Here is a 50,923-nt window from a genome sequence, read left to right on the forward strand (position 1 = left end):
GCATGTATTTACTCAACCAGGCAATCCACAGCAAAATGCATATGTTGAGCGATTTAATCGTACAGTACGTTATGAGTGTCTAAATCAATATTTATTTCGAGATCTGAGCGAGGTGCAGGACTATACAACTGACTGGCAGTACTTTTATAATCATGAACGACCTCATATGTCAGTAAATGGTTGTCCACCTATTTTTAAACAATAACAAGGCTTTAGATTTTCTACCCATTAATTCAATTAAAAATGGGGGTATTACCATACAGAGCACATGGTATAAAGAACGCTTCTTTACAGCAACCTTAACCTAAAAATTTCAGCTTATTAAAAGCTTTAATAGGCAGACGTGATGTTTACCTAGGTAGTTTATTACGGGAAAAGAATCTACTTAAAAGGCGCAGTCCACTCATATAAGCTAATAAATAACCATATAGACCCAAAATCCACATTGAAATAGGATTTGAAATTACTACAAACTATTTCTTCAATGGTGAACAATCAGACTTATTATTGTTGGGGTTATTTCATTCGTACAAGTTTAAAAAAGCAAGTTAAGCTGCTGCATATGTAGATTTGGTTCCAGTACATCAGCTGTCTGGCAGTTCGGCTAACAAGCAAAAGTCACTTATCAAAAGCAGATGACAGTAAAATACGCTCAGTATTGTATATGTCAACCTTAACAGCGATTCAATAGAATCCACACATTGAAGCTTTATATCAATAATTATTAAGTCAGGATAAAAATTAAAGGTGTGCTTTAGGTGTTGCAATGCGCAAGCTTATACGTCTGTGTTATGGCGTTTTAAAACATCAGACTGCCTATCAAAAAGATTATTTATTGGTCTAATAATCTCAAAACCTGATTGGTTACCAAGACGGCATCTTGTTTTTTACGGTGTTTTCTAAATAACTGAAAATTATGCACATTACCTTGTGCAATGGCTGTTGATATAATCTGGCTAGTTTTATAGTGCATCGTCAGCTAGGCTTTAATCGTATGACGTTTTTTCTTGCCGCTATAGTAATTTTTCTGTTTTTTGGGACGTTCTATCGTCATTTCAGTGGCATCAATCACGATAACTTCCCAATCTACACCTTCACCTTTTCGTAACTTTTTAGGTAAATGAAATTTATCGGATTTAATTAAAAGGTTTTCAATCTTTTGAATAATGCGTGAAGCCCTTGATTCATGGATACCATAGGTCATCGCAACATGGAAAAGTGTGCGATATTCGTGCCAATAGCTTAAGGTCATCAACAGCTGATCTTCAAGCAAAAGTATTGAGGGTCTTCCTCGTCGACTATCACTTTGAGCGGCTCTCAATACTTAAAGCACTTCTGCAAAAGTTGAGGGTTGTATTCCGATAAGTCGTTTAAACTGCTGACTTAGCAGTGTTTTTACTTTTGAGTAGTTCATGCAACAACGATAACCGAATACGGCTTATTGATCGCTACAAAAAATAATCACTAGATTGGTCGTTTTTTGATTTATGCAAGAGATCTATTTTATAGTATAATCAAAAAATGCAATCATTCTTTATTTTTAATATGTTTGACAAAGTATTAAAACAAATTACCGTAATTTCTGTTGTTTTGGTTACTGGTTGTGGTGAAGAAAATTATAGAGTTGGAGTAACTGTTGGAGGTTCTGGCTCTGGGCAGAATACTGGAACTGGTTCGACTCCCCCATTACTATCAGATCCAACTTCCCCTTTGCCATCAACTGGGGATGAAAATGAAATGCAAGACAGGTTCGTTGTATGGACTCCTGTAAATAATATGCATTATTGTGCCCCTTTAGAAATTTCATTTCATCTTGTAAACAAGACAACTAACGAAATACTTCCTGATGGTTACGGAACTGATCTAAGTTATATAGAGCCGAATGATTTACATAATTTACATTTACAAGCACATATTAAGAATTTAAGCTCAGAAACTGTTTACCAGTATAATCATGACTGTAAATCCGGCTTTACTTTACAAGATCAAAACCTGATTCCGTTCAATGAAAATATTGAAGTATCTTGTACTCAGAATCAGAGTTTACAAATATATAAACCGTATGAAGAAAAAATATTTGATCTTAAATATAATTTGCCTTTTAAAGATCAAACATGGACTATCAGTTATAGAACTTTTTTCAGCATAAATCGCGTTGTAAATCGACCAGACTCTCAAACTTGCGAGGCTAGGGAAATTTCATTAAAAATTGAAGAAATGTGATGTAAAGTTTTTTAAAATATAATATAAAAACTTTTTAGATGGGCTATAAACGCACAATGGAAAGTAAATTTAATTTGAATGAATCTGATATAGATGCTTATTTAGTTGATAAAAATAAAGTCCTCTCATCAGAATCAAAATCTACATTAGAATATACACTAAAAGTTATGGGAGAACTTACTCATTGGTTAGTCAAATCAGGAATTGGCTATAGTGAGTTTTCTAATGCAATTCGTCCCCTCTTCTATAATGAGGCTATTAAAGAATTAGAACATCTAGGTCAAAAAAAAACTGACTCTTCGATTAGTTTACTTTCAGGTTTAAATAGACGGGATGTTAGTCAAATTAAGCAAGAGAATGGAGGTAAACATACTATAATCCCTCTGACTTATAGAAATACTATGCCAATCAGCGTGCCTGCTCGAGTCGTTGCATTATGGGTGCACCAAGATTTGCCGTATATATTACCCCTTACTGGTAATGAAAATAGTTTTGAAGGGTTAGTCAAACAAATTTCTAGAGACAAACATCCCCGATCTATTTTATTAGAGTTACAGAGGATTGGACTGGTAACAGAAGCAGGGGGAAAAGTAATTTTACATCAAAAAAGTTTTACACCTGCTCCTGAAGCTCATCAAGCAAAACAGATTCTGGCTGAAAATTTATCTGATCATATCGCTGCTGGCGTTCATAATTTGACTGAAAATCAAAACTATTTTTTAGAACAAGCGATTTTTGCAAATGAATTGACTGAAGAGTCTATTAACTATTTGAAAGAAAGGGTTGTTGAATTATGGGGAAAATTTTCCAAAAGTTTATTGGCCGAAGCAATAGAGCTTTGCCAAAAAGATGAAGGTCAAATTGATGCAAATCGTCGATTTAGAGTCGGAATTTTTGAGTATGATACAATGGATATAAATAAAAATTAATATCGTAGTCTTTTAATAAGACTTACGCATTATTATTTATAGATTCTCTGTGGTATTAGATGATTTTTATCAAGAATAAAGTCCTGAATGGGTTAGATCTGTATGCCTATTTAAGTTCTGTGCTCAAAAGGTTACCGACAAACCCGGTACGGTTCAGTTGTTGCGTACCATGTGGATGATACACAACTGAATATGCGTATCAGGGTAAATTGTATTGATTGCATCAGGAAAGCCCTTCAGTCCATCTACGCAGGCAATCAGAATATCCTTTAAACCACGATTTTTCAGTTCTGTAAGGACTGAGAGCCAAAATTTAGAACCTTCGTTTTCTGACATCCACATACCTAATAAGTCTTTCTGTCCGTCTGTATTGACACCTAATGCTAGATACACCGCTTTGTTAATAATCGTACTATCTTGACGCACTTTCACCACGATACAATCCATATAGACAATAGGATAAAGGGCATCCAATGGTCGATTTTGCCATTCTATTACTTGTTCTTTAACTACATCCGTCACTTTGGAAATAAGCGTTGGGGAGAGATGGCTCCGTAAATTTGAACAACACCTATAAGTGATATTTTGCTCCCCAAATGATGTTATAAACATCGATATATGGAGTATTTTATGGCACGTAGACCAAGAAGAAATCATTCAAATGACTTTAAAGCTAAGGTAGCACTTGCTGCAATTAAAGCAGAAAAAACACTTGCTGAATTGAGTGCTGAATTTGATGTTCATCAAAACCAAATTATCGACTGGAAAAATCAATTGATTTCGGCTTCCTCGCAAGCCTTCGATCAATCAAAAGCTCCAGCAGAACCACCCATTGATCTAAAAAAACTACATGCAAAAATCGGTGAGCAGGCATTAGAAATTGATTTTTTAGAAGGTGTGTTGAAGAAACTGGGCCGCTTCAACCACAAAAGTTAATCGACGACTCACTTCAGATTTCAGTATCTAAGCAAGCTAAGCTACTGAAAGTCTCCCGTGGTTGTTATTACTATCGCCCAAAACCTGTGAGTGCATCAGATCTGAAGCTGATGCGCTGTATTGATGAATTACATATGCAATACCCTTTTGCAGGTAGCCGTATGATGCGTGATTTATTGAACCGTCAAGGACATCATATAGGACGACGTCATACACGTACTTTAATGAAGAAAATGGGCATTAATGCGTTATATCGTAAACCAAATCTAAGTCAGGCCAATGAAGCTCACCGTAAATATCCATATCTACTCAAAGGATTGAATATTCAACGGAGTAATCAAGTGTGGGCAACGGATATAACATATATCCCTATGGCAAAAGGCTTCGTCTACTTATGTGCTGTGATTGATTGGCACAGCCGTAAGGTGCTTGCTCATAGCGTATCGATTAGTATGGAGGTTGCATTTTGTATAGAAACATTAAATGAAGCTATTGAAAAATATGGCCGACCTGAAGTCTTTAATACAGACCAAGGCAGTCAATTTACCAGTAATGCGTTTATTGAAGTGTTAAAATCAAATGACATCCAAATCAGCATGGACGGTAATCTTGCGCACATCGCTGCTCATAGGTCGATAATGTAATGATTGAACGATTATGGCGGAGCGTTAAATACGAGGAGGTTTATCTCAAAGCCTACAGCAATGTTTTTGATGCGAAAAAGCAATTAAATGCATATTTTGAATTTTATAATTTGAAACGACCTCATTCGAGTCTGGACAAAATGACTCCAGATCAGTTTTACTATGACCAGCTACCACAACAAAATAAGGTAGCTTAACTAGAGCAGAACATCACTTATAAATAAGCTTTTAGTTGTTCAAACAAGTGGGACTACCTCTCTTGATGGTCTTCACCCAATTCAAACTGATCATTTGCCGTTTGAGTATGGTCATTAACATTGATTTGTTGGTGTGCCTTATCATCAGACACACACAAGGTGGTTTGATGGTGGCCAAAATGAAAACTTTGTTGAGTCACGACTTGAGCTTTTTGTTCTTCATGGTCGCAAAAAGCTGCCGCCACGTTCCATAGACTTTGGAACATGAATAAAGCAACTAAGACGCTAATCCACGTGGTAGAACGCATAATGTCGTACTGAAATAAAGTGACGCTATTGTAAAGCCTAGACTAAGTCTAAGGTCAAGTCTTTTTAATGACTATGTTCGTGTTGGTGTGGATGGCATTCATCTTCTTCAATCTGTAAAGTCACTTGCGTAATCCCATGCTCATGCCCCAATAACTCTACAGCTTGGTGGTATAAAGCTCTTTGATTTACATCGGGTGCAATCAAATGCGCTGTTAAATGCACGTTTTTAGAACTAATAGCCCAAACTTTAAGCTGATGAATGCCTTGTACACCCTCTAAAGCCAGCAAGTCATTACGTAAAGATTCAATATCAATTTCACTTGGCACACCTTCGAGCAAAATATTGATACTTTGTTTCAGTAGCACCCAAGTTCGAGGTAAGACCCAAAAGCCAATCAACACAGCAATAATGGTATCTACCCACATCCAACCCGTGAAATAAATCACCAGTGCGCCAATGATCACACCCACAGAACCTAAGGCATCACTGAGCACCTCAAGATAAGCCCCTTTCACATTTAAGCTGTCTTGGCTGCTCGACACCAAAATTTTCATTGAAATCAGATTGATGATTAAACCCAAAGCCGCAACAATCAGCATGCCCAAGCTTTGAATTTCAGGTGGCTGACTAAAACGCTGATAAGCTTCATATAAAATGTAAATGGCTACCACAAACAACATCATGGCATTAAACAAAGCTGCCAAAATTTCAAACCGTTGATAGCCAAAAGTACGTTTATCATCGGCAGGCTTTTGCCCAATTTTGATAGCTGCTAAAGCAATGGCTAAAGCAGCGGCATCGGTAAACATATGCGCTGCATCGGACAGTAAGGCCAAACTTTGTGTGATAAATCCTGCAACCACTTCCACAATTAAAAAGGTAAACGTCAGGGCAAGTGCAATGGTTAATTTCTTGGCATTTTTTGCAGTCACTTCAACATGACTGTGATCATGGTTATGAGAACCACTCATGTAGGGCTCCTTATCATTTTATTTAACGGAATGCTTCAGCATTGAAATCGAAGCTTTTTTAATTTAAAAATTACTCGATTCAGCATACTCGGTTAAAACGATAAAATCATCTTTCATGTGAATACGTCTTTATTTGCGGCGTTTTTTACCTGTTAAAAAGTTCATCGCCTGCGTATAACATGTTGGTGTAATACGCTGTACCAGATCAATTATTTTGGCATCTGTTCGGCTTTGTTGCGCAAATATTTAATAACTATATGATTTAAAAGTTTTTATTATTTTTATCCAAAATTAAATTTATTTAAATCAGATGCTTACATATTTAAGCAACAAAGCCTCGGCTAACTAATTTTTTTTTAGCTTGGTTAGTTATTTTGTCAACTTAATATTTCACAAAAAATTCACTATTAAATACATACTCTTTACTTGGAAGTAAAATGCTGAAATTTATGACTGAAAAAAATGAGCTAATGCTTTCAAGTTAGATTAAATAAATTGTACCAAATATAAATTTATATAGGTGTATTCTTCAATGGCTATAGAGTTTGTTTCAAAATCAAAACTACCGACTGCATTTGGCGATTTTGAAATTATAGCATTTCAAGACCAAAGTACTGGTGAAGAACATATCGCTCTTGCCAAAGGCATGGGTACTATTTCTAATCAACCTGTACTCGTTAGAATTCATTCAGAGTGCTTAACAGGTGACGCTTTTGGATCACTCAAATGTGATTGTGGCCCCCAATTACATTCAACCATGAAAATGATTAATGATGCAGGTCAAGGTGTGATCTTATACTTGCGCCAAGAAGGTCGCGGCATAGGACTAACCAATAAAATTCGAGCTTACGCCCTTCAAGACCAAGGACATGATACTCTTGACGCCAATTTATTATTAAATTTACCAGCAGATGCTCGTAAATATGATATGTGTACCATTATGTTAGATTATTTAAAAATAAAGAATGTAAAACTCATTACAAATAATCCCCTTAAAATTAAATCTTTAACTGATTTAGGAATTAATGTTGTTGAACGTATTCCTTTAAAAGTTGGTTTAAATATCTTTAACAAAGCTTATCTTGAAACAAAGCAAAAACGCATGTCACATCTATATGATAATAGTGATTTTTAAAAGCGATCACTTTTTAGAAAATATCCACGTATAAAGCTCCATCTCCCTTTCGGGAGAAGGCCAAGATAAAATATTGTTTTATATTCAATTATGGTTTTAAAGAAGATTTATGAAAGGTGCCTGACTATTCTTTATTTTGTCTCAGTATCTGTGCAAAAACCGTCACTTTTTCTAAAGTCGCATTCATTCCCTTATTAAAAAAAGTATCGACAAGCGCTGAACCAATGATAATAAGATCTACTTTATTGGCTAGTGCTTTAACATGGTTTTCATTTTTGATTCCAAAACCAATTGCAACAGGAATATTAAAAATCGGCTTAATTTCAGTCATCTTTTTCTCAAGATTAGATAGATTGAAGTCTCCTCCTGTTAATCCATTTTCTGCAACATGATATAAAAACCCTGTCGCGCGCGCTGAAATTTGCTCTAACCTTTCAACTGGGGTCGTCGGCGCGGTCATTACAATTAAATGCATATTTTTTTCATTTAACTGCACTTCAAAGTTTTCTCGATATCCATATGGAGCATCTAAAATCAATATTCCATCTATAAGATTTTCTGTTTCGGCGATAAGTGTCTCGAAGCCATATTGCATCATCGGATTTAAATAAGTCATGAAAATTATTGGTGTCTGGTCATCATGTAGCCTGATTGCTTTTACCAACTCAATGGTCTGTTTTACCGTTTGACCTGCACCTAAAGCCCGAAGATGCGCTGCCTGAATGATCTCTCCATCTGCCACTGGATCAGAAAATGGAATACCCACTTCAATAATGTCAGCCCCTGCTTGACCCAATTGGCTTAACAGACGACAACTTTCTGTAAAATTAGGATCTCCAGCAGTAAAATAACAGACCAGACCGCTTCGATTTTCCAGTTTCAATTGCTCTAATTTTTGATCTAGACGGTTCATGCTGTAGCTCCTGCAAGATATTTTTTTACCGTGTTTAAGTCTTTGTCTCCTCTGCCACTTAAATTGACAATAATGATCTGTTCTGGTTGCATTTCTTGAGCAAGTTGAATCGCATATGCAATCGCATGGGAACTCTCAAGCGCAGGAATAATGCCCTCCTGTTGGCTTAAAAGCTGAAATGCATTTACGGCTTCTTGATCGGTTATAGCCGTGTATGTCACACGTCCTGTTTCAAACAGAATGCCATGCTCAGGACCAACACCAGGATAATCTAAGCCAGCTGATATAGAGTGTCCATCTAAAATCTGCCCATCTGAATCTTGTAATAAATAGGTTAAATTGCCATGCAGCACACCGACTTGACCTTTGCAAATAGAGGCGGCATGTTCATCGCTATTTATTCCTTTTCCACCTGCCTCAACGCCAAACATTTTGACATTCAGATCTTCTAGAAAGGGATACATCAACCCTAGTGCATTTGATCCCCCACCAACGCAAGCAACTAGAGCATCAGGCAGTTTATTTTCTTTGAGAAGTATTTGGTTTCTGGCTTCTAAACCAATAATTTTCTGAAATTCTCTGACCATGGTGGGATATGGATGAGGGCCTGCACCCGTACCCAATAGGTAATAGGTTGTATCCACATAACAAATCCAGTCACGTAATGCTTCGTTCATGGCATCTTTTAAAGTCCCACGACCTTTTTGAACACTTCTGACTTCAGCACCGAGTAATTTCATACGTTCAACATTCATTTGTTGGCGCTGAATATCTGTTTCTCCCATAAAAATGGTACATTTCATCTTAAACAGTGCGCAAACCGTTGCTGTTGCAACACCATGTTGTCCAGCACCCGTTTCTGCAATGATTCTGGTTTTCCCCATAAATTTGGCTAATAAGATTTGCCCTACACAATTATTGATCTTATGCGCACCCGTATGGTTTAAATCTTCTCGCTTGAAATATATTCGAGCGCCGCCTGCATAAGCTGTTAGGTTTTTTGCATAAAAAAGAGGACTCGGACGACCAACAAAGTCCGTTAAAATCTGCTGATATTCAGCCCAAAATTCAGGTTTGTGTCGAACAGTATTAAAGGCTTGCTCTAATTCTTGAAGTGCTGGCATTAAGCTCTCTGGCATGTAACATCCACCAAATTTACCAAAAAATCCCAAGTCATCAGGACCATTACCTGTATAAGGGGTTGTCATCTCATATCTCTTTTACTATCAAAACTTGTTCGATCTTAAAATATTTTCATTTTTCTGATAATTGATATATTTTGAGCTTATGGTGTTAGAAAATTTTACAACATGAAACGCAGAACATTACCTCCGCTTAATGCTTTAAAAGCTTTCGAAGCTGTGGCTAGAAATAAAAGTTTCAGCTTAGCTGCCGAAGAATTATGTGTAACCCATAGCGCGATTAGCCATCAAATAAAGCAGTTAGAAGAATGGTTGGATAAAAAATTGTTTATTCGGCATTCCTCTACCATTTCTCTGACAACGGATGCAGAAGAATTATCTAGAGTTTGTACGCAGCTTTTTAATCGTTTAGAACAATGCGTCTTTGAGTTAACAAATAAAACGTCAGAGGTAGAAGTGGTAATAGGCGCTTCTCATAGTTTTATGGCAAATTGGCTGATTCCTCGATTAGAAAAGCTCGAAGTCATTTATCCCAATATCAATATCAAATTAATGACATGTAATGACTTAAAATTGTTAGAAAAAGAGAAAGTTGACATATTTATCAATAGCGTCAGTGAGCATCATCTACTTCCCAACTTTTTGAATAAATATCTGTTATTTCCCGATAACATGGGTCCTATTTGTAATCGTGAAATAAATCTTCTTCATTCCGTAAATGATCTTTTAAACTATCCATTACTTCATACCCACTCAAATAAAAGTGCATGGCATACATGGTTCGATCAGTTTCAAATACGCTTTTCCCCAAAAGCGAATGAACGTTATTTTGATAGTCTGAATTTAATGATAGAAGCTGCCGTGTCTGGGTTAGGAATTGCCATAGCACCTCAAATTCTAGTAGAAAAAGAAATGTTAAATGGAAGGATCATTGCCCCTTTTGGTTTTATCTATTGTGACTATAATTTTTATGCAATGGTCAGAAAAAATAACGAAAATCGTGATGTTATGAATATCATTGATTGGTTAATGGCCGAGGAAAAAAGTTAAACATTTAATCTTTGATTTGAAAAATTCTATTCATTTTCTCATCTATAACGTCTATTTCACATTCTGTTCACGCTGTGCTGCCTAAGGTATAAACATACACTTCATACGGACACTGATGATGAGACTTGTAAAAACACTAATTGCTACAGCCTTATCCTTGCCGCTTCTGTTGTTAGCCGGATGTAAAAGTATTCCCAGTTATTCAGCCGATTACGCCCAATCCAGAAACGGTATTCAGGGGATAGCGCTGGATCAGGCTAAAGCTCAGGATATCGGCCTCCGCTTTACCTCAGCCTTTAATACCTTGGGCACACCGGAATTTGTGGAAAGAGCCGGATCGCTGTATGCCGACCAGCTGTTTATTAACGATACCCTATCGCAATTTTCATCTCGCCAAAATCTACTCGAGCACTTTCAAGGCATGAACAAACGGGTCAGCAAGGTCAGCGTCAAGCTTTTAAACGCTTCTTATCATCAGGACTCTGCCTATGTGCACTGGCATATGGCCTATGATTTTAAAATGTTCGGCACGACCCGCAGTATGGACTCTTACGGTATCAGTGAAATCAAGATCAACGAAAACAACATGATTATTTTCCAGCAGGATTTCTGGGACCCTGCGAATGGCCTGTACCGTTCCCTGCCTTATGTTGGAGGGGTCTACTCATGGCTACTGCCTTTCAAAAAATAGCGATTAGTACAGCGTTAGTGATGGGATGTAGCTTCTGTCCATGGGCACAGGCACAAAGCCTGAATCAATGCGGCAATGGTCCGCTAATGGTGGGTCAAAAACAGGTCGGTATGGCCAGTTATTTTGCTGAAAACTGTAGCCAGTCCTGGGAAAAACAAAATATACATATGGACTTTTCCTATACACAGAATATTCCGGAATGGGCATTTAAGCGTGCGGCCACACATTTACTGAAACGTAATGTTAAAGACGCAAAAATACTTGCTCTATTCAACCCAATCACCGATTTGTATCGTCCGGTCAGATCAGGCGACCTGTACCGTTTAAAATACAACCATGCTACACAGACCCTGAGCTTATCCTTGAACCAGCAAAGTTTAGGGCAGCTTAAACATCCTCTGGCACAACAATATTTTAATATATGGCTGGGTCCCCAGCCATTTAGTGCTAAATTAAAACAGCAATTATTAAATTAGTATCTGCCGCTATGTCGAAACATTTTATACTGATGGTTGAAGACCATTATGAACTGGCCTCTACCCTATGTGAGTTTCTGGAAGAACATGGCTTTGTGGTTGATCATGCCCGCAATCTGAGTGCTGCTAGACAATTACTGAAACAGCAACGCTACCATATCTTGCTACTAGACATTAATTTGCCTGATGGTTCTGGTTACGAATTGTGCGAGTGGTTACGCAATGAAGAGGGGTTGGACTTACCTGTCCTGATGCTTACCGCTCGGGATACCTTGGATGATAAACTCAAAGGCTTCAATTCCGGCACGGATGATTATCTGGTCAAGCCCTTTGACTTTAACGAGCTGGTAGTTCGGGTCAAGGCCCTGATCAAACGCTCCCTGGGTGAAGTATCTAGCAGTCGTCTGCAAATTCATGACCTAATTTTGGACCCGGCAACACAGCAGTTAACTCGAGCTGGGCAGAACATTGAATTGCCTCCGATTCAGTTTAAACTTTTGAAGCTATTGATGCGTCATTCTCCTAAAGTACTGACCAAACAGGAAATTATGATGCAGCTTTGGGGTGACGAAGAGCCAGAAAGTGATGCTCTGCGCAGTCATATCTATAATTTACGCAAAATGGTCGATAAACCCTTTGAACAAAAGCTAATTCACACCATATCTGGGATTGGTTTAAAGATTGCTTTCGAAGATGAAGCCTAATTTAGGTACACAACGACAATCAGTCCAGTGGTGATTGCTAAGTCAACATTCTGATGAGTGTCAAGATAATATTGCCTGTCAAACAGCTCCACACGCCAACCTAGCTGTTTGCATAGCTTTTGCACCAATTGCAATCCAATACCATGCCCTTTGATTTCCAATTGTAACTGCTGACCAGACAGTTCCTGAACTTTAGAATTGTTAGGTAAAGGCATGCCGACTCCATTGTCAGCAATCAGTACTTTATTTTTTTCCATAATCACATCAATTTCTGTGCCCTGTGAATAGTTCAGCGCATTGCGCAGAATATTGCCAAACACCATTTTGGTCATGGATGGATAAAGTTTACGCGGCTGTTCATCGAGGTCTTTTTGCAGGTCTATCTGCATGCCTTTGTTATGACTGACACTCTCCAGATCCTGCACCAGATTGTCCAGACATTCTGAAAGCATGGTCGGTTCAGCAGTTAAAGTGTTGGTGGTATTGCGGGCAATGGCCAGCAAGGTATCGACCAGCAGCTGCATGTCTTCAATGGTGTTATGCAGGCGGGTAAAGGACTTGTTGTCGCCATAGCGTGCCTGACACAGCTGCACATTGCCTTTTAAAATGGTCAGTGGCGTGCGTAGCTCATGGCTGACATCTCCGGTAAATTCACGCTCACGCTGAATAAATTCGCTTAATACCTGATGATATTTTTCCAGCGCCTGCTTGAGGTATTCAGCTTCCAGATTAGAGTCGGTGCGGATGTCCTGAAATGGCGAAGCCTGATTTTTCTGATGTTCCCAGTCGATATATTCCAGCGCATTGGCCAGACGGGTAATCGGGGAAAAATAGCGCCGGGCCCGACGGTTCCACCACCACAGCACACTATATAGCACAAACAGGCTGACCATCAGCGGTGCCAGACCAAACAGCCACACCAGCTTGTTGACGTTGCTTTCGCCAAACACCAGCAGCACATGCTGTCCGTCTTTTTCACCATACACGGTCATGCGCTCCTTGCCATCGACAAAATGCCGATTCACCCCTTGCTCAAGTGACATATTCTTAAATTGGGAGGGTGGCACGGTGTTCCAGCGGTAACCATACAGGTTTTTGGTATCGGGCAATTCTGCAGCAGGATTACGTTCTAATCGCTGCCAGTAGTGTGACATTTCCTGTTCTAGCGCCGTTCTGAGCAAAGAACCTTTAATCACCCAGGCACTGAAGCCAATCCCAATCACCACAGACAAGGCAATGAATCCGATTTGCAGCCAGTAATAGCGGTTAAACACCTCACCCAGAGGATGATCGTGTTTGTCCCTGAACAGCTTTAACATTGGCGCATTCCCCGCTACCCCATCCGATTCGCCATTCAATTATACGGTTTTCTTTTTAAACAGAAAGTGACCGATCACCCACTCGCGTCCATGCTCATAACCGAACAGCTCGGCACAGGCCATAAAGAAAATCCGCCAGCGTTGCCACCAGATTGCGGCATCCGCGCCATAAGTTTTTTCAAACAAGGGCTTTAGCTCGGCCTGTTTAGCATCCATATTTTCTAGCCAAGCATTTGCGGTACGTTCATACTGCGTACCCGCCCATTGCCAGTGCTGCTCTAATTGCAAATGCTGCTGAAAATGTAGAAAGGTCGACGCTGCCGGCATCAGTCCGCCACTAAAGAAATATCTCGACATCCAGTCGAATTCATTTTTCACTTCAAACGGATAATGCAGGAAACGGTGACAGAAAATATGGCACCAGAGCAGACCATCCGCTTTCAGCCAGCTGCTGATATTTTCAAACAGTTTCTGGTAGTTGCGCACATGTTCAAACATTTCCACCGAAACCACGCGGTCAAAGGACGCGGGTTCCAGTTGCAGCACATTGACGTCGCAGGTGATCACCGTCAGGTTCTGCAGTTTTTTCAGACGCGCCTGTTCCTGAATATACAGGCGCTGGGTCGAGGAATTCGACACCACCGTAATGTGAGCCTTGGGATAATGCTCGGCCATATACACACTCAACGATCCCCAGCCACAGCCAATTTCCAGAATATCCTGTCCATCTTTTAACTGTGCACGCTGGCAATAGCTGGCAAGTGCCGCTTCTTCCGCCTGATCCAGCGTGGTATGAGTATGTTCAAACAGGCTAGCGCTGTATTTCAGACGCTTGCCCAGCACCGCCTGGAAAAATGCGGTGGGCAGTTCATAGTGCTGTTCATTCGCCTTGTCAGTCTCGATGGCAATCTCGCTATTTTTCAGCATATGCAGCACATCCATATAGCGCCGAGCTGCCAGTGCCGGGTCAAAGCGTCCTTCTTGTGCCAGACGTTTTTTGCTTAGGCTGCGAATGCCCGCGCGAATCACAGAATCGGGCAGCTTGCCGCTTTCGACCAGTTTTAAAGATTGTTGAATCATAAAGTCCATGTATTTACCTACTATTTGGGTGGCCACGGAATAAACATTGAAGTTCGTCGTTGATAGTCTTTATAGTTGTCGCCGCGATGTGCCAGCGCCTGTTGTTCACTAAAGGGAATCCCGGTGATGTAGTACAGAAACAGCCACATCAGCAGCGGATAAATCCATAATTCATAGCATCCTGCTGCCAGACCGAGCACAGGATAAGCAAACCAATGCAGCCATTCAAAAAAATAATTCGGATGGCGCGAATATTTCCACAAACCCTGATCCATGGTTTTACCTTGATTCTGTGGATCTAGCTTAAAACGGTAAAGTTGCTGGTCGGCAGTGCTTTCGCCTATCAAAGCGGATAGCATGATCATGCCCGCCACAATCACAGTGACCAAAGTCCAGTCATTCCACTGCTGGGTCGGAAGACTCAACAGCTTCAGCATTGGGTAAGAAAACAGTAGAGCCAAACCTGCCTGAAATATAAAAAACACCAGAAAACCAAGATGCTGATAATCCCCCATCGCTCGGCGCATGTTGGCATAACGCGTGTCTTCTTGGGTTTCACTGGCATAGCGCCGTAACAGATGCCAAGTCAGCCGTGAAAACCAGATCCCACTCGCCAGTCCCAGAAATAAGCGAACCAACATCGGTGCACTGTCAATTGCCCAAGCGGCAATAATCACATTGAGGGCAATACTGAAACTCCAAGCGACATCGACCAGCCCTGCTCTGCGGTTATAGATCACCAGCAGCCAGCTACAGAGCATGATAAAGACATTCAGCATCAGTAAATTCAGCAGCATTTCGTCCCTCCTGTTTTATCTTGGCTTAGTAGGCACTGGCTTCGAACAGCAGATGTACATCACTGATCACGCCTTCGCGGAAGCCACCTTCGCAATAACACAGATAAAAATCCCACATGCGGATAAAACGCTCATCAAAGCCAAGCCCAAGTACCTGATCATGCTGCTGCAAGAAACGCTGACGCCAACACTTCAGGGTTTGTGCATAGCTTTGACCAATATCTTCCAGATGTTTGAGACGAAGTTTTTGCTCAGAAGCCGTTTGCGTCATAACACTGATACATGGAATAAAACTACCGGGGAAAATATAACGCTTAATGTAATCCACCGTATTTAAAGCTTTGATATAGCGTGCATCTTCAATGGTGATGGCCTGAATCAGGGCCAGACCATTCGGCTTGAGAAGCTCGCGGCATTTTCGGAAATAAGTTGGTAAATACTGCTCACCTACGGCCTCGATCATTTCAATCGACACCAGCTTGTCGTATTTGCCTTCCAGTAAGCGGTAATCTTTCAGCTGCACAGTCACACGATGTGACAGTCCTGCTGCAGCGACCCGGGCCACGGCTTCATCATACTGTGCTCTGGAAATGGTGATGGTGGTGACCTTGCAGCCATACTGCTGCGCGGCATAAATGGCAAAACCGCCCCAGCCGCTACCAATTTCGACCAAATGATCCATCGGTTTGAGTTGCAGTTTCTGGCAGATCAGCTCTTTTTTATAATCCGAAGCCTGTTCCAGGGTCATGCCCGGCTCTTTAAACACAGCACTTGAATACATCATGCTGTAATCCAAGAACAGCTTGAAAAAGTCATTGCTCAGGTCATAATGCTCGGCAATATTTTTGCGGCTGCCATCAATCGAATTCTTGCGCGATTTATACCAGACCTTTAACAGTAACTGGCTGGCTTTGGCCACTGCATTCTGATTCATCTGGTCCAGCACATCGCGGTTACGTGCCAAAATGCGGATCACATCGACCAGATCTTCACTGCTCCAGTAGCCACGGATAAAACCTTCGGCAGCACCCAGTACACCATTACGGAACAGCAAATCCATCAGACGAACATCATGCACCTGTATCACCGCCTGTAAATCGCTATTTTCCCCGACAGCCCCGTTCCAGACGCCTTTAAAAATCAGCTGACCATGGCGTAATTTCAGCAGGTGGCGCAGTACCACCGGCAGTGTGCTTTGCTCTCCCATGAATAGTGTCTTCATCGCAATGTGTTTCCTTTTTCTTTTTTAGGATGTCGGTAAAATGGAACTTTCTTTTTCCATAAACGAAAGGCGTGCAGATAAATTCCGCTGACCATCCTGAAGGGTTCAAGAACTTTCAGTACAGCATAGCGATGCTGCTGTGAAGGAACCGTGATGGCCTGCAAGGAAAATTTCAGGGTGGCATCGAATTGCAAGATTCCCTGCTCAAACAGCTGCATATAAATCACGTTCTGCCGATCCGAAAAGCTGAAGCGCCAGCGATAATCCAGCCCCATCGGCATGAACGGCGACACATGAAAGGCCTTTTTAAAGTCAAACTGGTGACTCTGGTACGGCGCATATTCGTCTGCATTGTTCCGGCAGTCGTGAATGTAGACCTGTCGTTCATTCCACGGTGTGTTGGTGATTTCACTCAACACAAAGAGCAACTGGTCGGTGGCACCAAAGACCAGATAAAATACTACGGAATTGAAACGGAAACCCAGTGTGCGCGGTAAAGCCAGCACCCGGATAGACGCGGCATGCGGAAGCAGGTAGTTTTCCCGCTTGATCAGCAGGCGTGCAATCTTCTGCCGAATCGAGCCACATTCCATAGTCAGAAAATCTCGCTCATCTAGGGTCAGGAAATTCCAGCGTTTAGATGACCACAGCCAGGATTTTCGGGTAAACGTCGCGAGTTGATCTGGATCAAACCATAGATAGCTCAGCTGGGTTTTAAAAGCATGGGCTTGGGGCAAATAACGTCGATGCCGGATTTCAGCAGTGGCGATCGCAAGTGGATACATCTGCATCATGCGCTCCTAGTCTGCCTGTTCGGCCTGTTTTAATAGCTGATCGATTACCCATGATGCGCTACGTGCCCCATCCTCATGAAAGCCCCAGCCCCAGTAAGCGCCGCAATATGAGGTGCGGTTTTGGCCGTTGACCTCGGCCCAGCGTTGCTGTGCTTCAATCGCCAGGGCATCAAACACTGGATGACGGTAATGTCGTTCTATCCAGACTTTTTTCGGATTCAGGGCAAAATTAGGATTCAGGGTGGCAAAGACCTGGGTTTTGCAGTTCAGGTTCTGCAACTGGTTCATCCAGTAGCTAAAGCCATAATGTGTGCCACTGTGTTGGAATGGCGTCTGTTCAGTGACCTGAGTCGGCGTGACGTGTACATGCCAGCTGGCCCACTGGCGACGGGATTTGGGCATGATAGAGGTATCGGAATGTACCACCATGCGGTTATCCTGATAGCGGAACTTGCCTAGCACGTCCAGCTCCTGCGCGGTCGGGTATTTCAGCAGTTTCAGGCTGTCATCGGCGTGGCTGGCGAAAATCACCCAGTCAAAACGCTCGCTGCCCTGTTGGGTTTCAATCAGCACATCATTGGCACTGCGAGACACCTGATGCACAGCAGTTTTACGAAGCGTGATATTGCACTGGGCCTGAATGGCACGGACGTAGCGAGCTGATCCACCCTTGACCGTCAGCCATAAAGGACGGTCTTTGAGCTGCAACATGCGATGATGCTGGAAAAAGCTCACCACAAACTTATACGGAATCTGTCCGGCCTGTTCCACTGGGCAGGACCACAGCGCCCCGCACATCGGATAGAGATGTTCCTGACGGAAGGCTTCGGAATAGCCATGCCGATCCAGATACTCATCTATACTGAGCTGTGCATCGACATGCTCGACATCCAGATCTTTATTCACGGCATAGAAGCGGAACAGATCCGACAACATCGCGCGAAAATCTGCATTAAAAAAGTTTTGAGGTCGGAACAATAACGAGAATTTTTTTGAAGGATTGTACTGTAAGCCAGTGACCTGATTATTCACCGAAAAGCCCATGTCACTGCTTTGCGATTGAATGCCAAGTTCTTTTAGCATGGCGCAGAACAGCGGATAGTTATGCTCATTAAAGACAATAAAGCCACTGTCCACCGCAACCTGTTCACCATCGATATTCAGCTGATGGGTATCGGTATGACCACCAAAGTAGTTATTCTTTTCAAAGACTGTGACTTCATGCACTTTGCTGAGTTTCCAGGCAGCATACAGACCGGAAATACCTGAACCAATAATTGCAATTTTCATGGTGATTCCTTTGAATGAATAGTCGGAGTGCCGGTCTTGGCAGCTTTTTTCTGTTTTCGAGCCCGGGCAATTTTACTGACGTCATAGACACGTGCCGGAATGGGCTTGAGTCCCCAGACCAGCCCGAACAAAGACATGAGTTTCAGCAGGTAATAGGTCACATCAATCTGCCACCAGTAAAAACCCTGCCGGGTACTGCCGGCATAATAATGGTGATTGTTGTGCCAGCCTTCGCCCAAGGTAATGATCGACAGGAATAAATTGTTGCGGCTGTGATCATCCGTGTCAAAATCTCGGCTGCCATAATGATGCGCCAGTGAATTGATACACAAGGTGGCATGGAGCAGCAACACAGTGGAGACCACAAACCCCCAGACCAGCAATTGCAGGCCGGAGGTACCGAGTTGCGGCCAGGTCATAGCCAGCCACTCCCCTAGCGCATAAATCCCGCCCGCGGTCAGCACCACTACAATTAAACTGAAACGGTCCAGCCAGATCAGTTCCGGATATTTCAGCCAATCTCTAATGACTTCTTTACGCGTGGCAAAGTTATATTCGTTTAAAAACCAGCCAACGTGGCTGTACCAAAAACCATGCGTGGAGGAATGCGGGTCTTGCAAGGTATCGGTATAGCGATGGTGATAACGGTGATGCGCCGCCCACCAGAGCGGGCCACGCTGCGCACTCATGGTACCCATCAACACAAACAGGAACTGTACCGGACGCGAAGTCTGAAAAGTTTTATGTGACAGATAACGATGAAAAAAAGCGGTGATGGAAAACATGCGGATCAGGTAGAACAGCAGCATAAAGCCAATCGCAAACCACGACACTCCCACCCAGAACACGGCGAGACAGGCTAGATGTAATAGAATAAAGGGTAAAATCCTCAGCCACTGAATCTTGCTGTTTTCAGCCGTCAGTGTTTCGGGCGCTGTGGGTGTAGACCAGCTGTCTATCCATCGCATCAGACTTTTCAACATGGACTCATCCTATTTTCAAGCGATTGTCTTTATTCTATTTGATGAGTGTAATCAGTCAGATATGAATTTTATGTGAAATGAAATAAAAAAAGCCGAACTGTGTAGAGAGAGTGGTCAGTTCGGCAAAAGGTTAACAGATTAATGCGACAATTTGATCAGTTTTGTGATGTCATAACCATAATATTTTGCTGTCTCCAGATAAGACTTATAGATGGCTTCATCCAGTTGCGGTTCACGCGATAAAATCCACAGGTATTTGGTACTCGGTCCACCGACCAGTGCCACTTTATATTCCGGATCCACGCGTAATACCCAGTAATACCCTCTGGTAAACGGAATCCATCTTAAACCTGGCGGCAAAAAGCTGACCTTTAGTTTGCTGTTGCCCTGATTTTGCGGATAGGCCACCCCTTCAGAGCTGATCATTTCACCATTTTCAATCCGGCAGCTATTTAATACGCCCATAGTCTGATCGGCATTGACAGTGTATTGTGCCGAGATATTCGATACGCATTTACGCTGAAAATACATCGGTAAATGCGCAATTTCATACCATTTACCGGCATACTTCTGTATATCTACTCGTTCAACTGCCTGAGGCGCAGCAGTTTCTGCTTGAGTCGTTGTAAAGCTGATGATAGACAGTGCTATCGCTGCAAAAGCAGACTTAAATCGCATCTTCATTTTTTAGCCCTGTTAGATCTCAGGATTAAGATAACCCAAGTCGATGTGAACAAACTGTGAAGATTAAATGCAGGATGAATGTAGGCGAAATTTCAATCTTACAGCTTGAGAAAATGGGGGAAATCATTTTTTCTTGGATCCCCTTTTAAAGCGTTAAATTGGTTTTTTAGATTCAATGTAGCAATATTGTCGATAGTATTATTTAAAAAAGTCAACTAGATCAAAATATTAATTCCTGAACTAATCATCTTTTATCAGGCAATTAAATATGCATATAAAAAAACTTGATTAATTTTATTTTTAAGGTATAGTTAACTCAACTAGGAAAAAGTCTTGTTTCATTAAATCTCTCTTAAGTATCGTCGTTTTATTCATAATTCTTCGTTTTTTTCAGATTTTAAGTTTCATTCTTTATTATTTTCAAAGTTATATGCAGTCAATAAAATGACTAAAAATTATTAAAAAATCAGTAGGATTTATTATGTCAAACTCAAATGTTGTTAAAGGTACCGTTAAGTGGTTCAATGAAACTAAAGGTTTTGGTTTTATTCAACAAGAATCAGGTCCAGATGTTTTTGCGCACTTTAGTGAAATTGCTAACTCAGGTTTTAAAACATTATTCGAAGGCCAACAGGTTGAATTTAGTATTGCTCAAGGTCAAAAAGGACCGAATGCGGTCAATATTGTTGCTATATAAGCACTAAAATACGAGTTTAAAAAGCACTACTCAGTGCTTTTTTAATTTTAAAGAAAAAGTTGTTGTTCCATATTGGAAAAAATCATAAAAACAGGATATAAATTGTTAAAAGTTAATGAATTAATAGCAAAATCTAAAAATGGTACTGAAATTATCGTTTCTTTAATTCCCTTAAATAAAATGCAGAATACACGTCAAGGTTTTAAAGAAATTGAAGTGGGGAAAAGAGTTCTGCTGGAATCTGGAATTGAGGTAGATTTAAATTTAGATGGTCGTACATTTTATACGTCTTTAAATCAATTATTTAAGCTAAATCAAAAAGTTATTTAAAAAATAATATATTGCTTAATTAATTGAACAGCCGCTCCATAATCTTGTTAAAGGTAAAATAATGTTTAAACAAAATCTAAATGTAAAAGACCAATTCGGTATCAAATATTCTATTCAGGCCACGGTTGAGCGCAATTTTAGTGCTAGCCAGTCTTGTTCCGATGTCAAATATATTACCGTGGATGGTGAAGATATTCGGCCCAGCTTTGAAATGTTTTTCCAAAGTACTTCTAGCGGAAAAATTTTCAAGATTATTTAAGTCGATGAACTACTCACAGCTAAAACAAAGCCAATAATATAAAAATATTTATATCTTATAGCTTTATATTATTTATAACTAATATAATAATTTTAAATTTCTAGTGGCTTAACTCGCCCTTAAAAGAGCGAGAATGCGCACTATATTTGTTCAAAATTTCAAAGCCATTCTTTGCTGTCATCGGCAACAGGTGTGCCATGCATCACATGCTGAATCATGGCATAGGCGATACTGCCCTTGAACGGAATCTCGGGTAACTGATCAAACTTAAAAAACTGCGCATCGCTGAGTTCATTTTCCTGAATCTGAATCTCGCCTGCATGATATTCTGCCCTGAAGGCCATCATCAAATTGCTGGGAAACGGCCACGGCTGACTGGCTAGATATTGAATATTTTTGATTTGTAGTCCCACTTCTTCCATCGTCTCACGGCGTACCGCCTCCTCCAGGGTTTCGCCCACTTCGACAAATCCGGCAATCAGGCTGTACATCTGGGTTTTGTTGCGGGCATTTTTTGCCAGCAGAATTTCATCTGTACCCCGAGTAATGATAGTGATCACACAAGGATTCACACGTGGATACTGGTTATAACCACAGGATGGGCAGACCATGGCATAGTGACTGACGTGCTGCTGGGTCGGGTGGCCACATTTACTGCAAAAGCGGTGATTACGGCGCCACTCGAGCAATTGCACAGCACGACTGGCTTGTTCAAACTGTGGCCTGCTCCAGACCTGCACCAATTGCCGGATCGGGACTAGTTGATAGCCTTCAGGTACTAATTCATTTTCTTTTAGATCCCGTGCAATGACTTGGCCATTTTCCGACAGATCCAGATCATGCTGCAGTCTTGCGACCAGCGGCAACTGAAAATGCTCATCCACCATTAATTGCTGCTGTCTAAAAATATACGCTTTTGAATGCATGCTCATGACATCCACTGATTAAAAAAAATCCCATACATGGGGGTGTATGGGACAAAACTAAGGAAACTTACATAGAGTAACTTCTCTTTAGATACTAAGCGCACGCTTCCTGAATTACAACCATAATAATTTGTATCTTTTTGATTAAAATCACATAATTTTCACAACAATTATGTCTTCAGGAATAATGCGAAGCGAGTTTCATCAACTGGCTGTAGCATTATAGAGATGAACACTCTGTTATTGTAGCAATCATGATTCCTGTGCAATGTCAGCAAATCATCTGGTCGGGTTGAATTGACTGAACATGCGGACTGATCTGTATTTTCACAAAAAATTGAACTGGCTGGCTATAGACTAGGCTATCTTTGATCGGGTCTGGAAAGGCTATGCGTTTCGGTTTAATTCTGGGTGACCAACTTCATCATCAGCTTGCTACGCTTAAAGCGCTAGACCGTACCCGGGATGTGATCCTGATGGCCGAAGTGGTTGAGGAAGCGACTTATGTCGCCCATCATCCGCAGAAAATTGCCCTGATTTTTAGCGCGATGCGGCATTTTGCCAAAGAGCTCAAAGCGAAAGGCTGGCGTGTACGTTACCATGCCTTTCAGTCCGGCAGCCCGATTCGTAGCCTGCTGGATTTCGTACAGGCACAGCAACTGCTCTTCCCCGTCACAGAATTGGTAATGACCCGATGCGGGGAATACCGCCTGCAGCAGCAGATTGAACAGCACTGGAGCCAGCAACTGCAACTGCCGGTACAATGTCTGGATGACGATCGTTTTTTCTGTAGCCCGGAACAGTTCCGGCACTGGGCCAGCCGTTACCAGACGTTGCGCATGGAATATTTTTACCGGGAAATGCGTAAACAGACCGGTTATTTGATGCAGAGACAGCAGCCACTTGGACAACAGTGGAACTATGACAGCGCCAATCGCAAGGCATGGTCAGGCACTCCACCATTGCCTCCAACACTTCATTTTGAACGTGATCAGATTGATCTGGATGTAATGCAACTGGTTGAGCGCGAGTTTCCACTTCACGCTGGCAGCCTTGACAACTTCCGCTGGGCCACCACACGTAGCAATGCTCTGCTTGCACTGGAGCATTTCATTACCCACAGTTTGCCGCATTTTGGAGATTATCAGGATGCCATGGTTCAGGGTGCAGACATGCTGTTTCACAGCCTGCTCTCGCCTTATCTAAATTGTGGTCTGTTACTGCCCAAAGAAGTCTGTGATGCGGCAGAAGCTGCCTACCATGAAGGTCATGCACCAGTGAATGCAGTGGAAGGTTTTATCAGGCAGATCCTCGGCTGGCGCGAATATGTCCGTGGAATTTACTGGCTGTATATGCCTGAGTATGCCAGTCGCAATGCGCTGCAGTACTCAACCCCTTTGCCACAATTTTACTGGACTGGCCGCACTCAGATGAACTGCATGGCTGAGTGTTTCCGTAATACTTTTCAGCATGCGTATGCACATCATATTCAGCGTTTGATGGTGACTGGAAATTTTGCCTTATTAACTGGTATAGACCCGAAGCAGATCAGTGAGTGGTATCTGGCAGTATATGCCGACGCCTATGAATGGGTAGAACTACCGAACACCTTGGGCATGGTAATGCATGCCGATGGCGGATTGATGGCCAGCAAACCCTATGGGGCTTCGGGAAATTATATCCATAAGATGTCGGATTATTGCAATCACTGTAGCTACAAGGTCAAAACCCGTACCGAACCGGACAGCTGTCCGTTCAACAGCCTGTACTGGTATTTCATGATCCGGCATGAAGCGACATTCCGTACTCATCCACGTATGGGCATGATCTATCGACAGCTGGACAAGCTTAAAGATCGGCCGCAGATTATCAGCCATGCCCAGCAACTTCTTAGCCGGATTGATGAGTTATAAACCATGAAAAAACAGCATCTTCCTGAAAAAATCTGTATGCAATGTTTGCGTCCTTTTACTTGGCGCAAAAAATGGCAACGCTGCTGGGAGGAAGTCAAATACTGTTCTGAACGATGTAAACGTGAGTCCAGACAGCGGTCAAAATCAAACGCTTAGAAACGCTTGTATTGCCGTGAACAATAGGCCCGTATCACGTCGGGTGAACGCAGTTGCAGATGTTTAGTTTTTCGGCCGGTGACGCGTTCACGCCACATTTTAAAACTCGATGCTTTCATATTTTGCCGCATCAAGCGGATCACCGCCGCTTCATTTAGACCATACTCACATAAAATAGCTTCAAAAGGAGTTCGATCTTCCCAAGCCATTTCTATAATTCTGGATACGTCTTCTTCAGAAAATCGATTCATACTATTCTCGTTTTTAATCATCATGAAGCGTCAATAAGCTTTATCGACTTAAATTTGACTAAAAGAATAACAGTACAATCATGAATTTTTTGTGATTTTTTCTAGTTTACTATGGCTTTGTTGCATAAAGATTTTAAAGATAGAGCTTTCCTAAGTTGTTCAAACTTAAGGGCTTTGTTGCACAAAGATTTTATAACTATATGATTTTAAAAGTTTTGATTATTTTTTGATCCAAAATTAAATTTATTTAAATCAGATGCTTACATATTTATGCAACAAAGTCTCTGTGAGGCTAGTTGATCTTTCAGATTATGCTAGAGAAGTATTAGCCTTATAAGCTATGAATAGCCATCGATTTGCTAGCCACACTTTTCCTAACTAAAAATTTACCGTATATAAAATACTGAAATGCATTTTTACACCCTGCGTTTTACTAAAAGGTAAATCCAATGATATAATTAAAAATCAGTTGTTCTGCCGATAATTCTGTACCAAGCACACTCATCAAGGGATTGATTTCCTATCTTTTCACTCAATGTGAAATTTTTGCTTTTATCTACACGCACCAAACTACGACAAAATACGGGGGAATTATGCCTTCCAAAAAAGCATCTTGGTTTGATAACGTCAATCCAAATGTATTTTTTAGCACCGTGATTATTATTTCTGTTTTTTTAGCATTAGTGATATTTACACCAGATGCTTTTAACTTGCTCACCAATCAGTTAAACCAATGGATCACAGCCTCTTTTAGTTGGTTTTATGTACTTGCTGTCGCCATTTTTCTGATCGCGCTTACCTGTATCGCCTTCTCTAAAATGGGGCGTATTAAATTAGGTCCAGATCATAGCGAACCTGAATATAAAAATAGTTCTTGGTTTGCCATGTTATTTACCGCAGGAATGGGTATTGGCTTAATGTTCTTTGGTGTGGCCGAACCCGTTATGCACTATGTTAGCCCACCGACTGGAACACCCGAAACCATCCAATCTGCCCAACAGTCCATGCGTATTACTTTTTTCCACTGGGGATTGCATGCCTGGGCTATTTACGCTTTAGTGGGATTAAGTCTTGCTTATTTCTCTTTTAGACATAACTTACCCTTAAAGGTGCGTTCAGGCTTATATCCAATTATTGGCAAGCGAATTTATGGCCCGATTGGTGATGGAATTGATACTTTTGCAACTATAGGAACAATCTTCGGTATCACAACCACTTTAGGTTTTGGTGTAACTCAAATTAGCTCTGGGCTAAATTATCTATTTGATTTTGAAAATAGTATTCAAACCCAAGTTATCTTAATTATCTTAGTCAGTGCACTCGCATCATTTTCAGTTTTTCTTGGTCTTGATAAGGGCATTAAACGACTTTCTGAACTAAATATCATTTTGGCCGTAATACTGCTCGCATTTGTATTTTTCGCCAGTTCGAGTATTTATATTTTACAAACCACCATTCAGAACATTGGTCAATACGTTTCCAATTTATTTGCAATGACCTTTAATCTGTATGCTTATCAGCCTACAGGCTGGATTGGTGGATGGACCATCATGTATTGGGCTTGGTGGATTTCATGGTCGCCATTCGTTGGTATGTTTATCGCTCGTGTCTCCCGTGGACGCACCATCCGTGAATTTATTGTAGGGGTATTACTCATTCCCACAGGTTTCACTTTGGTATGGATGGGTTTTATGGGTAATGCCGCGCTATTTAGTATTCTTTTTGAAAATCAGGGAGGTTTAGTTGCTGCTGTAGAAAAAGACTCTTCTGTTGCCTTATTTGAGTTTTTAAAGCACTTGCCATTTTCTGGGGCTTCTAGCTTACTTGCAACGGTTTTAGTTTTTCTATTCTTTGTGACTTCTGCAGATTCTGGGTCTTTAATCACCGATTATTTAACAGCAAAAACAGAACATTCTCCTGCGTGGCAACGACTGTTTTGGACAGCAACTATTGCTGTGCTCTCTATTATTTTATTGATTGCAGGTGGCTTAGAAGCTTTGCAGTCCGCAGTTATTATGAGTGCCCTACCGTTCACTTTTATTATGCTGCTATTGTGCATCGGACTCATCAAAGCCTTACGTTTAGATGTGACTAAGATGCAAGCTTTACAAAGTGCTCGAATCACACCACGCGCTATACATAATCCAAGAAGCTGGCAACAGCGTTTAAGTTTAATTATGCATTCGCCTCACAGTGAATCCGAAGTCAAAGCCTATATTAAACAGGATGTACGTCAAGCATTTCAGAATTTAAAGCGTGAATTTCAACGTCGCCAACTGGATGTATCTATTGTCGAAAGTGATCAAGGCTTACTATTCAAAGTCAATCATCATGATGAAATTAATTTTATTTACCAAGTAGCTGTAAGTAAAACTCTCCCTCCAAGCTTTATGCTTCAAGATCAAAATGAAGATACTCAGCAGTCTTATATTGCTGAAGTGTTTTTACGGGAAGGTGGTAAAAACTACAATGTGATGGAATGGACACAAGAAGACTTACTTCAAGACATTTTGGAACAATATGAGCGGCATTTATATTTCTTAAATGTGGTTCGCAACTAAGTATTGGAGAATGTAAATTAAATTGTGTAATTGCCTGAATTTGCTATGCTCAAAACAATGAGTGTAACGAAATTGGTTTGATCCGAAGGACAACTAGCCCGACCTGTGAATGAATGCTCATATTTTTATTTTTTTGTGATTTAAGTTATATTTATTGCAGAAATTAGTGCGGTAGTTTATTTTTTAGCCCGATCTCCCCTGGTCGGGTTTTCTATACTTAAAAATAGCTAAGAACTTTGTAAGCGTCCGCTGAATCCCATACCAATTTTAATTCGATTTAGGTTTCCAGCAGTGTGGCAGTAACTCTTCAATCTGGGTCACTTTATGTGTCGGCAGCCTTTTCAGCACATCACTTAAATAGGCATACGGATCCAAGCCATTCAGCTTTGCTGACTGGATTAACGTCATGATGTTTGCCGCTCGCTGACCACTGCGCAGCGAACCTGCAAACAGCCAGTTCTTGCGCCCCAACGCCCAGGGACGCATTTGATTCTCGACCCAATTATTGCAAATAGGTAGATTGCCATCATCCAGATAGCGGCTTAAAGCTGGCCAACGCTTCAGAGTGTAATTGATGGCCTTGGCGGTGGGAGAACTCGATGGCACTGTCAGATGATGTTGGTTGAGCCATTCATATAGTTGTTGCATCACTGGTTGACTATGCTGTTGTCGGTATTCGCGGCGGTCTTCCGCTGTACCATCGGTCTTTTTCCTGAGCTCTGCTTCTATCGCATACAGTTTCTGAATCAGCACTAATGCCTGTTCAGCGACCTGACTTTTCCCAGTTACATGCAGTTCATGGAATTTACGACGTGCATGGGCCATGCAGCCCACCTCTATGACCTGGCCTGATTTAAAGCGTGCTTTATAACCACTGTAATCATCACAGACTAGATAACCCTGCCAGCCTTTCAAGAACTCTGCAGCATGCTGGCCTGAACGACTATCCTGAAAGTCATAGATCACCGCCTGAACTGGATTGTACTGTGTAGTGGCATAGGCCCAGACATAACCTTTCTTCGGTTTTTTATCATTCTCCCCCATCCGCATGATGGTGACCGGTGTTTCATCTGCATGCAGCACCTGCTGTTGCAGCACCACCTGTTTTAAGGCATTGGCCAGAGGTTCCAGTTCCACACCGCAGCGACCAATCCAGTCAGATAACGTGGATCTGGACAGATCAATGCTAGCCCGCTGATAGATCAGGCGCTGACGGTACAGCGGCAAATGATCGGCATACTTCGATACCAGCACATGGCTGAGCAATTCAGGTGAAGCAATGCCTTTATCAATCACATAGGCGGGCATCGCTTGCTGAGTCAGAGTGTCACACTGATCACAGACCCATTTACCACGCACATGCTGTTCCTTATAGAACTGTGCCGGTCTGAAATGCAGTTTTTCACTGACATCTTCGCCGATACGACGGAGTTGGCAGCCACAAGCACATTGGGTTGATGCAGGTTCATGCTCAATACGGATGGTGGGTAGATGATCTGGCAGTGGTCGACGTTTAGGTTTATTGGTTTTGGCTTTCTGTGTCGCTGCATTGGTTTTATCTGCATTTAGCCGTTCCAGTTCTAGATCAACCGCGGCAATATCTTCTTCAACCGCTTCATCCCACAGGTGGATTTGTTTTGCAGTGAGATGTTCGTTTTTACTGCCGAATTTGTGTTTTTTAAACAGCGCCAGTTCATGCTCGTATTTTTGATTGAGAATAGAAAGATGTTGAACTTTAGAATCTAATTGCTGATTGGTGACTTCAAGATGTTGAACTCTGGCATCTAATTGCTGGTTTGATTGTGCTAGAGACTGATGCTGCATCGCCAACTGTCTGGTGAATTCCAGCAGTTGTTCATGGGTCAGTTGGCTTAAGTCAGGCAGCGTATTCATGACCGCAGTATGCCTGAGGTCATGAAGAGAATGAAATAGAACGTTTGGAGAATAGCAGAATAGCCGAGCTTGGTTTAGAGCATTGTTACCACTTGCTGTCGTCCAATGCGCTGCCAGGGCAAACCCTGGATTAATGCCTGTAACTGTTCTGGGTTGAGGACCACGGTTTCACCTTGGTGAACTTGAGCCCAGTGGAATTTTCCCTGTTCCAGCCGCCTGGCACACAGCCAGATGCCCAGTCCATCATGTACCAGCACTTTCATACGATGGCCACGTTTATTACAGAACAGGTAGGCGCAATGCGGTTTGATGTAGCCAAAGGCTCTCACCACCTGAGCCATGACAGTATCCATTCCTGCTCGCATATCCATGGGCTGGGTAGAGAGCCAAATTTCATTGATACGGATCATGTTGCCAGTGCCTTGAGTAATTCTGCCAAGGCAGGTATTTCTGATGTCTGCCATTTCAAGCCAATTTCTGCTTTTGAGTGGGGTAAAGTAATTTGAACTTTTAACATGTCAGTAGGAGTAGGATCTAATGGTGCAGAGCAAGATAAGGCAATAAATGCAGGTTTATTCGGTAGTGGTGAGCGATCACTCCCTGGCTTAGCATCAATTAAGCGAATCCATTTGGATACAAGATTTGTATTCAATCCATGTTGCAAAGCGACTGAAGCAATTGAAACGTCCGGTGCTTTACAAGCCTGAACGATCTGCTGTTTAAATTCAGCACTGTATGTTCTTCGTTTTTTCGCAAGAGATGCGATGGATGTCTGATTATTTGTAGTCATAAATTTAAGTCCCCACTTGTTTCTAAGTGGGGACTAAATTAAGGCTTATAGGATGAATTCAGAAGGTGTGTTCAGCGGACGCTTACTTCACAGGAACAGAAAAAAGGCAAAAGTTGGTTTGCACGTTTCTTTAGCTAATCCTCTGAAAAGCAGATGATTTTAAAAATTATTTGATGAAGTCTGCTTAATTAAGCCGAGTGAGAAGCAAACAGCGTTTTACCACAGAGTTCTGTAATGGCTTGTAGCACCAAATGTTCAGGGTTTTCCTTGGACATCCCTTTGATGGCGGCATCAATACGCAATAATAGGGCGGGCCATTGCAAGAAACTATTTGGATTTAAACGTCGCAAAGCTTGCTGATAAACACTGACTTTGTTTTTCCAAATACCCAGTTGCAAAGCATTTTGTGGTTGTTCAAATAATTGCATCAGTAAGCGCATTTCTTTGCTGATGCTCCACAAAATTAAACTCATGGCTTCACCCGAAGCCATGAGGTATTGAAAAATTTTCATAGCTTGCGCTAGATTTCCCGTCAGTAAAGCATCATTTAAATCATAAGTGCTATAACGAGATTGATCTTGTAAACAGGCATGTAAATGTTCAATCTGAATCTGCTGAATTTCAGGAAAGGTGTCACTGACCCGCATCAAGCTGTTTTTGGCAGCCAAAAGGTTGTGTTCATGGTGTTGTTCCAACCATTGCCACGCATCATGTCCCAATTGGATGCCAAGCTTTTCTGCTTCCAAACCTAAAATCTGCTGCCGATCTTTAGGATAATTCGCCGTGAGTGCAACATTGACCCCATTGGCATCAATCAACTGAAAAAAACTGGATTTCAGACTATTGTTGTCTTGTTTCGGCATTACCACCAACAGCAAGTTTTGTTCATTGTGTTGAATATAACTTTTCAGTTGTTTTAGTGTGCTGGCATCAGGCTTGATATTGCCGTGTACTTCAACCGCCAATTGACTCGAAAACAGTGACAGACTGTTTAAGGCATTGAATACATTTTTCCAATCGCTAACGCTATTTAAATCATAACGCTGACGTTCAATATCCTGTTTTTGCCAACTGGCACGAAAAGCATCCAACAAGTTTTGTTCGAGTAAGGGTTCTTGACCATGCAAAATCCATGCGCCGCGTGCTTCATCGACACGTTTGAGGGCTTGTAGATAGTCAAGTTTCATAAAAAAATCGCACTCGAAAACTTATTTAGGGTTTGAATACACAGGTGGATTGACCAAAGGTAAACGATTAGATGAAATTTGACGCACAATTTGCTGTGCTACATCATCAATAATGACTTCTTTTAAGAATTTTTGTTCCTGATCATCGGTATTCACAGTTGCGACATCGTATTGATAACTGCGCGTTGCCATGACGGTACGAGGTTCGGTGATCGGGTTGCCTTGCGCATCTTCAATACGGAAAGTCACACTCAAACGTAATAAGGTTTCTACCAGTTTGCCATTCAATTCCAAGCGACGTGGCGTATAGTCAAGTACACGCAGTACATAGGCATTAGGGTCATTGCTGAGTTGTACGCCCGCTGTACCCATGTGAATGGAAAGTTTTTCTTCTAATTCTTCAGCATTGCTCGGTAAAGCCAGACTCATTTTTGAATAAGCCACAGGTGCAATGCTTGGATTGGTGCCTTTAAGATGAAAACCACAGCCGACTAAGCCAGCACTGAGTCCACAAGTTAAAACAATGACTGCTAGACGTTGGCTAAAGTGCATGTGCTGTCCTCTGTAATATTCTTGAAAGTTTAAAAGCGGAAGTTGAGAATATCTTGATTGTAGGTGCAAAGCCCATTGACTGACAACGGGCTTTGTTTGGAAATTGTTTTAATTCCTTTTTTGTAGGAGGGTTTAGGGGGATTGTTTTATAAAATCCCTCCAAACCTCCATTTAAAAAGGGAGGCTTAAAAGCACTTAAACCACCAAATTCACTAACTTATTCGGTACCACAATTTCTTTCTTGGTTGGCCCAGTCAAGAATGGTTGTACTTCAGGTAAGGCTTTGGCAAGTGCAAGAATGTCTTCTTTAGATGCATCTACTGCTACATCAAGCTTGCCACGTAATTTACCATTTACCTGCACCACAATCGTTTGAGTATTGCGGGTTAATGCAGACTCATCGACCACAGGGAATAGGGTGGAGGTTAATTCAATTCCGAACTCTGCCAACAAGGTTTGGCTCAAGTGTGGTGCAAATGGCGCAAGCAAGGTCAATAACGTCACAATTGCTTCGCGTTCAACCGCAAGGTCTTGTTCATTCTGTGCTTCAAACTTGTTGCAAGCATTCAAGAGTTCCATCAATGCTGCAATTGCAGTGTTGAACGCATGACGACGTTCAATATCATCGCCCACTTTTTGAATGGTTTCATGGGTTTTGCGACGTAAGTCTTGTGCTGCTGTAGCAAGTTTGCTGCTGTCTATTGCAGTTGCATTGCTGCCTTTTTCAAGGAAACCTGCCGCCAAACGCCAAACACGTTTTAAGAAGCGGTTCGCACCTTCAACACCTGCATCTGACCATTCTAAAGACTGATCAGGTGGTGCAGCGAACATCATAAACACACGTGCAGTATCTGCGCCGTATTGGTCAATAATGGCTTGCGGGTCGATACCGTTATTTTTCGATTTCGACATTTTTTCCTGACCGCCAACAATCACAGCTTGACCATCGCCCATGTATTTTGCAGAAAGAACACGACCTTTTTCGTCTTTTTCAAGCTCAATATCGGCAGGGTTGAACCAAGTTTTCTTGCCGCTTTCTGCTTCGCGATAGAAGGTGTCAGCCAAGACCATACCTTGGGTCAGTAAGTTGGTAAATGGTTCATTGCCTTGTACCACGCCTTCATCACGCATAAGTTTGTGGAAGAAACGTGCGTACAACAAGTGCAAGATGGCGTGTTCTACACCACCAATATATTGATTGACTGGCAACCAAGTTTGTGCAGCTTCAGGCTTGACCATGCCACCTGTAAAGTCTGGAGATGCGTAACGTGCGTAATACCAAGATGACTCTACAAAAGTATCTAAGGTATCGGTTTCACGACGTGCTTCGCCACCACAGCATGGGCAAGTGGTTTGATAGAATTCAGGCATTTTATTTAACGGGTTGCCTGAGCCATCTGGCACAACATCGGTAGGTAAAATGACAGGAAGTTGATCTTCTGGAACTGGAACTTGTCCACATTTTTCACAGTTGATCATTGGAATTGGGCAACCCCAGTAACGTTGGCGTGAAACACCCCAGTCACGTAAACGGAATTGTACTTTTACGTTGGCTAAACCTTGTGGCTCTAATTTCGCTAAAAGTGCATCAAAAGCCGCTTGGAAATCTAAACCATCAAATTCGCCTGAATTGACCAGTTTACCTTCTTTAGAACCGTACCATTCTTGCCATTGGGTTGTGTCAAAGTCCGCATCGTCTGCACCTTTGGCATCAATCACCTGAATAATTGGCAATTGGAATTTATTGGCAAACTCAAAATCACGCTCATCGTGCGAAGGTACAGCCATCACCGCACCAGAACCGTAAGACATCAACACATAGTTGGCAATCCACACTGGCAATTCTTTACCCGTTACTGGATGCTTCACAAACAAGCCAGTCGCCATACCTTTTTTTTCGGCAGTGGCAAGGTCAGCTTCTGCCACAGAACCCATGCGGCATTCTTCAATAAAGGCTTTTAATTGTGCATTATTTTCTGCTGCTTTTAACGCCATTGGATGTTCTGCAGCAACAGCCACATAAGTTGCACCCATTAACGTGTCAGCACGCGTTGTAAATACAGTCAGACCATCTGCATAAATTTCAGGATTTGCCGATGGGAATGTGATTTCCATCCCTTGCGAACGCCCAATCCAGTTGCGCTGCATGGTCAAGACTTGCTGTGGCCAACCATCTTTTAAAGTTTCTAAATCGTCTAATAATTCTTGGGCATAATCGGTAATGCGGAAGTAGTACATTGGAATATCGCGTTTTTCTACCAATGCACCTGAACGCCAACCACGACCATTTTCGACCTGTTCATTGGCCAAAACTGTTTGATCGACAGGATCCCAGTTGACTGTCGAGAGTTTGCGATAAATTAACCCTTTTTTATACAGTTGCACGAATAACCATTGTTCCCAGTGATAATACTCTGGGGTACAGGTGGCAAATTCACGATCCCAATCTACCGCCAAACCCAATTTTTTCAATTGGTCACGCATGTAGGCGATATTTTCAAAGGTCCATTTAGCAGGTGCAACCTGATGGGCAATGGCCGCGTTTTCAGCAGGTAAGCCAAACGCATCCCAACCCATAGGTTGTAATACGGTTTCGCCTTTTAAACGGTGGAAACGACTAATCACATCACCAATGGTGTAGTTACGCACGTGACCCATGTGCAGTTTGCCGCTTGGGTAAGGGAACATCGAGAGGATATAACGATGTGGACCTTCGACAGTGTCGGCAACTTTAAAGGCTTTGCGAGATTCCCAGTCATTCTGGACTTGAGGTTCAATCGCACTGGCTTGATATTCAGGGTCAATGTGAGTAGTCATAAGGTTAAATCAGGAATAAACGGTTAAAAAAGTGTGTTGCACAGCATAGCGCAAAATGCGGTAAAAAGTGAATTTTGCGCGCTGGATTGTGCAGGAAAATTTAAGTAGCCAATATTTTGCAGGCTAAAAATTAGAAAATGGCTGGATTGGCTCGTTCTTGTTGTGCCTTATTCAAAGCATCATTGGCTTCACGTTGCTGCTGATCCATTACGGGTGTGGGAGTAGTATTGTTGTTAACATTTGCAGGCGTTGTGCCATTTGCAGTTGCTGTCGTGGCATTTGTAGTTTGATTTGGAATGTTCGGCGCAGAATTTCTCCAGCCGTAGGTATCGACCTTTCCTTGTTTTTTTGCAGTTTTAGGTGGAGGTGTGGTGGTGTAATGCGTCGAACCTTTTGCATCGACCCATTTATAGTATTGTTTTGCAGATACCGCACTGGTGCCTAAAATTAACATCAAGCTTGCAGAAAGACAACTCAAGCGGATCATTGGCGTTTTCATGTTTGGAAGTCCTGAGCAAAAAAGAGTAATGGCAGAAAACCAATTACAAAAATCATGTTGGCTAAATTTTAGCAATAATTCCCCGTGAAGCTAGGGTTTGTTGACAATTTTTCGATGATTTTTATCTGCAATAGTGCCTATTTAAAATTGGAGCATTAGCTTGCCTATTTGCGAGTTAAAATAAGCTGAAATGCGTTGGCGAATCATAACCAAGTGATTTATATATTTTTTAATTCATTCTTTATTTTTATGTATGTGATATGAAAAAATTATAAAAAATTCAGCAAATATCTGAAATTATTTGTTTTATATGGAAATATTAGACTTTGGATTAAATTGTGATGGATGACACAAAGCGCAAAAAATACCCAGTTTATAAATAAAGCAGAAAAAGCCGATTTTTAAACTTGACTTTAGTCGGGTAAACTACAAAAATGCACACTTTAGTTTTATGTGCCTTAGATCGATCACCCTTCGAATAAGTGTCATGTCATGCAATGGGCAACTTCTCTAGCCGAGAAGCTGAACAAAGCTTATAAAATGTGTTTACCCCAACACGTTTTAGATCTCATATTGCTTATACGGTAATCAGATCAGAAATTTTTCCTATTACCATGAAAACTATGAAATATGTGTGCTATAACAGTGCAGGAATTAATGAACAAAACACTGCAGGTGTCTCCCATTTTGCAGTGACAAGACTAGGGTGAATCACGTTGGAACTTTTATCTGGTGGTGAAATGCTCGTTCGCGCATTGGCGGACGAAGGCGTTGAGCATGTTTTTGGATACCCAGGCGGCGCAGTACTTCATATTTACGATGCGTTCTTTCAACAAGACAAAATTAATCATTATCTTGTGCGCCATGAGCAAGCTGCTGGTCATATGGCAGATGCCTACTCGCGCGTAACAGGTAAAACCGGTGTGGTACTGGTGACTTCAGGTCCTGGTGCAACCAACACGGTAACTCCAATTGCAACGGCTTATATGGACTCAATCCCAATGGTGATTTTGTCTGGTCAGGTTGCAACACACTTAATTGGTGAAGATGCCTTCCAAGAAACCGATATGGTGGGTATTTCACGTCCGATTGTAAAACACAGTTTCCAAGTGCGTCATGCAAGCGAAATTCCTTCAGTGATTAAGAAGGCATTCTATATTGCATCTTCAGGTCGTCCTGGTCCTGTGGTGGTTGATATTCCTAAGGATGCAACCAACCCAGCAGAAAAATTTGCTTACGAATACCCAGAAAAAGTGAAGATGCGTTCGTATCAACCACCGCATCGTGGTCACTCAGGTCAAATTCGCAAAGCAATTGATGAGCTATTAAATGCCAAACGTCCTGTGATTTATTCAGGCGGTGGTGTTGTACAAGGCAATGCTTCTGAGCAATTGACTGAACTTGCACACATCTTGGGCTTCCCTGTAACCAATACATTAATGGGCTTGGGCGCGTTCCCGGGTAATGATCCACAATTTATTGGTATGTTGGGCATGCATGGTACGTATGAAGCCAACATGACCATGCACAATGCCGATGTGATTTTGTGTATTGGTGCACGTTTTGATGACCGTGTAACCAATAACCCTGCAAAATTCTGTCCAAATGCCAAAGTCATTCATATTGACATTGACCCTGCGACAATTTCAAAAACCATCATGGCACACATTCCAATTGTAGGTGCGGTTGAACCTGTACTTCAGGAAATGTTGGTTCAATTGAAGCAATTAAATGTGTCCAAGCCAAACCCTGAAGCGATTGCTGCATGGTGGAATCAGATCAATGAATGGCGTAAAGTTCATGGTTTGAAATATGACAAACCAACCGATGGCACGATGAAGCCGCAACAAGTAGTTGAAGCTTTAGACAAAGTGACCAATGGTGATGCGATCATTACTTCTGACGTAGGTCAGCACCAAATGTTTGGCGCGAACTACTATAAGTACAAGCGTCCACGTCAATGGTTGAACTCTGGTGGTCTAGGTACTATGGGTGTAGGTTTACCGTATGCTATGGCGGCTAAACTGGCTTATCCAGATCAACAGGTTGTATGTATCACGGGTGAAGCATCGATTCAGATGTGTATCCAAGAGCTTTCTACCTGTAAGCAATATGGTTTAAACGTTAAGATCTTATGCTTGAATAACCAAGCTTTAGGTATGGTTAAACAATGGCAAGATATGAATTATGAAGGTCGTCACTCAAGTTCTTATGTTGACTCATTGCCTGACTTCCCTAAATTGATGGAAGCTTATGGTCATGTGGGTATTCAAATTAACCATGCCGATGAGCTTGAGTCTAAGCTTGCAGAAGCGATGGCGATTAATGACAAATGCGTATTCATTAACGTAATGGTTGACCGTACAGAGCACGTTTATCCGATGCAAATTGCGGGTCAATCCATGAAAGATATGTGGTTAGGTAAAGGGGAGCGCACAGAATGAGACACATTATTTCCGTTCTCGTTGAAAACGAATCAGGTGCGCTTTCTCGTTTAGTGGGTTTATTCTCTCAACGTGGTTATAACATTGAGACTTTAAACGTTGCGCCAACCGAAGACCCAACACTTTCACGTTTAACGCTTACAACTTATGGTGATGATCATAAAATTGAGCAAATCACCAAACAACTGAATAAATTGGTTGAAGTGGTTAAAGTGGTCGACCTGTCAGAAGGCCCGCATATTGAACGCGAATTGATGCTGATTAAAGTCAAAGCATCGGGTGCTGCACGTGCTGAAATTAAACGTACTGCAGACATCTTCCGTGGTCAAATTGTGGATGTCACACCAACGACTTATACGGTGCAGCTTGCGGGTACAACTGAAAAACTAGATGGTTTTATTGACGCGATTGCTGAAAACACCATTTTAGAAGTTGTGCGTTCAGGTGTGTCAGGTATCGCACGCGGCGAAAAAGTTTTAACCATTTAACTAAATTTCATAGTTAATTTTACTCATCGAATTCATTCCATCTCAAAGGATGGAGAGCTTACTGAAGTACTGAATAGACAAGTACTTGAGTAAGATAGGAATCCTAAGCATTTTAGCGGAGACAGCAATGCAAATTTTTTACGATAAAGACTGCGACTTATCTATCATTCAATCTAAGAAAGTAGCGATCATTGGTTACGGTTCACAAGGTCACGCGCACGCGCTTAACCTTAAAGATTCTGGCGTAGACGTAACTGTAGGTTTACGTGCTGGTTCTGCTTCTTGGAAAAAAGCTGAAAATTCGGGTCTTAAAGTTTCTGAAGTTCCTGCTGCTGTTGCTCAAGCTGACTTAGTTATGATTTTGACTCCAGATGAGTTCCAATCACAACTTTATCGTGACGTGATTGAGCCAAACATCAAGCAAGGCGCAACTTTAGCATTTGCTCACGGCTTCTCTGTACTTTATAACCAAGTTGTTCCACGTGCAGACTTAGATGTAATCATGGTTGCACCTAAAGCACCTGGTCACACTGTACGTTCTGAATTCCAACGTGGTTCAGGTGTTCCTGATCTTATCGCGATTCATCAAGATGCTTCTGGTAATGCACGTAACGTTGCACTTTCTTACGCTTCAGGTGTAGGTGGTGGTCGTACAGGTATCATCGAAACTTCTTTCCGTGAAGAAACTGAAACTGACTTATTTGGTGAGCAAGCAGTTCTTTGTGGTGGTGCTGTTGAATTGGTTAAAATGGGCTTCGAAACTCTTGTTGAAGCTGGTTATGCACCAGAAATGGCTTACTTCGAATGCTTACACGAGCTTAAATTGATCGTTGACTTGATGTTCGAAGGCGGTATCGCTGACATGAACTATTCAGTATCTAACAACGCTGAATATGGCGAGTATGTAACTGGTACTGAAGTGATTAACGAACAATCACGTGAAGCAATGCGCAATGCACTTAAACGTATTCAATCTGGTGAATATGCGAAAATGTTCATCCAAGAAGGTGCGTTGAACTACCCATCAATGACTGCTCGTCGTCGTCAAAACGCGGCTCACGGTATTGAAGTAACGGGTAACAAGTTACGTGCGATGATGCCTTGGATCCAAGCAAACAAAATCGTAGACAAAGAGAAAAACTAAGTTTTAGTTTAATCTTTAAAAAACCCTTATTGTATATAAGGGTTTTTTTATGAGTGAAGTAAAGGATGTTACGTGCCTTGCGCTTCGCTCAGAACTGTGTTTTCACTCCTTGCGCTGTAAGCGTCCGCTGAACCCCATGCCTATTTTTTAATTTGAGTTGGATTTCCAGCGATGTGGCAGTAATTCTTCTATTTGGGCCGCTTTATGCGTCGGCAGCCTTTTCAGTACATCACTTAAATAGGCATACGGATCCAAGCCATTCAGCTTTGCTGACTGGATTAAAGTCATGATATTCGCCGCTCGCTGGCCGCTGCGCAGCGAGCCAGCAAACAGCCAGTTCTTGCGCCCTAAGGCCCAAGGTCGCATTTGATTCTCTACCCAATTATTGCAAATCGGTAGATTGCCATCATCCAAATAGCGGCTTAAAGCTGGCCAACGCTTCAGAGTGTAATTGATGGCCTTGGCGGTGGGAGAACTCGATGGCACCGTCAGATGATGTTGGTTGAGCCATTCATATAGTTGTTGCATCACCGGTTGGCTATGCTGTTGTCGGTATTCGCGGCGGTCTTCCGCTGTACCATCCGTCTTTTTCCTGAGTTCTGCTTCTATGGCATACAGTTTCTGAATCAGCACTAATGCCTGTTCAGCGACCTGACTTTTCCCGGTCACATGCAGTTCATGGAATTTACTGTTAGCGGCAATGTAAAAATGCCCCCCCAACAGCATTTGAAAATTGACCCCCTTGGTTAATATAGTGGTCTTTTTGGACTGCTCAACATGTTAACTTTGGAGCAAGCAGTGACAATCCAAATACTTCATCAACAAGGTCAATCTATTAAGGTAATTTGAACCGTACCGGGTTTGTCGGAGACTCAATATTCTGAGAGACTATTCCGATGAAAAAACCAAACTATACTCCCGAAATTAGAGAAAGAGCGGTTCAATTACTCATTGAATCTGAAAAGGCGGATTCAAACCCTGTGACAGTTCAATGAAGTTTATATTTCGAGTCATTGAGGATATGTAGCTTTGCTTACTTTAAATGCTTTGATCTAGTAAAATGATGCTATTCGTGCTTTAGATCTGGTGGGTGAATATGCATATTTTATATGTGAGCGATGGTAAGGCAGGTCATCGCTCTCAAGCATTGGGTCTTTTTAAGGCAATGCAAAAGCAAACAAATATTGATCTGACTTTTGAAGAAATTTCAATTGATCATTTACCACTGTTGAGTTTATTGACCGCATATAAAAAACAAAAACATGCTGCAGTATCGCAGCCACCTGATTATATTTTTGGGGTAGGCAGTCATACGCAATTACGTGTTTTATTGATGGGTAAAGTTTTTCCATGTGCGAAAACTGTCATTTTAATGAAACCCAATTTTCCATTATCTTGGTTTGATCATGTGGTTATTCCTGAACATGATGGTGTGCTAGAGCGGGAAAATGTGATTGTTACACAAGGTGCGTTGAATCCCATTGAAAATGAGCAGCGACACATAGCAAACCGTATTTTGATTGCGTTAGGTGGTTCATCTAAACGGCATATTTGGAATGCAGATAAGGTGATGTCTGCGATTCAGCAGATTGTGCAGCAGAATAAGCAGTGTGAGATTATTTTGACGAGTTCTAGGCGTACACCTGCTGATTTTTTACCTGCAGTGGCTCAGCAAAGTTTTGCTTCACAACTGCAAATTTTTCCAGTTGAAGAAACGCCGCAGGGCTGGATTTTTGAAGAGATGCAAAAAGCGGAAGCTGTATGGGTGACTGAAGATAGCGTATCTATGATATACGAAGCACTCACCGCAGGCTGTAAAGTGGGGCTTGTTCAGATAGATCGAGCGAAAGAGGATCGAATTACGCGTTCCGTGCAGCATTTGATTGATCAAAAACTTGTATCGAATGCTAGACAAATTGCTGAATTATATTCTACGACTGCTTTTAAAGAAGCAGAGCGTGTGGCAACATATCTTTTAATCAAGTAGCTGTGATTTAATCGTGATTTATATTCTGATTGTTTTATTTATCTTGTTGTTCGCATTCAGTTATAAGTACGCATGGTGGAAGCCAGCAGTAGATTGGGATAGACCACGAATTTTAATGTATCACATGGTACGTGAGCATATAGATGGTGCAAAGTTTAATAAATTACGAGTTAAGCCTACTGAGTTTGAAAAGCAAATAGCATGGTTAAAAGCAGAAGGTTTTAACTTTGTAACTATGCAGGAATTACAAGATCATTGGGGGGAGCATCCTGCAAAAACTGTTGCAATCACTTTTGATGATGGTTATTTAGATAACTTGGAAAATGCTTTTCCAATTTTAGAAAAATATCAAGCCAAAGCGACGATTTATGTAGTGATAGACCGACATGATCGAGATTGGTCAACCTACAAAAAAGCACATCATAATAGTGGTGAACTTGCCCGTGAGCCTAAATTAAATGATGAACAAGTCAAATTGTTATCAAATTCCGGTTTGATAGAAATTGGTTCACATACAATGACCCATGCGAATCTTGCAAAGTTGGATGATATTGAATGCTTAGATGAGTTAACTCAATCCAAGCAATCACTTGAAGATTTGATTCATCGCTCTGTAAATAGTTTTGCATATCCATTTGGTATTTATGCCGCGCGTGATGTAAGTTTGGCACAGCAGGCAGGATATACCAATGCAGTAACAACGCAAGAAGGCATAGATGGGAAAATGCCTGATTTTATGCAATTGCAACGTATTAAAGTGAGTGGTAAAGACTCATTATTTGCTTTTAAATTGCGAATGAAATTGGGGAAAAGAGCTTAGTTGCTTTCTCTACTATTAATTTTTCTTACATGATCTAATTGGTTGAAGTAAGTTGTGAGCTTCATCCGATGTTTGTTCCATGTTTGAATTGGATGAAGACGACTTGTTAAGTAAATGATGAAGTCTGTAAATTTTCGCTGGGGTGTATGGCGTATACTTTTCCAATAGGTTGAAATTGCTTTTTTGATCAGTAGTTTTTTATTTTGTTCAGCAATATCTGGATAGTCTCGGATAAAATCATCAATTGTGAAGAACATATCATGGTGTTGTTGTTCTAGATGGCGGGATAGGCGGTTTTCCCCACGAATAGATTTTGTTTCAGTCTCATCTAAAATAACAAAAACACTATGTAAGTCGCTAGAGATTATTTTTTTTGAATATTTGGATAAGTTTAAAGCTAATGATTCATCTTGAATAAATATGTTTTCATTGCAGCCTTTGGATTTTATAAATAAGTCACGTGTACACATAACGCACATCTGCATAATATTATTTTCAAGTACGTAATTTAAAGGTGTTGTGCTAGATTGCCATGTTGCAATAGTGTGCTTCTGAATTTCATTCAGATCGTGAATTTTAACCTTTTTTGCATAACATAAATCGGCATTTTGCTTTTGCATTTCTGCTAAAAACATATTGAGACGATTAGGTGCTAAAACATCATCAGCATCCATGAAAAATAGATAATTACCAGTTGCAGAAAATGCACCTTGATTTAAACGAACAGCTGGGCCTTTATTGTCTGCATTTTGAATGATTTTGATTTTTGGGTAAGTTTCTATTAGATATTTACTGTTTTTAGACCATTCTGGGTCTGTAGAGCAGTCATCTACCACAATAATTTCGTGCAAATTTTCATCTTGAGGTTGTAGTGATTCAATGGTTCTATTCAGTAATTGGCCTTTATTGTAATGAGTGAGGATGACTGAAATCATTTTAATATCCTAAATTACGTTTAAAAGCTTGGGTAATTGGGCTTGATGAGTTTAAATCTTGGGTATTTCTGACATTTGGATACTGAAAAATATCTTCGAGCATTTGTCTCTGCATGAGTTGAGCTTGAAGATATTTCTCATTTAAAGGTTCTAAAATAGACTTGGGGCCATATATTGAGCTGACAAAACGTCCACTTTGGATAGTTTCGGCAAGCATGGAAGTACTGTCTTCTGTGACGAAAATATAAGTAGCTTGTTGAATTAGTTGAATTAGTGACAAAGCTTTTTCAGTATCAATAAAATGTAATTGGATATTTTTTGGAATATCAGTTTTATTCAAAAATGCACTTAGATTTGGTGTGCGACGTGAGTTGGTAATTAAGCCTTTAAGTTGATTGTTTCTACAAAATAGAATGAAGTTACTTATGATTTTTTCAAAATCTCTATAAGTAAAAGGATGTTCATCTGTAGCCCCTCCTAAAACGAGTAAAGCCGTTGTTTGATCGAGTTGATCATGTTGCATGTTAAAAAACTCTTTTTTAACAGGTGGTGTTGTTAGTACAACTTGGTCTGATAGCGTGTTTTGTGGGAGTGCAGTAATTGTGCAGCTGACTAGTTTGCTGTTTACCTTACGTAAGTCACCTGCATAAAATAGAGGAACTTTTAAACTACGGCTTACAAAAATGCCATAGATTAAGTTGGGCATTCCAGAGCAAATAATGCAGTTAATATCATGATTTAAAATAAAATTTTTAAAAAATAAAGCAGCAAATAAGTCGAATAAACGCGGATACCAACTAATTTTTTTTAAGAGGCTGATTTGCCACTTTTTTAAGGTGGGTGTAACTATTTTATATAAAGTTGTTGAATAAGCTGTTTCTAGATTGTCGTAAACTCCTAAGCTAGGGTTTAAATGCCCAGCACGTTGGTCATGAATAATAAGAACAGCAAGGCTAGGTTTGCTTTTCATAAGATTTGAAAGTTTGACATATCAACTTTGTATAGTAGCAAAAATCTATTCTGTTGTCAGAGCAACCTTGAAGTAAGGCAAGATTCAGAGTGTTATTTTAAATTAGGTGGTGGCCTATTTAGGTTAATAATAATAAAATGTTTTCTAATCAGTAGTTAGCGCAATTTTAAAAAGGCTTTTTTTGAAAAAATTAAAAATAGTTCACACAGTTTATGGGGATGCTTCAGGTGGGCGTTGGCAAGCAATGCTGAACACTTTTGATGCATTAGAAAGCAAGGGGCATGAAGGTTTTTTGGTATATGGTGATGAAAATAAAAAGTTAAAATCTGAGAGTTATCCAAAGTTTGTACTCAATAGTTCAGGGTTTTATGATCTGATTGCAGCAGTAAAACTAGCTTTATGGTTACGCTCTTATCGGCCTGATCTTGTAATCGCCCATAGTGGACGTGCTGTTTACTTATTTAAAAATGCGATGTTTTTTTCACAAATCAAATGCCCTGTTATTGCGATGAATCATAGTCATAATGTGAAAAGGACATTACGCGCAGATGGATTTATTCATATTACTCCTTATGTAGCCCAGTGTGTTGCTGATGCTGCAAAAAAGAAGGGTGTGGATTTGAGAAAAAAACCACAAGCGGTTATTCCGAATTTAATACATTTGCCAGATGATGAACCTTCTTTTGCTAAAAAACTTGGGGAACCTGTGGTCTTGGGGATTATGACGCGCTTGGTTGAATATAAGGGTACACACATAGCAATTTCTGCTGTGGAGCAGTTAAAGCAAAAAGGATACATGGTCAAGTTGTTGATTGCAGGGGATGGTGAACAGAAAGAGTTTTTATTTGAGCAAGTTAAAGATTTGAATTTGGAGAGTGAAGTAGAGTTTTTAGGCTGGATTAGCGGAGAACAAAAAAGAAAGTTTTATAAAGATATTGATATTGCTCTCGTTCCTACAATGAATGATACCCAACCATTGGCTATATTAGATGCTTTTGCTTGGGGGAAACCTGTTGTTGCGAGTGATCATATTAGTGTCCAGCAAATTGTTCGACAAGGTGAAAATGGTTTGATGACAAAATGCGGAGATGTTCAAGATCTAGTTAATAATCTAATTATTCTGATTGAATCCCCTGAGCAAATTAGTAGAATGGCACAGGTTGGACACCAAGATGCTGAAAATGAATATCAATTTTGCAAAGTTGCGGATAAGCTGATCGATTTTCTTGATTCTACATATATTTAATAATGTCATTATGGTTTATTTGGGTTGGTTATGAAAATTTTAGTTACAGGCGGTGCAGGATTTATTGGTTCAGCTGTCATCCGCCATATTATTCAAAATACCAACAACCACGTTCTAAATATCGATAAGTTGACTTATGCAGGTAATTTAGAATCGTTAAAAGAAATCGATCAATATCCGAACTATGAGTTCAAACAAATCGATATTTGTGATACAGAACAAATTACAGCTGCAATAGATGCATTTCAACCTAATGCAATTATGCATTTAGCTGCAGAGTCGCATGTAGACCGCTCAATTGATGGCCCAGCAGCATTTATTCAAACCAATATTGTGGGAACTTATACTTTATTAGAAGCCGCTCGAAAGTATTGGATGGGGCTTGACGCCGAAGCTCAACAAAACTTTCGCTTTCATCATATTTCAACTGATGAGGTTTATGGTGACTTAGAAGGCACGACAGATTTGTTTACTGAAACAACTTCATACGCGCCAAGCTCTCCATATTCTGCCTCTAAAGCCAGTTCAGACCATTTAGTACGTGCTTGGCACAGAACTTATGGCCTACCTGTTATAGTCACCAACTGCTCAAATAATTATGGGCCTTACCATTTTCCTGAAAAATTAATTCCATTGGTGATTCTAAATGCACTGGATGCTAAACCTTTACCTGTATATGGTAATGGTCAGCAAATTCGGGATTGGTTATTTGTAGAAGATCATGCACGTGCTTTATATAAAGTGGTGACCGAGGGTGTGGTGGGTGAAACCTACAATATTGGTGGGCATAATGAAAAGCAGAATATTGAAGTAGTCAAAACTATTTGTAAAATTTTGAATGAGCTAAAACCACAGGTAAATGGTCAAACCTATGAATCACTGATTACATTTGTAAAAGACCGCCCTGGGCATGATTTACGCTATGCGATTGATGCTACAAAAATTCAAAATGAATTAGGTTGGACACCTACAGAAACTTTTGAAACTGGAATTCGTAAAACGGTGCAATGGTATTTAAATAATTTAGATTGGTGTCATCGAGTGCAAGATGGCAGTTACCAACGCGAAAGATTAGGTGTAAATTCATAATGTCAAATACAACAAAAGGTATTATTTTAGCGGGCGGTTCAGGTACACGTTTATATCCGATTACCAAAGGTGTATCTAAGCAATTATTGCCTATTTATGACAAGCCAATGGTGTATTACCCACTTTCAGTGCTTATGCTTGCAGGTATTTGTGAAGTACTCATTATTAGTACTCCTGAAGATATTGATGGTTTTAAGCGTTTGTTGGGTGATGGTGCTCAATTTGGTATTCAGCTTGAATATGCAGTCCAACCTAGTCCAGACGGTTTAGCGCAAGCATTTATAATTGGTGAAAGCTTTATTGGGGATAGTAATGTTTGCTTAGTGCTTGGCGACAATATTTTTTATGGTCAAGGTTTTACTCCAATGCTACGTCAAGCCGTTGCCCGTCAAAAAGGTGCAACGGTATTTGGCTATCAGGTGAAAGACCCTGAGCGTTTTGGTGTGGTTGAATTTGATGAGCAGAAACGAGCAATTTCTTTAGAAGAAAAACCTAAACAACCTAAATCCCACTTTGCGGTCACAGGTCTATATTTTTATGACAATGATGTGATTCAAATTGCGAAACAAGTGAAGCCTTCTGAACGTGGAGAATTAGAAATTACCACAGTTAATCAGATGTATTTAGAGCGCGGTGATCTAAATGTGGAATTGCTCGGACGTGGTTTTGCATGGTTAGATACAGGTACACATTCAAGTTTACTGGAGGCAGCACAGTTTGTAGAAACCATTGAAAAACGCCAGGGTTATAAAGTGGCGTGTTTGGAAGAAATTGCCTTGAATAATGGTTGGCTGAGCAAAGAACAAGTTTTAGAAATTGGTCAAAGCATGAGTAAAAATGATTATGGGCAATATCTAATTTCTTTGGTGAATGAGATATGAGTCAAGAGTCAATTTATGTCACTCAACCTGTTTTACCTGAGCTTGCAGAATTTATTCCTTATTTAGAACAAATTTGGAAAAATAAAATTTTAACCAACTGTGGACCATTACATCAGCAGTTGGAAAAAGAGCTTTGTGAGTATTTGGGCGTTGATTATATTTCATTATTTAATAATGGAACAATTGCGTTAGTAACAGCACTACAGGCGCTAGGGCTTGAGCAAGGTGAAGTGATTACGACGCCATATACTTTTGTTGCTACGGCTCACTCGATAGTTTGGAATAAACTCACTCCAGTCTTTGTTGATATTGATCCGCAAACATCTAATATTGACCCAGTAAAAGTTGAGCAAGCCATAACTGATAAGACAGTCGCGATTTTACCTGTACATTGTTATGGCATCCCTTGTGATGTGGAAGTACTACAAAATATTGCTACTAAGCATAATTTAAAATTAATCTATGATGCAGCACATGCTTTTGGAGTGAGATATCAAGGACAGAGCCTATTAAATTATGGAGATTTAAGTGTAATGAGCTTTCATGCTACAAAAGTATTTAATACTTTTGAGGGGGGGGCTATTGTTTGTCACAGTGTTGAAATGAAACAACGCATTGACCGTTTAAAGAATTTTGGTATTGTGAATGAAAGTATAATAGATGATATTTCTTTAAATGGTAAATTGAGTGAAGTACATGCTGCACTAGGTTTACTACAATTAAAATCTATTGATAGCACATTATTAGCACGAAAAAAAATAGATGAAATGTATCGTAATGGACTTGCAGGTATATCAGGGATTTACTGTATTAAACGTCCAAGTTTAGAAAAAGATAATTACTCTTATTTTCCAATCGTTATTTCTAAGCCGTATCCGCTTAGACGTGATGAATTGTTTGAAAAACTAAAGCTTAATGGGATTTTTGCAAGAAAATATTTTTATCCGATAATGACTGATTTGGCTATTTATAAGGAATATCAATCAGACACTCCTGAAGCGAAACTCTTATCAGAGGGAGTGCTTTGCTTGCCGCTATATCCAAATCTTAGCCTAGATTCAGTACAGAAAATTATTGATTTAATTAAGGACAATTAAGATGGCTTTTTTAACAGAAGAGCAAATTAAAGCCATGGGCTTTCATCACGTAGGTGAAAATTGCTTACTTTCAGATAAGGCCTCTTATTATAATTGTAAAAATATTAGTATTGGTAGCAATACTCGTATAGATGATTTTTCAGTACTATCTGCCGGGGATGGTGGTATAGAAATTGGTGAGTATGTCCATCTTGCGATTGGTGTGAGTCTCATTGGGGCTGGGAAAATTTCAGTTCAAGATTTTGCAGGACTTTCATCTCGGGTTTCGGTCTATAGTAGTAATGATGATTATAGTGGTCAGTTTATGACGAATCCTATGGTGCCTAGTCAATACACAAATGTGACGAGTTCGGATGTAATAATTGGAAAGCATGTAATTGTTGGGTCTGGAAGTGTGATTTTGCCTGGTGTGACTTTAGAAACAGGTGTTGCTGTTGGTGCATTAAGTTTAGTAAATAAAAATTGTTCAGAGTTTGGTATTTATATCGGGACTCCTGTAAAACGAATTAAAGAGAGAAAAAGAGATTTACTTGAGTTAGAAATAAAACTAAAAAATGAGGGATCTATTTAGTATGAATATATTGGTTTCAGTCTGTATTGTTACCTATAATCAAGAAAGATTTGTAGAGCAGACTTTACAAAGTATTCTGAATCAAAATACAAATTTTCAGTATGAAGTTATTATTGGAGATGATTGCTCTACTGATTCAACTAGAAAAATAATAGAAGATTTTTTACTAAAATATCCCGATATTATAGTTCCAGTTTTTCATGAGAAAAATATTGGTCCTTTAGAAAATCTTAAGGCGGTGTATAGAAAAGCGAAAGGTAAATACATTTATCATCTCGATGGGGATGACTTGGCTCTTCCGGTTAAATTGCAACGGCAATTTGATGTCATGGAATCCAATCCAGATTGCGTCATCTGTACTCATGATATGCGATATATTGATGCTGAAGGAAATAAGGTACGAGAATGGACCCATCAAAAGGGTAAATTCGATTTAAATTATTTATATCTAAATTTACCTTTTTTTGCACATTCATCAAAAATGTTCCGAAATGATTTTATGTTTGATTATTTTGATGAATTGCACCCTCAAGCATTAGATATTGAAATACATATTGAGCAGGCCAAAAAAGGATTAATTTATCATTTAGATGAAGAGTTGGGGGCATACCGTGTAGATGTTGGAATTAGTACTATTGGAAAAAAGATTAACCCAATTTTACCTATGGGTATAATGAGAGTATATGATAAGAAATTGGTGGAAGAAAATGATTTATATAAACTTGAACAATTAAGAAAAACTTATTCTAAGTATACGCTGCAATATGCCCGCCAATTTCATCAAACTGGAAGTGATTATGACTTATATTGTGAGTTGGTTAAAAAATCTCTATCTATAAGATATTACACCATCAGACAATTAAAATATTTTATTCTAACCCTTTTGCCAAAGTCAGTATACTTGATGAAAAGCAAATAAAATTTTTAATCACATAATTGAAGAATTTTTTTCTGCATATTGTCCATACACACTTTATCTATACATTCTTGGTTATATTTATAAGGATTTTGCACACATTTTTCTAATGCAGAACTAAGAGCTCTAATATTTTGTTTAGGAACTAATCCAAATTTTGCAGTATCAAGAGTAAATAAATCTGTAATACCAGCTGAAGAGTCATAACTAATAACAGGAATACCAAGAGCAATTGCTTCGGCTAATGTTACTGGACTACCTTCGTATAAAGAGCACATAACAAGACTCTTGCTTTGTAACATTAGTTGATGTGGTTCATCTACCCATCCAAGAAAATCTATTCTATCGGAAATATTAAGTTGTTTTGCTAGGTCTTTGAGTTTCTGGCATTCAGGCCCATCTCCAACAATGGCCATTCTTCCCGTGAGATTACTCATAGCAAATGCTTTAATGGCATGGTCTACTTGCTTAATTTGAACTAAGCGCCCAACAAAAATTACATCCCATTTCTTTTTAGTAAATTTAGATCGACCTATAAGATCTTTAGGTAATTCTACACCATTTGCAATAGTGATAATTGAATTTGGTTGTGTATGAATCTTTGCTTTATATTCTAAGTCACGGTTTACTGTAATTAGGTTTTTATTCTTAAATAATTTAGAAAACTTTCTTTTATTTCTAAAAAAACGAAAATACTCTTTGATTTGTTTTAAAGGATTGTTAAATCTTCTAATCTCTAAAAGATCTCCATGAATCCAATACCAGATGTTTTCTTTTTGGGTTAAGTATTTGCCTAGGTAATATCCATTATGAAAACCAATAATTATTAAATCAAAATTTCTCTTATTTATTAAGCTGTCATTAAAAAGTAAACATGTATTCTTTTCCGAATTGGTTTGATACTCTCTCCACCCATTGCTCTATTTTATCAGCTGTCATGACTTGAAAATCTCGCCAATAATATTTCATCTGCTTCCATACCATCTCGATTCGATTTAACTCAGGGCTATAAGC

At 40.4% G+C, this 50,923-nt stretch carries 49 protein-coding genes and 6 pseudogenes; 26 read left to right on the forward strand and 29 right to left on the reverse strand.

Going from position 1 to position 50,923, the window contains the following annotated elements; all coding sequences use genetic code 11:
* Positions 1 to 205, forward strand: a 205-nt coding sequence (locus E0H79_RS12530) for an integrase core domain-containing protein (protein ID WP_131261797.1), incomplete at its 5' end; no start/stop codon positions are given.
* Between the two features lie 774 nt (positions 206 to 979).
* Here the strand turns inward: E0H79_RS12530 and E0H79_RS12540 are convergent.
* Positions 980 to 1,321 (reverse strand): transposase family protein, encoded by a 342-nt coding sequence (locus E0H79_RS12540; RefSeq protein ID WP_323052925.1) that lies wholly within the window; start codon positions 1,319 to 1,321, stop codon positions 980 to 982.
* Positions 1,322 to 1,521: 200 nt separating this feature from the next.
* Here E0H79_RS12540 and E0H79_RS12545 point away from each other — a divergent pair, with 200 nt between their 5' ends.
* Both E0H79_RS12545 and E0H79_RS12550 read left to right on the forward strand, forming a co-directional pair.
* Complete coding sequence (locus E0H79_RS12545; RefSeq protein ID WP_131261799.1) at positions 1,522 to 2,223, forward strand: hypothetical protein; 702 nt, start codon at positions 1,522 to 1,524, stop codon at positions 2,221 to 2,223.
* Positions 2,224 to 2,279: 56 nt separating this feature from the next.
* Entirely contained in the window at positions 2,280 to 3,152 is an 873-nt protein-coding gene (locus tag E0H79_RS12550; protein ID WP_131261800.1) for a DUF6502 family protein, read from the forward strand.
* Between the two features lie 156 nt (positions 3,153 to 3,308).
* Here E0H79_RS12550 and E0H79_RS12555 read toward each other — a convergent pair.
* Positions 3,309 to 3,809, reverse strand: a pseudogene (locus E0H79_RS12555) (IS256 family transposase); the annotation flags it as partial.
* On the opposite strand from E0H79_RS12555, the pseudogene E0H79_RS12560 reads away from it, so the two are divergent.
* A pseudogene (locus E0H79_RS12560) lies at positions 3,771 to 4,929 on the forward strand (IS3 family transposase). The pseudogenes E0H79_RS12555 and E0H79_RS12560 overlap by 39 nt on opposite strands.
* 59 nt (positions 4,930 to 4,988) lie before the next feature.
* Here E0H79_RS12560 and E0H79_RS12565 read toward each other — a convergent pair.
* The 3 genes and pseudogenes from E0H79_RS12565 to E0H79_RS15590 form a co-directional block, all read right to left on the reverse strand.
* A pseudogene (locus tag E0H79_RS12565) lies at positions 4,989 to 5,237 on the reverse strand (cation transporter); the annotation flags it as partial.
* A 64-nt stretch (positions 5,238 to 5,301) separates the two neighbouring features.
* A complete protein-coding gene (locus tag E0H79_RS12570) occupies positions 5,302 to 6,210 on the reverse strand; it encodes a cation diffusion facilitator family transporter (RefSeq protein ID WP_131261801.1) in 909 nt (302 codons plus the stop codon).
* 129 nt (positions 6,211 to 6,339) lie between these two features.
* A pseudogene (locus tag E0H79_RS15590) lies at positions 6,340 to 6,435 on the reverse strand (short-chain dehydrogenase); the annotation flags it as partial.
* A gap of 307 nt (positions 6,436 to 6,742) precedes the next feature.
* Here E0H79_RS15590 and ribA point away from each other — a divergent pair.
* Positions 6,743 to 7,345 (forward strand): GTP cyclohydrolase II, encoded by a 603-nt coding sequence (gene ribA, locus E0H79_RS12580; protein WP_004976959.1) that lies wholly within the window; start codon positions 6,743 to 6,745, stop codon positions 7,343 to 7,345.
* A gap of 124 nt (positions 7,346 to 7,469) precedes the next feature.
* On the opposite strand, the gene trpA is transcribed toward ribA, so the two are convergent.
* Both trpA and trpB read right to left on the reverse strand, forming a co-directional pair.
* On the reverse strand, positions 7,470 to 8,258 hold the full coding sequence (gene trpA, locus E0H79_RS12585; protein ID WP_131261802.1) for a tryptophan synthase subunit alpha: 789 nt from the start codon (positions 8,256 to 8,258) through the stop codon (positions 7,470 to 7,472).
* The gene (trpB, locus tag E0H79_RS12590; RefSeq protein WP_131261803.1) at positions 8,255 to 9,466 is read right to left on the reverse strand and encodes a tryptophan synthase subunit beta; all 1,212 of its coding nucleotides are present in this window, start codon (positions 9,464 to 9,466) and stop codon (positions 8,255 to 8,257) included. Before trpB ends, trpA begins: the two co-directional genes overlap by 4 nt.
* A gap of 102 nt (positions 9,467 to 9,568) precedes the next feature.
* Between trpB and E0H79_RS12595 the strand changes: the two genes are divergently transcribed.
* From E0H79_RS12595 to E0H79_RS12610, 4 genes are all read left to right on the forward strand, one after another.
* Positions 9,569 to 10,450, forward strand: a complete 882-nt coding sequence (locus E0H79_RS12595; RefSeq protein ID WP_131261804.1) for a LysR family transcriptional regulator — start codon at positions 9,569 to 9,571, stop codon at positions 10,448 to 10,450.
* Between the two features lie 118 nt (positions 10,451 to 10,568).
* Positions 10,569 to 11,141: a nuclear transport factor 2 family protein gene (locus tag E0H79_RS12600; RefSeq protein ID WP_171458231.1), complete on the forward strand. Its 573-nt coding sequence runs from the start codon at positions 10,569 to 10,571 to the stop codon at positions 11,139 to 11,141.
* On the forward strand, positions 11,117 to 11,617 hold the full coding sequence (locus tag E0H79_RS12605) for a chalcone isomerase family protein (RefSeq protein WP_111885225.1): 501 nt from the start codon (positions 11,117 to 11,119) through the stop codon (positions 11,615 to 11,617). The genes E0H79_RS12600 and E0H79_RS12605 overlap by 25 nt, the downstream gene beginning before the upstream one ends.
* Before the next feature lie 11 nt (positions 11,618 to 11,628).
* The gene (locus tag E0H79_RS12610; RefSeq protein ID WP_005177281.1) at positions 11,629 to 12,321 is read left to right on the forward strand and encodes a response regulator transcription factor; all 693 of its coding nucleotides are present in this window, start codon (positions 11,629 to 11,631) and stop codon (positions 12,319 to 12,321) included.
* Here the strand turns inward: E0H79_RS12610 and E0H79_RS12615 are convergent.
* The 8 genes from E0H79_RS12615 to E0H79_RS12650 form a co-directional block, all read right to left on the reverse strand.
* The gene (locus tag E0H79_RS12615) at positions 12,318 to 13,640 is read right to left on the reverse strand and encodes a sensor histidine kinase (protein ID WP_004976970.1); all 1,323 of its coding nucleotides are present in this window, start codon (positions 13,638 to 13,640) and stop codon (positions 12,318 to 12,320) included. The two genes, E0H79_RS12610 and E0H79_RS12615, sit on opposite strands and share 4 nt — an antisense overlap.
* A gap of 39 nt (positions 13,641 to 13,679) precedes the next feature.
* On the reverse strand, positions 13,680 to 14,729 hold the full coding sequence (locus E0H79_RS12620; protein WP_131261806.1) for an SAM-dependent methyltransferase: 1,050 nt from the start codon (positions 14,727 to 14,729) through the stop codon (positions 13,680 to 13,682).
* Between the two features lie 11 nt (positions 14,730 to 14,740).
* On the reverse strand, positions 14,741 to 15,517 hold the full coding sequence (locus E0H79_RS12625; RefSeq protein ID WP_131261807.1) for a DUF1295 domain-containing protein: 777 nt from the start codon (positions 15,515 to 15,517) through the stop codon (positions 14,741 to 14,743).
* 25 nt (positions 15,518 to 15,542) lie between these two features.
* Positions 15,543 to 16,739 carry an SAM-dependent methyltransferase gene (locus E0H79_RS12630; RefSeq protein WP_131261808.1) on the reverse strand — a complete coding sequence of 399 codons (1,197 nt, stop codon included), beginning with the start codon at positions 16,737 to 16,739 and terminating at the stop codon, positions 15,543 to 15,545.
* Complete coding sequence (locus E0H79_RS12635) at positions 16,736 to 17,530, reverse strand: DUF1365 domain-containing protein (protein WP_131261833.1); 795 nt, start codon at positions 17,528 to 17,530, stop codon at positions 16,736 to 16,738. The genes E0H79_RS12630 and E0H79_RS12635 overlap by 4 nt, the downstream gene beginning before the upstream one ends.
* 9 nt (positions 17,531 to 17,539) lie before the next feature.
* A complete protein-coding gene (locus E0H79_RS12640; protein WP_131261809.1) occupies positions 17,540 to 18,823 on the reverse strand; it encodes an NAD(P)/FAD-dependent oxidoreductase in 1,284 nt (427 codons plus the stop codon).
* Positions 18,820 to 19,806 carry an acyl-CoA desaturase gene (locus E0H79_RS12645; RefSeq protein WP_131261810.1) on the reverse strand — a complete coding sequence of 329 codons (987 nt, stop codon included), beginning with the start codon at positions 19,804 to 19,806 and terminating at the stop codon, positions 18,820 to 18,822. Before E0H79_RS12645 ends, E0H79_RS12640 begins: the two co-directional genes overlap by 4 nt.
* A gap of 138 nt (positions 19,807 to 19,944) precedes the next feature.
* Complete coding sequence (locus tag E0H79_RS12650) at positions 19,945 to 20,490, reverse strand: lipocalin family protein (RefSeq protein ID WP_131261811.1); 546 nt, start codon at positions 20,488 to 20,490, stop codon at positions 19,945 to 19,947.
* A gap of 481 nt (positions 20,491 to 20,971) precedes the next feature.
* On the opposite strand from E0H79_RS12650, the gene E0H79_RS12655 reads away from it, so the two are divergent.
* The 3 genes from E0H79_RS12655 (at position 20,972) to E0H79_RS12665 (ending at position 21,776) form a co-directional block, all read left to right on the forward strand.
* Positions 20,972 to 21,187, forward strand: a complete 216-nt coding sequence (locus E0H79_RS12655; protein ID WP_004799092.1) for a cold-shock protein — start codon at positions 20,972 to 20,974, stop codon at positions 21,185 to 21,187.
* Positions 21,188 to 21,289: 102 nt separating this feature from the next.
* A complete protein-coding gene (locus E0H79_RS12660) occupies positions 21,290 to 21,517 on the forward strand; it encodes a hypothetical protein (RefSeq protein WP_004761266.1) in 228 nt (75 codons plus the stop codon).
* A gap of 61 nt (positions 21,518 to 21,578) precedes the next feature.
* Complete coding sequence (locus E0H79_RS12665) at positions 21,579 to 21,776, forward strand: hypothetical protein (RefSeq protein ID WP_131261812.1); 198 nt, start codon at positions 21,579 to 21,581, stop codon at positions 21,774 to 21,776.
* Positions 21,777 to 21,934: 158 nt separating this feature from the next.
* Here E0H79_RS12665 and nudC read toward each other — a convergent pair whose 3' ends face one another.
* On the reverse strand, positions 21,935 to 22,708 hold the full coding sequence (nudC, locus tag E0H79_RS12670) for an NAD(+) diphosphatase (RefSeq protein ID WP_171324809.1): 774 nt from the start codon (positions 22,706 to 22,708) through the stop codon (positions 21,935 to 21,937).
* 383 nt (positions 22,709 to 23,091) lie between these two features.
* Between nudC and E0H79_RS12675 the strand changes: the two genes are divergently transcribed.
* Together E0H79_RS12675 and E0H79_RS12680 are read left to right on the forward strand one after the other, a co-directional pair.
* Positions 23,092 to 24,615: a cryptochrome/photolyase family protein gene (locus E0H79_RS12675; RefSeq protein WP_131261813.1), complete on the forward strand. Its 1,524-nt coding sequence runs from the start codon at positions 23,092 to 23,094 to the stop codon at positions 24,613 to 24,615.
* Between the two features lie 36 nt (positions 24,616 to 24,651).
* Positions 24,652 to 24,771 carry a DUF2256 domain-containing protein gene (locus E0H79_RS12680; protein ID WP_416224538.1) on the forward strand — a complete coding sequence of 40 codons (120 nt, stop codon included), beginning with the start codon at positions 24,652 to 24,654 and terminating at the stop codon, positions 24,769 to 24,771.
* Here the strand turns inward: E0H79_RS12680 and E0H79_RS12685 are convergent.
* Positions 24,768 to 25,022, reverse strand: a complete 255-nt coding sequence (locus tag E0H79_RS12685; protein WP_131261815.1) for a TIGR03643 family protein — start codon at positions 25,020 to 25,022, stop codon at positions 24,768 to 24,770. The genes E0H79_RS12680 and E0H79_RS12685 overlap by 4 nt on opposite strands.
* A 593-nt stretch (positions 25,023 to 25,615) precedes the next feature.
* Between E0H79_RS12685 and E0H79_RS12690 the strand changes: the two genes are divergently transcribed.
* Entirely contained in the window at positions 25,616 to 27,583 is a 1,968-nt protein-coding gene (locus E0H79_RS12690) for a BCCT family transporter (protein ID WP_131261816.1), read from the forward strand.
* 267 nt (positions 27,584 to 27,850) lie between these two features.
* Here the strand turns inward: E0H79_RS12690 and tnpC (E0H79_RS12695) are convergent, their stop codons facing one another.
* The 7 genes from tnpC (E0H79_RS12695) to E0H79_RS12725 form a co-directional block, all read right to left on the reverse strand.
* Positions 27,851 to 29,476: an IS66 family transposase gene (gene tnpC, locus E0H79_RS12695; RefSeq protein ID WP_131261817.1), complete on the reverse strand. Its 1,626-nt coding sequence runs from the start codon at positions 29,474 to 29,476 to the stop codon at positions 27,851 to 27,853.
* Between the two features lie 74 nt (positions 29,477 to 29,550).
* Positions 29,551 to 29,886: an IS66 family insertion sequence element accessory protein TnpB gene (tnpB, locus tag E0H79_RS12700; RefSeq protein ID WP_165492542.1), complete on the reverse strand. Its 336-nt coding sequence runs from the start codon at positions 29,884 to 29,886 to the stop codon at positions 29,551 to 29,553.
* Complete coding sequence (tnpA, locus tag E0H79_RS12705; protein WP_005083376.1) at positions 29,883 to 30,266, reverse strand: IS66-like element accessory protein TnpA; 384 nt, start codon at positions 30,264 to 30,266, stop codon at positions 29,883 to 29,885. The genes tnpB and tnpA overlap by 4 nt, the downstream gene beginning before the upstream one ends.
* 188 nt (positions 30,267 to 30,454) lie before the next feature.
* On the reverse strand, positions 30,455 to 31,453 hold the full coding sequence (holA, locus tag E0H79_RS12710) for a DNA polymerase III subunit delta (protein WP_131261819.1): 999 nt from the start codon (positions 31,451 to 31,453) through the stop codon (positions 30,455 to 30,457).
* A 21-nt stretch (positions 31,454 to 31,474) separates the two neighbouring features.
* Positions 31,475 to 32,005, reverse strand: a complete 531-nt coding sequence (gene lptE / locus E0H79_RS12715; protein WP_004974973.1) for an LPS assembly lipoprotein LptE — start codon at positions 32,003 to 32,005, stop codon at positions 31,475 to 31,477.
* Positions 32,006 to 32,200: 195 nt separating this feature from the next.
* A complete protein-coding gene (gene leuS, locus E0H79_RS12720) occupies positions 32,201 to 34,822 on the reverse strand; it encodes a leucine--tRNA ligase (RefSeq protein ID WP_131261820.1) in 2,622 nt (873 codons plus the stop codon).
* Positions 34,823 to 34,952: 130 nt separating this feature from the next.
* The gene (locus E0H79_RS12725) at positions 34,953 to 35,276 is read right to left on the reverse strand and encodes a DUF4124 domain-containing protein (protein WP_373685743.1); all 324 of its coding nucleotides are present in this window, start codon (positions 35,274 to 35,276) and stop codon (positions 34,953 to 34,955) included.
* 761 nt (positions 35,277 to 36,037) lie between these two features.
* Here E0H79_RS12725 and E0H79_RS12735 point away from each other — a divergent pair.
* From E0H79_RS12735 to ilvC, 3 genes are all read left to right on the forward strand, one after another.
* Complete coding sequence (locus E0H79_RS12735) at positions 36,038 to 37,765, forward strand: acetolactate synthase 3 large subunit (RefSeq protein WP_096902629.1); 1,728 nt, start codon at positions 36,038 to 36,040, stop codon at positions 37,763 to 37,765.
* The gene (gene ilvN / locus E0H79_RS12740; protein WP_004974986.1) at positions 37,762 to 38,253 is read left to right on the forward strand and encodes an acetolactate synthase small subunit; all 492 of its coding nucleotides are present in this window, start codon (positions 37,762 to 37,764) and stop codon (positions 38,251 to 38,253) included. The genes E0H79_RS12735 and ilvN overlap by 4 nt, the downstream gene beginning before the upstream one ends.
* 127 nt (positions 38,254 to 38,380) lie before the next feature.
* Entirely contained in the window at positions 38,381 to 39,397 is a 1,017-nt protein-coding gene (ilvC, locus tag E0H79_RS12745) for a ketol-acid reductoisomerase (protein ID WP_004974988.1), read from the forward strand.
* A gap of 147 nt (positions 39,398 to 39,544) precedes the next feature.
* Here the strand turns inward: ilvC and tnpC (E0H79_RS12750) are convergent.
* Positions 39,545 to 40,093: pseudogene (tnpC, locus tag E0H79_RS12750) on the reverse strand (IS66 family transposase); the annotation flags it as partial.
* A 400-nt stretch (positions 40,094 to 40,493) separates the two neighbouring features.
* On the opposite strand from tnpC (E0H79_RS12750), the gene E0H79_RS12760 reads away from it, so the two are divergent.
* Together E0H79_RS12760 and E0H79_RS12765 are read left to right on the forward strand one after the other, a co-directional pair.
* Positions 40,494 to 41,384, forward strand: coding sequence for a mitochondrial fission ELM1 family protein (locus E0H79_RS12760; protein ID WP_131261822.1), 891 nt, complete (start codon positions 40,494 to 40,496; stop codon positions 41,382 to 41,384).
* A 13-nt stretch (positions 41,385 to 41,397) separates the two neighbouring features.
* Positions 41,398 to 42,204 carry a polysaccharide deacetylase family protein gene (locus E0H79_RS12765; protein WP_131261823.1) on the forward strand — a complete coding sequence of 269 codons (807 nt, stop codon included), beginning with the start codon at positions 41,398 to 41,400 and terminating at the stop codon, positions 42,202 to 42,204.
* On the opposite strand, the gene E0H79_RS12770 is transcribed toward E0H79_RS12765, so the two are convergent.
* Together E0H79_RS12770 and E0H79_RS12775 are read right to left on the reverse strand one after the other, a co-directional pair.
* Positions 42,201 to 43,139 (reverse strand): glycosyltransferase family 2 protein, encoded by a 939-nt coding sequence (locus E0H79_RS12770; protein WP_131261824.1) that lies wholly within the window; start codon positions 43,137 to 43,139, stop codon positions 42,201 to 42,203. The genes E0H79_RS12765 and E0H79_RS12770 overlap by 4 nt on opposite strands.
* A 1-nt stretch (position 43,140) precedes the next feature.
* Positions 43,141 to 44,109 carry an ELM1/GtrOC1 family putative glycosyltransferase gene (locus E0H79_RS12775; RefSeq protein WP_131261825.1) on the reverse strand — a complete coding sequence of 323 codons (969 nt, stop codon included), beginning with the start codon at positions 44,107 to 44,109 and terminating at the stop codon, positions 43,141 to 43,143.
* 181 nt (positions 44,110 to 44,290) lie between these two features.
* Between E0H79_RS12775 and E0H79_RS12780 the strand changes: the two genes are divergently transcribed.
* Genes E0H79_RS12780 through E0H79_RS12805 form a run of 6 tightly spaced genes read left to right on the forward strand, consistent with a single transcriptional unit; the run spans position 44,291 to position 49,912 of the window.
* Entirely contained in the window at positions 44,291 to 45,355 is a 1,065-nt protein-coding gene (locus tag E0H79_RS12780) for a glycosyltransferase family 4 protein (protein ID WP_131261826.1), read from the forward strand.
* Positions 45,356 to 45,385: 30 nt separating this feature from the next.
* Positions 45,386 to 46,444, forward strand: coding sequence for a dTDP-glucose 4,6-dehydratase (gene rfbB, locus E0H79_RS12785; protein ID WP_131261827.1), 1,059 nt, complete (start codon positions 45,386 to 45,388; stop codon positions 46,442 to 46,444).
* Positions 46,444 to 47,325 (forward strand): glucose-1-phosphate thymidylyltransferase RfbA, encoded by an 882-nt coding sequence (gene rfbA, locus E0H79_RS12790; protein WP_131261828.1) that lies wholly within the window; start codon positions 46,444 to 46,446, stop codon positions 47,323 to 47,325. Before rfbB ends, rfbA begins: the two co-directional genes overlap by 1 nt.
* Positions 47,322 to 48,422 carry a DegT/DnrJ/EryC1/StrS family aminotransferase gene (locus E0H79_RS12795; RefSeq protein WP_131261829.1) on the forward strand — a complete coding sequence of 367 codons (1,101 nt, stop codon included), beginning with the start codon at positions 47,322 to 47,324 and terminating at the stop codon, positions 48,420 to 48,422. The genes rfbA and E0H79_RS12795 overlap by 4 nt, the downstream gene beginning before the upstream one ends.
* A gap of 1 nt (position 48,423) precedes the next feature.
* Positions 48,424 to 48,993 (forward strand): acyltransferase, encoded by a 570-nt coding sequence (locus E0H79_RS12800; RefSeq protein ID WP_131261830.1) that lies wholly within the window; start codon positions 48,424 to 48,426, stop codon positions 48,991 to 48,993.
* A 1-nt stretch (position 48,994) separates the two neighbouring features.
* Positions 48,995 to 49,912: a glycosyltransferase family 2 protein gene (locus E0H79_RS12805; RefSeq protein ID WP_131261831.1), complete on the forward strand. Its 918-nt coding sequence runs from the start codon at positions 48,995 to 48,997 to the stop codon at positions 49,910 to 49,912.
* A 5-nt stretch (positions 49,913 to 49,917) separates the two neighbouring features.
* Here E0H79_RS12805 and E0H79_RS15595 read toward each other — a convergent pair whose 3' ends face one another.
* Positions 49,918 to 50,760, reverse strand: coding sequence for a glycosyltransferase (locus E0H79_RS15595; RefSeq protein WP_131261832.1), 843 nt, complete (start codon positions 50,758 to 50,760; stop codon positions 49,918 to 49,920).
* A gap of 10 nt (positions 50,761 to 50,770) precedes the next feature.
* Positions 50,771 to 50,923, reverse strand: a pseudogene (locus E0H79_RS12815) (transposase); the annotation flags it as partial.

Origin of the sequence: Acinetobacter sp. ANC 5045 (assembly GCF_004331005.1) — a bacterium.
Taxonomy (GTDB): Bacteria; Pseudomonadota; Gammaproteobacteria; order Pseudomonadales; family Moraxellaceae; genus Acinetobacter; species Acinetobacter towneri.

Coding starts and splice junctions, on each gene's coding strand:
- E0H79_RS12545 (WP_131261799.1), top strand. CDS start 1,522: ATGCAATCATTCTTTATTTTTAATATGTTTGACAAAGTATTAAAACAA.
- E0H79_RS12550 (WP_131261800.1), top strand. CDS start 2,280: ATGGAAAGTAAATTTAATTTGAATGAATCTGATATAGATGCTTATTTA.
- E0H79_RS12570 (WP_131261801.1), bottom strand. CDS start 6,210: ATGAGTGGTTCTCATAACCATGATCACAGTCATGTTGAAGTGACTGCA.
- ribA (WP_004976959.1), top strand. CDS start 6,743: ATGGCTATAGAGTTTGTTTCAAAATCAAAACTACCGACTGCATTTGGC.
- trpA (WP_131261802.1), bottom strand. CDS start 8,258: ATGAACCGTCTAGATCAAAAATTAGAGCAATTGAAACTGGAAAATCGA.
- trpB (WP_131261803.1), bottom strand. CDS start 9,466: ATGACAACCCCTTATACAGGTAATGGTCCTGATGACTTGGGATTTTTT.
- E0H79_RS12595 (WP_131261804.1), top strand. CDS start 9,569: ATGAAACGCAGAACATTACCTCCGCTTAATGCTTTAAAAGCTTTCGAA.
- E0H79_RS12600 (WP_171458231.1), top strand. CDS start 10,569: ATGAGACTTGTAAAAACACTAATTGCTACAGCCTTATCCTTGCCGCTT.
- E0H79_RS12605 (WP_111885225.1), top strand. CDS start 11,117: ATGGCTACTGCCTTTCAAAAAATAGCGATTAGTACAGCGTTAGTGATG.
- E0H79_RS12610 (WP_005177281.1), top strand. CDS start 11,629: ATGTCGAAACATTTTATACTGATGGTTGAAGACCATTATGAACTGGCC.
- E0H79_RS12615 (WP_004976970.1), bottom strand. CDS start 13,640: ATGTTAAAGCTGTTCAGGGACAAACACGATCATCCTCTGGGTGAGGTG.
- E0H79_RS12620 (WP_131261806.1), bottom strand. CDS start 14,729: ATGGACTTTATGATTCAACAATCTTTAAAACTGGTCGAAAGCGGCAAG.
- E0H79_RS12625 (WP_131261807.1), bottom strand. CDS start 15,517: ATGCTGCTGAATTTACTGATGCTGAATGTCTTTATCATGCTCTGTAGC.
- E0H79_RS12630 (WP_131261808.1), bottom strand. CDS start 16,739: ATGAAGACACTATTCATGGGAGAGCAAAGCACACTGCCGGTGGTACTG.
- E0H79_RS12635 (WP_131261833.1), bottom strand. CDS start 17,530: ATGCAGATGTATCCACTTGCGATCGCCACTGCTGAAATCCGGCATCGA.
- E0H79_RS12640 (WP_131261809.1), bottom strand. CDS start 18,823: ATGAAAATTGCAATTATTGGTTCAGGTATTTCCGGTCTGTATGCTGCC.
- E0H79_RS12645 (WP_131261810.1), bottom strand. CDS start 19,806: ATGTTGAAAAGTCTGATGCGATGGATAGACAGCTGGTCTACACCCACA.
- E0H79_RS12650 (WP_131261811.1), bottom strand. CDS start 20,490: ATGAAGATGCGATTTAAGTCTGCTTTTGCAGCGATAGCACTGTCTATC.
- E0H79_RS12655 (WP_004799092.1), top strand. CDS start 20,972: ATGTCAAACTCAAATGTTGTTAAAGGTACCGTTAAGTGGTTCAATGAA.
- E0H79_RS12665 (WP_131261812.1), top strand. CDS start 21,579: ATGTTTAAACAAAATCTAAATGTAAAAGACCAATTCGGTATCAAATAT.
- nudC (WP_171324809.1), bottom strand. CDS start 22,708: ATGAGCATGCATTCAAAAGCGTATATTTTTAGACAGCAGCAATTAATG.
- E0H79_RS12675 (WP_131261813.1), top strand. CDS start 23,092: ATGCGTTTCGGTTTAATTCTGGGTGACCAACTTCATCATCAGCTTGCT.
- E0H79_RS12680 (WP_416224538.1), top strand. CDS start 24,652: ATGCAATGTTTGCGTCCTTTTACTTGGCGCAAAAAATGGCAACGCTGC.
- E0H79_RS12685 (WP_131261815.1), bottom strand. CDS start 25,022: ATGAATCGATTTTCTGAAGAAGACGTATCCAGAATTATAGAAATGGCT.
- E0H79_RS12690 (WP_131261816.1), top strand. CDS start 25,616: ATGCCTTCCAAAAAAGCATCTTGGTTTGATAACGTCAATCCAAATGTA.
- tnpC (WP_131261817.1), bottom strand. CDS start 29,476: ATGAATACGCTGCCTGACTTAAGCCAACTGACCCATGAACAACTGCTG.
- tnpB (WP_165492542.1), bottom strand. CDS start 29,886: ATGATCCGTATCAATGAAATTTGGCTCTCTACCCAGCCCATGGATATG.
- tnpA (WP_005083376.1), bottom strand. CDS start 30,266: ATGACTACAAATAATCAGACATCCATCGCATCTCTTGCGAAAAAACGA.
- holA (WP_131261819.1), bottom strand. CDS start 31,453: ATGAAACTTGACTATCTACAAGCCCTCAAACGTGTCGATGAAGCACGC.
- lptE (WP_004974973.1), bottom strand. CDS start 32,005: ATGCACTTTAGCCAACGTCTAGCAGTCATTGTTTTAACTTGTGGACTC.
- leuS (WP_131261820.1), bottom strand. CDS start 34,822: ATGACTACTCACATTGACCCTGAATATCAAGCCAGTGCGATTGAACCT.
- E0H79_RS12725 (WP_373685743.1), bottom strand. CDS start 35,276: ATGTTAATTTTAGGCACCAGTGCGGTATCTGCAAAACAATACTATAAA.
- ilvN (WP_004974986.1), top strand. CDS start 37,762: ATGAGACACATTATTTCCGTTCTCGTTGAAAACGAATCAGGTGCGCTT.
- ilvC (WP_004974988.1), top strand. CDS start 38,381: ATGCAAATTTTTTACGATAAAGACTGCGACTTATCTATCATTCAATCT.
- E0H79_RS12760 (WP_131261822.1), top strand. CDS start 40,494: ATGCATATTTTATATGTGAGCGATGGTAAGGCAGGTCATCGCTCTCAA.
- E0H79_RS12770 (WP_131261824.1), bottom strand. CDS start 43,139: ATGATTTCAGTCATCCTCACTCATTACAATAAAGGCCAATTACTGAAT.
- E0H79_RS12775 (WP_131261825.1), bottom strand. CDS start 44,109: ATGAAAAGCAAACCTAGCCTTGCTGTTCTTATTATTCATGACCAACGT.
- rfbB (WP_131261827.1), top strand. CDS start 45,386: ATGAAAATTTTAGTTACAGGCGGTGCAGGATTTATTGGTTCAGCTGTC.
- rfbA (WP_131261828.1), top strand. CDS start 46,444: ATGTCAAATACAACAAAAGGTATTATTTTAGCGGGCGGTTCAGGTACA.
- E0H79_RS12795 (WP_131261829.1), top strand. CDS start 47,322: ATGAGTCAAGAGTCAATTTATGTCACTCAACCTGTTTTACCTGAGCTT.
- E0H79_RS12800 (WP_131261830.1), top strand. CDS start 48,424: ATGGCTTTTTTAACAGAAGAGCAAATTAAAGCCATGGGCTTTCATCAC.
- E0H79_RS12805 (WP_131261831.1), top strand. CDS start 48,995: ATGAATATATTGGTTTCAGTCTGTATTGTTACCTATAATCAAGAAAGA.